The organism is Erythrobacter sp. JB2-19 (genome assembly GCF_057365005.1).
Window position 1 is genome coordinate 1,074,034 of the sequence record NZ_CP200290.1, and the last position, 57,671, is coordinate 1,131,704.

Annotated in this window: 49 protein-coding genes and 2 pseudogenes (2 of these 51 only partly in view); 23 read left to right on the forward strand and 28 right to left on the reverse strand. The window is 57.8% G+C overall.

Going from position 1 to position 57,671, the window contains the following annotated elements:
• From AC0V6O_RS05155 to AC0V6O_RS05165, 3 genes are all read right to left on the reverse strand, one after another.
• On the reverse strand, nt 1-1,730 hold the 5' portion of the coding sequence (locus tag AC0V6O_RS05155) for an EAL domain-containing protein (protein WP_486142118.1). 613 nt of this gene lie to the left of the window's left edge; only the first 1,730 of its 2,343 coding nucleotides appear in the window; the start codon lies at nt 1,728-1,730; its stop codon lies off the left edge, out of view.
• 135 nt (nt 1,731-1,865) lie between these two features.
• Nucleotides 1,866-2,324 carry a hypothetical protein gene (locus AC0V6O_RS05160; RefSeq protein WP_486142120.1) on the reverse strand — a complete coding sequence of 153 codons (459 nt, stop codon included), beginning with the start codon at nt 2,322-2,324 and terminating at the stop codon, nt 1,866-1,868.
• Nucleotides 2,302-3,450, reverse strand: coding sequence for a FecR domain-containing protein (locus AC0V6O_RS05165; protein ID WP_486142122.1), 1,149 nt, complete (start codon nt 3,448-3,450; stop codon nt 2,302-2,304). Before AC0V6O_RS05165 ends, AC0V6O_RS05160 begins: the two co-directional genes overlap by 23 nt.
• Before the next feature lie 163 nt (nt 3,451-3,613).
• Here AC0V6O_RS05165 and AC0V6O_RS05170 point away from each other — a divergent pair, with 163 nt between their 5' ends.
• The 3 genes from AC0V6O_RS05170 to AC0V6O_RS05180 all read left to right on the forward strand — a co-directional run bounded on the left by AC0V6O_RS05170 (nt 3,614) and on the right by AC0V6O_RS05180 (nt 6,791).
• A complete protein-coding gene (locus AC0V6O_RS05170; protein WP_486142124.1) occupies nt 3,614-5,227 on the forward strand; it encodes a ShlB/FhaC/HecB family hemolysin secretion/activation protein in 1,614 nt (537 codons plus the stop codon).
• A 78-nt stretch (nt 5,228-5,305) separates the two neighbouring features.
• Nucleotides 5,306-6,466, forward strand: a complete 1,161-nt coding sequence (locus tag AC0V6O_RS05175; protein ID WP_486142126.1) for an alpha-hydroxy-acid oxidizing protein — start codon at nt 5,306-5,308, stop codon at nt 6,464-6,466.
• A gap of 160 nt (nt 6,467-6,626) precedes the next feature.
• On the forward strand, nt 6,627-6,791 hold the full coding sequence (locus tag AC0V6O_RS05180; protein WP_486142128.1) for a hypothetical protein: 165 nt from the start codon (nt 6,627-6,629) through the stop codon (nt 6,789-6,791).
• A 16-nt stretch (nt 6,792-6,807) separates the two neighbouring features.
• On the opposite strand, the gene AC0V6O_RS05185 is transcribed toward AC0V6O_RS05180, so the two are convergent.
• A complete protein-coding gene (locus AC0V6O_RS05185) occupies nt 6,808-8,256 on the reverse strand; it encodes an NAD-dependent succinate-semialdehyde dehydrogenase (protein WP_486142130.1) in 1,449 nt (482 codons plus the stop codon).
• A gap of 171 nt (nt 8,257-8,427) precedes the next feature.
• Here AC0V6O_RS05185 and ald point away from each other — a divergent pair, with 171 nt between their 5' ends.
• From ald to AC0V6O_RS05205, 4 genes are all read left to right on the forward strand, one after another.
• Entirely contained in the window at nt 8,428-9,510 is a 1,083-nt protein-coding gene (gene ald / locus AC0V6O_RS05190) for an alanine dehydrogenase (protein WP_486142132.1), read from the forward strand.
• Nucleotides 9,511-9,729: 219 nt separating this feature from the next.
• Entirely contained in the window at nt 9,730-10,395 is a 666-nt protein-coding gene (locus tag AC0V6O_RS05195; RefSeq protein WP_486142134.1) for an alternative oxidase, read from the forward strand.
• 68 nt (nt 10,396-10,463) lie between these two features.
• Complete coding sequence (locus AC0V6O_RS05200) at nt 10,464-11,570, forward strand: S-(hydroxymethyl)glutathione dehydrogenase/class III alcohol dehydrogenase (protein ID WP_486142136.1); 1,107 nt, start codon at nt 10,464-10,466, stop codon at nt 11,568-11,570.
• The gene (locus tag AC0V6O_RS05205; RefSeq protein WP_486142138.1) at nt 11,570-11,938 is read left to right on the forward strand and encodes a cupin domain-containing protein; all 369 of its coding nucleotides are present in this window, start codon (nt 11,570-11,572) and stop codon (nt 11,936-11,938) included. Before AC0V6O_RS05200 ends, AC0V6O_RS05205 begins: the two co-directional genes overlap by 1 nt.
• 56 nt (nt 11,939-11,994) lie before the next feature.
• Here the strand turns inward: AC0V6O_RS05205 and AC0V6O_RS05210 are convergent, their stop codons facing one another.
• From AC0V6O_RS05210 to tsaD, 10 genes are all read right to left on the reverse strand, one after another.
• A complete protein-coding gene (locus AC0V6O_RS05210) occupies nt 11,995-13,005 on the reverse strand; it encodes a fumarylacetoacetate hydrolase family protein (protein WP_486142141.1) in 1,011 nt (336 codons plus the stop codon).
• The gene (maiA, locus tag AC0V6O_RS05215) at nt 13,002-13,646 is read right to left on the reverse strand and encodes a maleylacetoacetate isomerase (RefSeq protein WP_486142143.1); all 645 of its coding nucleotides are present in this window, start codon (nt 13,644-13,646) and stop codon (nt 13,002-13,004) included. The genes AC0V6O_RS05210 and maiA overlap by 4 nt, the downstream gene beginning before the upstream one ends.
• Before the next feature lie 115 nt (nt 13,647-13,761).
• Complete coding sequence (locus AC0V6O_RS05220; protein WP_486145513.1) at nt 13,762-14,937, reverse strand: acyl-CoA dehydrogenase; 1,176 nt, start codon at nt 14,935-14,937, stop codon at nt 13,762-13,764.
• Between the two features lie 278 nt (nt 14,938-15,215).
• A complete protein-coding gene (gene acs, locus AC0V6O_RS05225; protein WP_486142145.1) occupies nt 15,216-17,156 on the reverse strand; it encodes an acetate--CoA ligase in 1,941 nt (646 codons plus the stop codon).
• Between the two features lie 81 nt (nt 17,157-17,237).
• Nucleotides 17,238-17,597 carry a response regulator gene (locus AC0V6O_RS05230; protein ID WP_486142147.1) on the reverse strand — a complete coding sequence of 120 codons (360 nt, stop codon included), beginning with the start codon at nt 17,595-17,597 and terminating at the stop codon, nt 17,238-17,240.
• A gap of 62 nt (nt 17,598-17,659) precedes the next feature.
• A complete protein-coding gene (locus AC0V6O_RS05235) occupies nt 17,660-18,229 on the reverse strand; it encodes a hypothetical protein (RefSeq protein WP_486142149.1) in 570 nt (189 codons plus the stop codon).
• 98 nt (nt 18,230-18,327) lie between these two features.
• Nucleotides 18,328-20,016 carry a vWA domain-containing protein gene (locus AC0V6O_RS05240; RefSeq protein WP_486142151.1) on the reverse strand — a complete coding sequence of 563 codons (1,689 nt, stop codon included), beginning with the start codon at nt 20,014-20,016 and terminating at the stop codon, nt 18,328-18,330.
• 109 nt (nt 20,017-20,125) lie between these two features.
• Nucleotides 20,126-21,622: a lipopolysaccharide biosynthesis protein gene (locus AC0V6O_RS05245; protein WP_486145515.1), complete on the reverse strand. Its 1,497-nt coding sequence runs from the start codon at nt 21,620-21,622 to the stop codon at nt 20,126-20,128.
• Between the two features lie 71 nt (nt 21,623-21,693).
• Complete coding sequence (locus tag AC0V6O_RS05250; protein ID WP_486142153.1) at nt 21,694-22,710, reverse strand: NAD(P)H-dependent glycerol-3-phosphate dehydrogenase; 1,017 nt, start codon at nt 22,708-22,710, stop codon at nt 21,694-21,696.
• On the reverse strand, nt 22,710-23,774 hold the full coding sequence (gene tsaD / locus AC0V6O_RS05255) for a tRNA (adenosine(37)-N6)-threonylcarbamoyltransferase complex transferase subunit TsaD (protein WP_472638298.1): 1,065 nt from the start codon (nt 23,772-23,774) through the stop codon (nt 22,710-22,712). Before tsaD ends, AC0V6O_RS05250 begins: the two co-directional genes overlap by 1 nt.
• 98 nt (nt 23,775-23,872) lie before the next feature.
• Between tsaD and hemC the strand changes: the two genes are divergently transcribed.
• From hemC to AC0V6O_RS05270, 3 genes are all read left to right on the forward strand, one after another.
• A complete protein-coding gene (hemC, locus tag AC0V6O_RS05260) occupies nt 23,873-24,784 on the forward strand; it encodes a hydroxymethylbilane synthase (RefSeq protein ID WP_486145517.1) in 912 nt (303 codons plus the stop codon).
• A gap of 16 nt (nt 24,785-24,800) precedes the next feature.
• On the forward strand, nt 24,801-25,484 hold the full coding sequence (locus AC0V6O_RS05265; RefSeq protein WP_486142155.1) for a uroporphyrinogen-III synthase: 684 nt from the start codon (nt 24,801-24,803) through the stop codon (nt 25,482-25,484).
• Between the two features lie 67 nt (nt 25,485-25,551).
• Nucleotides 25,552-26,472: a hypothetical protein gene (locus AC0V6O_RS05270; RefSeq protein WP_472638300.1), complete on the forward strand. Its 921-nt coding sequence runs from the start codon at nt 25,552-25,554 to the stop codon at nt 26,470-26,472.
• Here AC0V6O_RS05270 and AC0V6O_RS05275 read toward each other — a convergent pair.
• On the reverse strand, nt 26,469-27,686 hold the full coding sequence (locus tag AC0V6O_RS05275) for an FAD-dependent monooxygenase (protein ID WP_486142157.1): 1,218 nt from the start codon (nt 27,684-27,686) through the stop codon (nt 26,469-26,471). The genes AC0V6O_RS05270 and AC0V6O_RS05275 overlap by 4 nt on opposite strands.
• An 85-nt stretch (nt 27,687-27,771) precedes the next feature.
• Between AC0V6O_RS05275 and AC0V6O_RS05280 the strand changes: the two genes are divergently transcribed.
• Nucleotides 27,772-29,865: a protein-disulfide reductase DsbD family protein gene (locus tag AC0V6O_RS05280; protein WP_486145519.1), complete on the forward strand. Its 2,094-nt coding sequence runs from the start codon at nt 27,772-27,774 to the stop codon at nt 29,863-29,865.
• On the opposite strand, the gene AC0V6O_RS05285 is transcribed toward AC0V6O_RS05280, so the two are convergent.
• Nucleotides 29,837-30,454, reverse strand: coding sequence for a hypothetical protein (locus tag AC0V6O_RS05285; protein WP_486142159.1), 618 nt, complete (start codon nt 30,452-30,454; stop codon nt 29,837-29,839). The two genes, AC0V6O_RS05280 and AC0V6O_RS05285, sit on opposite strands and share 29 nt — an antisense overlap.
• Complete coding sequence (gene uvrB, locus AC0V6O_RS05290) at nt 30,451-32,646, reverse strand: excinuclease ABC subunit UvrB (RefSeq protein WP_486142161.1); 2,196 nt, start codon at nt 32,644-32,646, stop codon at nt 30,451-30,453. Before uvrB ends, AC0V6O_RS05285 begins: the two co-directional genes overlap by 4 nt.
• Nucleotides 32,647-32,735: 89 nt before the next feature.
• On the opposite strand from uvrB, the gene AC0V6O_RS05295 reads away from it, so the two are divergent.
• The 7 genes from AC0V6O_RS05295 (at nt 32,736) to AC0V6O_RS05325 (ending at nt 39,070) form a co-directional block, all read left to right on the forward strand.
• Nucleotides 32,736-33,275, forward strand: coding sequence for a DUF3617 domain-containing protein (locus AC0V6O_RS05295; protein WP_486142163.1), 540 nt, complete (start codon nt 32,736-32,738; stop codon nt 33,273-33,275).
• A gap of 149 nt (nt 33,276-33,424) precedes the next feature.
• Nucleotides 33,425-34,198 (forward strand): esterase/lipase family protein, encoded by a 774-nt coding sequence (locus tag AC0V6O_RS05300; protein ID WP_472638304.1) that lies wholly within the window; start codon nt 33,425-33,427, stop codon nt 34,196-34,198.
• A 97-nt stretch (nt 34,199-34,295) separates the two neighbouring features.
• Nucleotides 34,296-35,693 (forward strand): circularly permuted type 2 ATP-grasp protein, encoded by a 1,398-nt coding sequence (locus AC0V6O_RS05305; protein ID WP_486145521.1) that lies wholly within the window; start codon nt 34,296-34,298, stop codon nt 35,691-35,693.
• 13 nt (nt 35,694-35,706) lie between these two features.
• Nucleotides 35,707-36,651 carry an alpha-E domain-containing protein gene (locus AC0V6O_RS05310; protein WP_486142165.1) on the forward strand — a complete coding sequence of 315 codons (945 nt, stop codon included), beginning with the start codon at nt 35,707-35,709 and terminating at the stop codon, nt 36,649-36,651.
• A complete protein-coding gene (locus tag AC0V6O_RS05315) occupies nt 36,651-37,475 on the forward strand; it encodes a transglutaminase family protein (RefSeq protein WP_486142167.1) in 825 nt (274 codons plus the stop codon). The genes AC0V6O_RS05310 and AC0V6O_RS05315 overlap by 1 nt, the downstream gene beginning before the upstream one ends.
• 74 nt (nt 37,476-37,549) lie before the next feature.
• Nucleotides 37,550-38,296 (forward strand): proteasome-type protease, encoded by a 747-nt coding sequence (locus tag AC0V6O_RS05320; RefSeq protein ID WP_472638307.1) that lies wholly within the window; start codon nt 37,550-37,552, stop codon nt 38,294-38,296.
• Between the two features lie 150 nt (nt 38,297-38,446).
• Nucleotides 38,447-39,070, forward strand: coding sequence for a response regulator transcription factor (locus tag AC0V6O_RS05325; RefSeq protein WP_472638308.1), 624 nt, complete (start codon nt 38,447-38,449; stop codon nt 39,068-39,070).
• A gap of 55 nt (nt 39,071-39,125) precedes the next feature.
• Here AC0V6O_RS05325 and AC0V6O_RS05330 read toward each other — a convergent pair whose 3' ends face one another.
• The 6 genes from AC0V6O_RS05330 to typA all read right to left on the reverse strand — a co-directional run bounded on the left by AC0V6O_RS05330 (nt 39,126) and on the right by typA (nt 46,654).
• Entirely contained in the window at nt 39,126-39,866 is a 741-nt protein-coding gene (locus AC0V6O_RS05330; RefSeq protein WP_486142170.1) for an extensin-like domain-containing protein, read from the reverse strand.
• Nucleotides 39,867-40,005: 139 nt separating this feature from the next.
• Complete coding sequence (locus AC0V6O_RS05335; RefSeq protein WP_486142172.1) at nt 40,006-40,410, reverse strand: VOC family protein; 405 nt, start codon at nt 40,408-40,410, stop codon at nt 40,006-40,008.
• Between the two features lie 93 nt (nt 40,411-40,503).
• Nucleotides 40,504-41,223 carry a cytochrome c biogenesis CcdA family protein gene (locus tag AC0V6O_RS05340; RefSeq protein WP_486142174.1) on the reverse strand — a complete coding sequence of 240 codons (720 nt, stop codon included), beginning with the start codon at nt 41,221-41,223 and terminating at the stop codon, nt 40,504-40,506.
• Between the two features lie 48 nt (nt 41,224-41,271).
• Entirely contained in the window at nt 41,272-41,673 is a 402-nt protein-coding gene (locus AC0V6O_RS05345) for a thioredoxin family protein (RefSeq protein ID WP_472638312.1), read from the reverse strand.
• Nucleotides 41,674-41,869: 196 nt separating this feature from the next.
• Entirely contained in the window at nt 41,870-44,599 is a 2,730-nt protein-coding gene (locus AC0V6O_RS05350) for a TonB-dependent receptor domain-containing protein (RefSeq protein WP_486142177.1), read from the reverse strand.
• Between the two features lie 204 nt (nt 44,600-44,803).
• On the reverse strand, nt 44,804-46,654 hold the full coding sequence (typA, locus tag AC0V6O_RS05355) for a translational GTPase TypA (RefSeq protein ID WP_486142179.1): 1,851 nt from the start codon (nt 46,652-46,654) through the stop codon (nt 44,804-44,806).
• 377 nt (nt 46,655-47,031) lie between these two features.
• Here typA and AC0V6O_RS05360 point away from each other — a divergent pair, with 377 nt between their 5' ends.
• Both AC0V6O_RS05360 and AC0V6O_RS05365 read left to right on the forward strand, forming a co-directional pair.
• On the forward strand, nt 47,032-49,713 hold the full coding sequence (locus tag AC0V6O_RS05360; RefSeq protein ID WP_486142181.1) for a TonB-dependent receptor: 2,682 nt from the start codon (nt 47,032-47,034) through the stop codon (nt 49,711-49,713).
• 104 nt (nt 49,714-49,817) lie between these two features.
• On the forward strand, nt 49,818-50,345 hold the full coding sequence (locus AC0V6O_RS05365; protein ID WP_472638316.1) for a DUF805 domain-containing protein: 528 nt from the start codon (nt 49,818-49,820) through the stop codon (nt 50,343-50,345).
• A 56-nt stretch (nt 50,346-50,401) separates the two neighbouring features.
• On the opposite strand, the gene AC0V6O_RS05370 is transcribed toward AC0V6O_RS05365, so the two are convergent.
• Together AC0V6O_RS05370 and AC0V6O_RS05375 are read right to left on the reverse strand one after the other, a co-directional pair.
• Entirely contained in the window at nt 50,402-52,948 is a 2,547-nt protein-coding gene (locus AC0V6O_RS05370) for an ABC transporter permease (protein ID WP_486142183.1), read from the reverse strand.
• A complete protein-coding gene (locus AC0V6O_RS05375) occupies nt 52,945-53,658 on the reverse strand; it encodes an ABC transporter ATP-binding protein (protein ID WP_486142185.1) in 714 nt (237 codons plus the stop codon). The genes AC0V6O_RS05370 and AC0V6O_RS05375 overlap by 4 nt, the downstream gene beginning before the upstream one ends.
• 59 nt (nt 53,659-53,717) lie before the next feature.
• Here AC0V6O_RS05375 and AC0V6O_RS05380 point away from each other — a divergent pair, with 59 nt between their 5' ends.
• Complete coding sequence (locus tag AC0V6O_RS05380; RefSeq protein WP_486142187.1) at nt 53,718-54,476, forward strand: arylesterase; 759 nt, start codon at nt 53,718-53,720, stop codon at nt 54,474-54,476.
• Here the strand turns inward: AC0V6O_RS05380 and recF are convergent.
• Nucleotides 54,473-55,873 carry a DNA replication/repair protein RecF gene (gene recF / locus AC0V6O_RS05385; protein WP_486142189.1) on the reverse strand — a complete coding sequence of 467 codons (1,401 nt, stop codon included), beginning with the start codon at nt 55,871-55,873 and terminating at the stop codon, nt 54,473-54,475. The two genes, AC0V6O_RS05380 and recF, sit on opposite strands and share 4 nt — an antisense overlap.
• Nucleotides 55,874-56,121: 248 nt before the next feature.
• Between recF and AC0V6O_RS05390 the strand changes: the two genes are divergently transcribed.
• Both AC0V6O_RS05390 and AC0V6O_RS05395 read left to right on the forward strand, forming a co-directional pair.
• The gene (locus tag AC0V6O_RS05390) at nt 56,122-56,250 is read left to right on the forward strand and encodes a recombination protein F (RefSeq protein WP_472638322.1); all 129 of its coding nucleotides are present in this window, start codon (nt 56,122-56,124) and stop codon (nt 56,248-56,250) included.
• Nucleotides 56,247-56,462, forward strand: a complete 216-nt coding sequence (locus AC0V6O_RS05395; RefSeq protein WP_472642717.1) for a PspC domain-containing protein — start codon at nt 56,247-56,249, stop codon at nt 56,460-56,462. Before AC0V6O_RS05390 ends, AC0V6O_RS05395 begins: the two co-directional genes overlap by 4 nt.
• Nucleotides 56,463-56,608: 146 nt before the next feature.
• Here AC0V6O_RS05395 and AC0V6O_RS05400 read toward each other — a convergent pair.
• Both AC0V6O_RS05400 and AC0V6O_RS05405 read right to left on the reverse strand, forming a co-directional pair.
• Nucleotides 56,609-57,404, reverse strand: a pseudogene (locus tag AC0V6O_RS05400) (SDR family oxidoreductase).
• 13 nt (nt 57,405-57,417) lie between these two features.
• Nucleotides 57,418-57,671, reverse strand: a pseudogene (locus tag AC0V6O_RS05405) (NUDIX hydrolase); it runs 300 nt beyond the window's last position.

Below are 57,671 nucleotides of genomic sequence, written 5' to 3' on the forward strand. Positions count from 1 at the left end.
ACCTGCCCCTTGTTCTCTAAGATAGGGATGAAGTCAGCTGGTGAGATGCTTCCCAGGGTTGGGCTGTTCCAGCGTACAAGACATTCCGCGCCGTAGATTGCTCTGTCAGATAGCCGCATTTTTGGCTGGAATACGATGTGAATGGCGCCGGTTTCCATCGCGTCATCAAGCTCACCCAGAATTTTTTGCTGGAACTGCGCCTCATCCTGAAGGCCGAGGGCGTTGGAAGACCAGTTCATGCCGCGGCGGCGCGCATATTCTGCGGCCGTCACAGCTTCGGCGATTGATCCTTGGGAACTGCCGAAGAAAGCTTTGATCTTCAGACGTTTTTCATCGAGTTCGAAGGGCGTGACGAAGCAAGATTGTGCCAGTGAAAAATGCTCATCCAGAGCATCCGTGTGATCTTGCGACACAAACCAAGCGAACATCGCGCGATCGATCCGGAACACTTGATCTGATTGTACGATCGCTGCCAGCCGCCTCGCAATCTTGCGTTCGATGCGAGGAAGATCGGAGCCAGAGACAATTGCCTCAATCTGATCGAAGTCATCAATCCTGGCGACTGCAATCAATTGCCGCGCCCGGTCGGCAAGTTCGATTTCCAGAGCGCGGCGATTGGGAAGGCCAGAGGCCCCGTCCGTGCGCCGCGCGTGGCGCAGTTTCAGCGCTGATGTGATCAGTCGGTGTAGTCCGATAAAACCAGTGAGCAAGATCATGATCGGAACGAGCTGGATGTAGGGCAGTGCGAATTGATCGAAGGTAAGTGCAATCGCGGTCGCCACCGCTCCGATGATTACTGTGCCCAAGGCCACTCGGGAGCGACTGCGAGAAAGCGTATGAAGCATCAATGCCAGCACCATAGATGTAAGGGCCAGTGGCAACCACGGCCCGCCGTCGCTGCGCATGCGATTTTGTAATAGAGTTTCAGCGGCTTGTGCTTGAATAACGACACCAGGCCGAACGCCGAAAAGGGCGGTTGGATAGCGATCACCTAGCTCAATCGCCGTTGCACCGACCATGATGCGTTTTCCAAGGACTTGCTCATGCGCGACTTTCCCCTCGAGTAAGTCGATGAATGAAATCCTCGCTATGGTGTCGGGATCAATCGCCTGATCGACGCGGAAATACTGATCGATCCGCCCGTGTTCTTCCGCAACCATGCTCGCGATTGAGGGGCGGGGGACATCATTGGTAGAAACGCCATAGGGGTAGAATTCAATGCGTCCGTCTGCGTTTGGAACCACATTAACGGCTGAAAGAAACGCGTGTTTGCGAAACTCAGGCAGAGGTAGGGCTTCGGTAACAGCTTTGCCTTCTTTGGCCCGATTTTCCTGTCGGAAGGTGGGCAGGACAACTGACCCTCCCAATTGCTTTAGCGCGTTAGCAAAACGAGTGTCTTGCTCAGGTGTTGAACGTGATGAGAAATCAACGTCGAAGGCGATTTGTTCAGCGCCCAAGCGATCCAATTCAATAATGGCATCGGCGTAGAGGTGGCGCGGCCAAGGCCATTGATCAAGCGCTTGGATTGAGCGCCCATCGATTTCCAGAATGACGATCTCGCCTGTGGCTTCGCTGATCCGTAGCTGGTCACGATTGTCGCGCAGGGTTTCCTCGGCATTACCCGACAGCCCGCTTAGCGTTGCCAGAGAGGTGATGATCAGCGCCACTACGAAGGCGATTCCACGCGCAGCATTGCCCAGCATTTTGACCGAGGCGTTGGCTAGTCGCACGCAATTACTCCAATTGGGCGACTGAATGCCGCTACGAAGTGAATGCGTATAGCCAGAAAGGGTTTAAGCGAAGTTTCGCTCGTATTTAATCTAATGTATCAAAGCCTTGTAGACTTCTAAGGCAATGCGAACGGTCTAGTTGTTTTTGCCACGACCTAGGCCTCTGCCGCGCCTTTTGCCATGTTCGCCGCCTTCGCCGCGCTCTCCGCGTTCTCCGAAATCGTCGTCTTCATCTTCATCAGCGGCAGCCAGACCGAGGTTCAGATCGACCCCCAAATCGACATCCGTGCCGCCTTCACCGCCTAAATCTACGCCGAAATCTATACCGACGCCGTTATCGGCGCCATCGCCAGTCGGGCCGCCATTGCCGTTCCCGTTGCCGTTGTTCCCCTTGCCGTTTCCGCCGCCTTTACCATTGCCGATACCATTGTTACCGCGGAAACTGCCGTTGCCGTTATTATTGGTGCCGAGTCCCAGACCAGCGGCAATATCTACTTCGTCGTCACTGCTGTCATCGGTTGGTCCACCAATACCCGCATTGAGACCGACATCGTCATCAGGCTCATTCGCATCATCGGAGGGGGGAAACGCCACCGTTGCTGCTCTTATTCGGATTTGCACCGCCAGAGCAATTGGGGACGCCGGCGCAAGACCCGTTGGGTTGATCTTCCGCAAAGACGAGCCCAGAGCCACCGGCATCTTGATCATCTTGGTCATCAGCAGCGCCGATATCGACTGCGCCTGAGTCAGTGCTTTTTGCAATAGGAGCTGCGTCGCTGCTATCGACTTGAGTGACGGTTTCAGTGACCTCGCTCTGATCAACTTCAGGTTCCGAGATGACAAAATCTTGAACGGTGCTGCTAACACCTTCGTTGCGGCTGTCGGTCAGGTCGTTGTTTGCAGTGTCATTGGCGTCGCTCGGACTTTCAGGTCGGGCACCAATGGCAATTTTTAGTCCCGATGCAGCTCCGTTTGCGCGACCTGGGCCTGTTTGGGGCGAGCGTGGGGCGGCCAAAGGCTGTCCGCGATTGACGCCGGGTGTGCGATCAGAATTGCTGTTCGCGCTGGCGATAGATGTGGCAGTTCTGGATGCAGGCTGGCTTAGAGCAGGCACAAAGCTTGGGCTGCCGCGTACGGTCGCGTCCTTAGAATCGGGACCATCGGGATCATTTGAAATGACGATCAAGTCGCCAATCGCATCAGCTTCGACCAATCCGACCAAGCCAGGCGTCAGCAATGCTGCTTCCAGATCATCGCCGGTTGTGACTTCAACCGCACCTTCGGTAACCTGCACGCTGGTGCCATCTTCGCCGACCGAAACGTTGAACGTCGTGCCTTTGACAACAGCTGCCATGAACGGTGTCTCAACGCCAAAATGCGGCGTGCTCTTCTTCTCAATTTTAAACAGCACATTGCCGAGATATTGGAAGATTTGCGTAACCGGTCCGGCCTTTTCGGGCTCAGCAATGCGAATATGCGCCTTCGGCGACACAACAACATATTCTTTGCCGCGAACCAAAACAGCACGGGCGCCTTTGCCTGTGCGGATTACATCGCCTTCGTTAAGGCGGCTGTTCTTACGAGCCTGAATGACATTATCGCCGCGTGTGATCGTGACAGATCCGCTGGCCTCGGAAACACTCCACCCACTGCTGGCAATGGCGCTGGTGCTGGCCATCAGCGCGGCAACAACGAGAGATTTCTTGGCAAGGCGGATCATTGGTTAGTCTCAAATAGTATTACAATTGGTGCAAGTATGCCTTTGAACCCGGGCCTCTAAAGGAGTGCTGAAGCGGAGTGGCTAACATTTCCCTAACTGGCTTAAGGGTAAGGGTTTATTAGCTGGCTGCGGCTAGGCGCACGCCTCCAATCAGGAGGTTTCAATGCGTTTAACCAAGGCAGTTTTGTTGGGTGCATGTCTATGCATCGCAGCGCCTGCGTTGAATGCGCAGGAGACCGGCAATGCGCCGCGGATTGCAATGCTATCGGTGATGCAGAGCGGGGATGAGGTTATATCCCAGCAGACTGAGCAACCCGTCGAAGAGCAAGAAAGCGATCATATTGGCGCGATTGTCATTCTAGGTAATGAGGCGATCGACGATGCGCGTTATCAGGCGGCCATTGAGGGGTTTTTCGGGGAAGAACGTAGCGAAGAGGTATTGGCTCAACTAACCAAACAGATCGCCGATCTCGCGAAGGAAGAAGGCTATGCCTACGCCAAGGCGGATATCCTCGAGAATGACAATGGCTTTGGCGTCGTTCAAATTTCGATCGACGAGGGTCGCATCGATTCAATTGAGATCAATGGCTATGACAACGCTCAGGCCCGCCGAATTTTGAGCCGGTTGCAAGGCAAGCCTGCACAGCAAAGCGATTTGGAAGCAGCGTTGCTATTGGTCACTGATATTCCATCGGTGCGTCTAAAGGACGCCAAGATCGCGCGCCGCGATGGTCGTGCCGTCTTAGTGGTCAATCTGGAGCAGTCAAAAGATCGCTACCAGATCCAGGCGGACAATTACGGTACGCGTTCGTTCGGTCCGTACCGCGCAGTGGCCTCCACCCAGCAGACTGATGTGCTGAGTTCTTCGGATCAGCTTTATGCCGCTCTGCGGATCAATCCCGTTGATCCAGACGAATTGCTTTTTGTTTCTGGCTCTTATCAGACACAGCTCAACAGCTCCGGCCTTACCGCAGGGATTAACGGCTCTATCGGCTCTACCTCGCCAGAGGGGCCATTCGGCGACAGTGACGTAAATGGAGATTCGCTGAGAGCAGGAATATCGCTCGATCAACCGATAATCAGATCGAAGGACAAAAGCCTTTGGGTCAATGGCAATGTCTCATACCTCGCCATTGAACAGGATGAGCTAGGGCAAATGCTCCGTGACGACACAATCGTCACAGCCTCGATTGGCATTACGACGCAATGGGCGGTCGCTGGCGGACGTGTTCGCGCCGGGGCAAGCCATGTTCGTGGACTTGGTATCTTGGGCGCAAGCAGACGCGGAGATCCGCTTGTTTCGCGCAGAGACGGCGACGGCGTGTTCTCCAAAGTGTCGTTCTGGGGCGATGCGCGTTTGCCGGTTGCTGGCCGATTTGATGTGTATTTCGCAGCTGGAGGCCAGATCGCGGACCGTCCGCTGTTGGCTTCGCAAGAAATGGCACTGGGCGGGCCGTTCCGCACGCGCGGCTACGATTTTAGCGAAGTCCTGGGTGAGGAAGGTGTCTATGGCTTGGCTGAATTGAGATATCGCTTCTCACCTGACAAATTGCCGTTCGACTTTCTCCAGCTCTACGCCTTTCTCGATGGCGGTTATGTCACGGATATTGGCACGGGCGTGGGCGAGGGTTCGTTGTTTTCTGCTGGGCCAGGCGTGCGCGGCCGTATCGGGCCAGTCGGTTTCGAAGTTGAAGGTGGCTTTCCTTTGGGAGGCAGTGCCGAAAGCGGCGACGACAATTCGCCTGAGCTGAACGTGCGCGCCGGGATCAACTTTTAGACGGCAACAAAACCATTTGCCTAAAACTCGGCTTCGTCTCAAGCTCTCATGTAAAATTGCAATGAGAGAGGATGCGCGATGAGCTATTTCGGAGCGATGCAGAACGAGATCTATAATGCTGGACTGCAAGGTGTTTTGCCTGAGTTTCCAGTCGATTTTGCAACGCTAGAAAAGCGCGCGCACGAGGCACTTGGTCCATCGATGACCAATTATGTCGCGGGCGGATGCGGTGATGAGCACACTCAGAATAGCAACTCGTCTGCCTTCCAGCATTGGGGCATGATCCCGCGCATGATGGTCGACGCTCAGGAACGAGACCTCTCGATTGATCTGTTTGGCATGAAGCTGCCAACACCATTATTCATGGCGCCGATTGGTCTGACGGGCGAGGCGACGCAGGACAAGCATGGCGACATCGCAGCTGCGCAGGCCGCGGCAGCGACAGGTGTGCCGCTGTGCGCTTCGACGCTGGCAAACGACAGCATGGAGCATGTCCACGCCGCATGCGGCGACACTCCCGGTTTCTTTCAGCTTTATACCCCGCGTCACAAGGGGCTCGCCGAAAGCTTGATTGGCCGAGCAGAAGCCGCTGGATACAAGGCCCTTGTGGTTACGCTCGACACGTGGGTAACAGGCTGGCGTCCGCGTGATCTTAACGCCTCGAATTTCCCGCAATTGCGCGGCAAAGTGCTACACAATTATTTCTGCGATCCGGTGTTTCGCTCACTGCTTGAAAAGCCGCCAGAAGATGATCCCAAGACGGCAATCATGACCTGGGCTGCGACCTTCGGCCAGGTGCTGACTTGGGACGATATGAAATGGCTGAAATCGGTCACGAAGCTACCGATTGTGCTGAAGGGTATTTGCCACCCAGATGACGCGAAGAAAGCCGTCGATACGGGCGCTGATGGGATTTATTGTTCCAATCACGGTGGGCGTCAGGCGAATGGCGGGATTGCGACAATTGACCTGCTCGAGGACGTGGTGAAGGCTTCTGGTGATGTACCGGTGCTGTTCGACAGCGGCATTCGCTCCGGCACTGATGTGGTGAAGGCATTGGCCTTGGGCGCCGCGGCTGTAGGCGTGGGTAGGCCCTACACATACGGGCTCGCCCTAGGCGGCGCGAAGGGCGCAGAGTTCGTACTTAGGTCGATCTTGGCTGAGGCGGATTTGCTGATGGCGGTGAACGGTTACCCAACTTTGGAGGCTGTGCGCGCAGCTGGTGCACAGAGGGTCTAAGCTACCTTTCACCCTCTCTTAAGCAGTGTGACCGGCTGAGAAAGCCAGCCCGCACAGTTTCTTAAATGAAAGATACGACTCCATTTCCAGATTATTAGGTGTTAGCCCTTAGGCAGCTAAATATAGCGATTCGGGGCAATCGCCCCTCGGGGAAGCAGAAATGGAAATACCGACGATCAGGTCGAGTGGCCCAGACGCGATGGGCCGGACGGTTCAACTTCAGGACGAATTCTCGCGCCGAGCGCGCTGGGGGCGGATTAGGCCGATGGAAAGCCGCGGACCAATGCGCCGCATTCTCTCGCGCGTTGTCCCGCTACTCGATTAAGCTCTACAAGCTTCCCTCACCCGGATTTGGCCACGGTGACTAGCTTCGTCTCGGTGTATCCGAGATAGCCTTCTTCGCCGCTTTCTGATCCAAATCCACTGTCACCGATGCCACCGAAAGGTGTTTCGGGAGATCCAACGGCGAAATGGTTGATTGCTACCATTCCAGCCCGCAACGCGTTGCCTAAATAATGGCTCTCATCCAGATCAGCGGTGAAAGCGTAAGCTGCGAGACCATAGCGTAGTGAGTTCGCAATCTTCACCGCCTCTTCTATGTCGTCATATGGCACAATCCCAGCGACAGGACCGAAGGGTTCCTCCGTCATCAACCGGCTATCGATTGATGGGCTAGCAACCACCGTAGGACTGAAAAAATGCCCGGGGCCATCCATCGCTTTGCCGCCGGTTATGATCTCCCCCTTTGTTCCGCCAAGCGCCCCCATCAAATCCTGCATAGCCGCAACGCGTCCTGCGTGGGCGAGCGGACCCATTTCAACGCTGTCATCTGCGCTGGCATTACCGACTTTAAGACTGCCTGCACGGGCCGCAAACTCGCTTACAAAATTTTCGTAGATGTCACGTGCCACAAGAAAGCGTGTTGGCGAGACGCAAACTTGCCCCGCATTGCGGAATTTTGTTGCTGCGCAGGCTGCCACAGTGCGATCAAAGTCTGCGCTTTTGCCGATGATTACGGGTGCATGCCCGCCGAGTTCAGCCGTAAAGCGTTTCAGACCTTTAGCGGCCAATGCTCCTAATTGTTTTCCGATAGCTGTCGAACCGGTAAAGCTGATTTTGCGTATCGGTTCGGCGGTGAGGAGATGTTCTGAAATCTTGGCCGGATCACCATATACTAGGTTAATCGCACCTGCAGGCACTCCTGCATCGACAAAACACTCAACCAACATTTGAGCGCAGGCTGGCGTAGTCTCTGCTGGTTTCAGGATGCACGAACAACCAGCAGCCAGCGCACCGGCCAATTTCTTGGCTGGTAAGTTGATCGGGAAATTCCAAGGCGTGAAGAGTGCAGCTGGGCCGATCGGCTCATGTGTAACACGCTGCTGTAGAAGGTTGCTTCCTCTTACAGGAACTAGACGGCCACCTTGTCGCTTTGCCTCTTCTCCCATGAAGTCGATAATTTCGGCCGCACCAGTGATTTCCGCAGACGATTGAGCGAGTGGTTTGCCAACCTCCAGCGTCATCACCCGTGCGATCTCAGGCGCGCGCTCGCGGAGAAATTCGCCAGCGCGGCGAAGGATCTTGTGCCTCTCCGCTCCAGGGGTCGCAGCCCACTTGGGAAACGCCTCTTGCGCAGCGGCAACTGCAGCATTGAGTTGTTCGATCGAAACTTTGGGACAGTCAGCAATCTTTTCTTCGGTCGCTGGGTTGGTGATCGGCATCGTACCATCGCCGCCATCTGTCACCCATTCTCCGCCGATCAGCATTTGGATTTGAGTATAGGCTGTCATGGCAATTCTCCAGGCTAATATGCGCGTGCCGATCATTACGCGGTGATGTGCGAGCAGTCTCACCAAACCCAGTCAAGGAAAGCAAGCATGTTTGTTTCAATTGTAACTTTGTTACGCGTCGCCTAAGGCCGAGTCGAACCCAATGTACCCATATTCCCCCAGGAGTTCGGCATGCTTGTTGGCGTCCCTAAAGAAATCAAAACCCATGAATATCGTGTTGGTCTGACCCCAGAGGCCGCGCGTGAATATATCGCTGCGGGCCATCAGGTGCTTGTCGAGACCGGAGCGGGCCTAGGCATTAGTAAGGATGACGATGTTTACCGCGCGGCCGGCGCGCAGATCGCTGCTGATGCCTCAGAGGTGTTCGCGAAAGCTGACATGATTGTGAAGGTCAAAGAGCCTCAGCCAGGCGAGTGGGTGCAACTGCGTGAGGGCCAGATCCTCTTCACATATCTCCATTTAGCGCCTGATCCCGATCAAGCACGCGGCCTGATGGATGCGGGCGTATCAGCAGTCGCCTATGAGACGGTGACGGATCGCCATGGCGGTCTCCCCTTGCTTGCTCCGATGAGCGAGGTCGCAGGTCGCCTTTCGATTGAAGCTGCGGGCATGGCTCTGCGCGCGAACAATGGTGGACGCGGCACTTTGATGGGCGGCGTACCCGGCGTGCTGCCTGCCAAAGTGGTTGTGCTAGGTGGTGGTGTCGTCGGAACGCAGGCAGCGCGGATGGCCGTGGGCATGGGCGCGAATGTCGAGATTTTTGATCGCTCGCTGCCGCGGATCCGCCAGCTTGATGATATGTTCCAAGGGCGTGCGACAACGCGCTACTCCACCTCTTCAACGATCGAGCAAGCGATCACCGATGCGGACGTCGTGGTTGGCGCGGTCCTGATCCCCGGCGCCAGCGCCCCGCATCTGGTCACGCGCGAAATGCTGGGCTTGATGAAGAACCGCGCGGTTCTGGTGGATGTTGCGATTGACCAAGGCGGCGCGTTCGAAATGTCAAAGCCGACCACGCATGAGGCCCCGACCTATGAGGTCGATGGGATCATTCACTACTGCGTTGCCAATATGCCCGGCGCGGTGCCGCTCACGTCGAGCTATGCGCTCAACAATGCGACCCTGCCATTTGGATTGGCGCTGGCGAACAAAGGCGTTGCTGCTTGTGAAGAAGACCCGCACCTCGCGCCCGGTTTGAATGTGCATCAGGGCAAGATTGTGAACCAAGCGGTGGCGGACAGTCTCGGCTTCTAATCCAGGCTAGCCGACCGGTTCTGGCCGTCAAGGTTTGACCTTTGCCGGAGGCTGTGAGGACTTGCAAAAAACTGAACATATGCTGCCGTGAATCCTATGTTTATTCTGGATCAGAACGGCCATTTAGGCGTTGGATACACGAAACATGTCTGAATATGGTCGCGGCGCGCGGAGGGGTTTCAACTCCCCAGACGCTAAGCGGTTCTAAGGAGGTGGCAAATGAAACATTTCAACACCGCACCACAGGTTCGCGACGTGAACTTGGACGCAGAGTTGGATAGTCATATCGCGCCGGTAACGACCAGCGACAAGATTGCCTTTACATTTGTCAAAATGCTGCGGTTCTTCGCCGATAGGTTCTTTGCAAAACGATATGGCCACCGAGCGGTGGTGCTGGAGACTGTCGCCGCTGTGCCTGGAATGGTGGGCGGCCTGTGGCAGCACCTAAAGGCGCTACGTTATATCCGCGATGATGAGGGTTGGATCCGCACTTTGCTCGAGGAAGCAGAGAACGAGCGGATGCATCTGATGACCTTTATCAAGATCGCTGCTCCCAATCGGTTTGAGCGCATGCTGATCATGGTGACGCAGTTGATCTTCTACAATTTCTACTTCTGGCTTTACCTGTTTGCGCCGCGCACTGCGCACCGCGTGGTCGGCTATTTCGAAGAGGAAGCGGTCATTAGCTACACCCAATATCTGGCTGAAGTTGATGCAGGGCGGCATGACAATGTGCCGGCTCCGCAAATCGCCATCGACTATTGGCAATTGCCAGAAGATGCGCGGCTGCGCGATGTGATTATCGCCGTTCGCGCTGATGAGGCGGAGCATCGCGACGTCAACCACGATTTTGTGACTGTGATCGACCGCAAGCGCGCTGATTGATCTGAGCGCTTGACGCGGCGACCGTGCTGGTGTTGCGTCCTTCTCGATTTGACCGAGAGAGACGCACCATGAAAACCAGAGCCGCCGTTGCATTCCAGCCCAAGCAACCGCTTGAGATTGTAGAGCTAGATCTGGAGGGCCCAAAGGCAGGTGAAGTCCTGGTCGAGATTATGGCGACCGGGATTTGCCACACCGATGCCTACACTCTGGACGGGTTGGATAGCGAAGGCCTGTTCCCGAGCATTTTAGGCCATGAAGGCGCTGGCATTGTGCGAGAGGTTGGCGCGGGCGTGACATCGGTTGTACCCGGCGATCATGTCATTCCGCTCTACACGCCGGAATGTCGGCAGTGCAAAATGTGCCTGTCTGGCAAGACCAATCTGTGCAGTGCGATCCGCGAGACGCAGGGCAAAGGCTTGATGCCCGATGGCACCTCGCGCTTCAGCTATAAAGGCGAGGCGATTTACCACTATATGGGATGCTCGACCTTCTCTAACTTCACCGTTCTGCCGGAAATCGCGGTCGCCAAAATTCGTACCGATGCACCGTTTGAAAACGCGTGTTATATCGGTTGCGGCGTGACGACAGGCGTGGGCGCAGTCACCAATACGGCGCAGGTGAAGCCGGGCGATAATGTCGTCGTGTTCGGTCTTGGCGGCATCGGCCTAAACGTGATCCAAGGTGCAAAGATGGCCGGCGCAGACCGGATTGTCGGCGTGGACTTGAACCCCGCTAAACGTGAATGGGGCGAGAAGTTCGGCATGACCGATTTCGTAAACCCCAAAGAGACATCTGATGTGGTGAGCCATTTGGTGGAAATGCTGGACGGCGGCGCAGACTATTCGTTTGATTGTACCGGCAATACGGATGTCATGCGGCAGGCATTGGAATGCTGTCATAAGGGCTGGGGCACCAGCATCGTCATCGGTGTGGCGGAAGCGGGGAAAGAGATTACCACGCGCCCGTTTCAACTGGTGACGGGGCGCAATTGGCGCGGTTCCGCCTTTGGCGGTGCGAAGGGCCGGACCGATGTTCCGAAGATCGTCGACTGGTACATGCAGGGCAAAATTGCGATCGATCCGATGATCACTCACACGTTGACGCTGGAGGAGATCAACAAAGGCTTTGACCTGATGCACTCTGGCGAGAGCATCCGCAGTGTGGTGCTGTATTGATGGGGAGTGAAACCCCGAGCAAGGTGAATCTGGCCGACAAGTTTGCGCTGTTCGAAGAGACATGGGCGCCGCGTCTTGCTACGCACTACAATGGCAATGAGGTCCGCCTCGCAAAGGTTGATGGTGAGTTCCACTGGCACAAGCACGACGATACAGATGAGCTGTTTCTCGTGATCGAGGGTGCGCTCGATATGGAGTTTCGCGAGCGCACTGAGCACCTGTCAGCTGGCGAGATGATTGTCGTTCCGCGCGGTATTGAACATCGCCCCTGCGCGAGGCAGGGCGAGGTCAAACTGCTGGTCATGGACGCCGATGGCACAGCCAACACCGGCGATGAGGCAACGGCTTTCACTCCGATCGAGGTTTGACGATTTGAATGAGCAACGGCGGTGTTATCGCCGCGCTCTTAAGTAGGAAAGTGGCTTTAGACCGCCACGACCTTCTGCTCGATCGCGCCAAAGATCGAATGGTTGTCCTTATCGCGCATTTCGATCTTCACGCTGTCGCCCTCTTGCATGAAGCGCGTTGTCGCCTCGCCATTTGCAATCGTTTCGATCATGCGGATTTCCGCGATGCAGCTGTAGCCAAGCCCACCTTCAGCAACCGGCTTGCCTGGGCCGCCATCTGCGCCCTTGTTGCTGACGGTGCCGGAGCCAACGATAGAGCCGGCACACAGACTGCGGGTCTTGGCCGCATGGGCGACCAATTGCGCGAGGTTGAACGTCGCATCTCTGCCTGCTTCCGCTCGGCCAAATGCCTCGCCATTGTAGTCGACCATCAGCGGCAGATGCACGAGGCTATCCGCCCATGCATCGCCGAGTTCATCCGGTGTCACCGCAACCGGTGAGAATGCACTGGAAGGTTTGGACTGGAAGAAGCCAAAGCCCTTGGCGAGCTCACCTGGAATCAGCCCGCGTAGGGACACGTCGTTTACTAGCATGATCAGCTTGATATGGTCGGCGGCCTCCTCCGCCGACACGCCCATTGGCACATCGTCGGTCACCACGGCGACCTCGCCCTCCATATCGCAGCCCCATGCCGGATCGCCGAGCGGGATGTTGGCGCGCGGCGGCAGGAAGCTGTCAGAGCCGCCCTGGTACATTAGAGGATCGGAGTAGAAGCTTTCTGGAACCTCGGCACCGCGCGCTTTGCGCACCAGCTCAACGTGATTGATGTAGGCACTGCCATCGGCCCATTGGTAAGCGCGCGGCAGAGGCGAATGCGCCTCACGCTCGTGAAAGCGTTCGCATGGAACGGCTTGATGCTCGACATCGGTGGCGAGCACTTCCAATTGCGGGGCAATCCGTTCCCAATCATCAAGTGCAGCCTGCATAGTCGGTGCGATGTACCCCGCCGCACAGCAGCGCGTGAGATCCTTCGACACAACGACCAATTTACCATCGCGGGTGCCATCATTGAGCGTTGCTAATTTCATGCGGAGTTCTCCGGGTTGTCGGGTTGATTGTCTGGGTGGGCGCGTTGGAATGCGGGCAAGGCAAGGCACGCCGCCTCAATCCGTGCGATGTGCCCATGTGCATCAACGTCGTATTTGAAGCGCCGCGCGTTGTAGACTTGCGGTAGCAGCACTGTCTCAAACAGGCCCGGCGCATCGAGCAGGAAGTCGCCTGTATCAAGCTGAGCCAATCGCGCCTCGACCGGTTCCAGTGTGCGCGCCAGCCAGTGGCGATACCACGTGTCGATGGCTTCTTGCGATTGGCTGTACTCGTGCTTGAGGTACTTCAAGACCGGTAGGTTGAGCGGCGCGTGCAGTTCTGTCGCGATGGCATAGGTCAGTTCACGCACGGTGTAGCGTGCCTCAATATCGCGCGGCATCAGCGGTTTGTCTGGATAGGCCTCGTCCAGCCATTCTAGCAGAGCCATGCTCTGCGCGCGGTCGCGGCCATCAGCCTCCAGCATGGGCACAGAGCCGAACGGATTGCGGCTGGTGAATGCCTCACCCTTTTGCTCAGAAGCGAGCAAGTTCACCGGCACATTCTCGTAGCCGAGACCTTTCAACTCCAGCGCAATGCGCAGGCGGTAGCTGGTTGAGCTGCGGAAGTAGCCATGCAACTTCACGGTGTTTTGTCCTCGGCGAATCGAGCCACCCACACCCTCCACCCTTCCACCCGGATGATATCCCGGCAGGCTCCGGGTGGAAGGGTGGAGGGTGTGGGTGGTGCAGCCATCATGACTAGAACGCCGCAATGCCGGTGATCGCGCGGCCCAGGATCAGCGCATGGACATCATGCGTGCCCTCGTAGGTGTTGACCGTCTCTAGGTTCACAGCGTGGCGGATCACCTGGTATTCTTCTGAGATGCCATTGCCGCCGTGCATGTCGCGCGACTGGCGCGAGATGTCCAAAGCCTTGCCGACATTGTTGCGTTTGACGATGCTGATCATATCTGGCGCGAACCGCCCCTCATCTATCAGTCGGCCGACGCGCAGGCTCGATTGCAGGCCCATTGCGATATCGGTCATCATATCAGCCAGCTTCTTCTGGAACAGCTGCGTTGCCGCCAAAGGCTTCCCAAACTGCTTGCGATCAAGGCCGTACTGACGCGCGGCATGCATGCAGAACTCCGCTGCACCCATCGCGCCCCAACTGATGCCGTAACGCGCGCGGTTGAGGCAGCCGAACGGTCCCTTAAGACCCTGCACATCGGGCAGCAGAGCGTCGGCGGGCAGCTTCACATCGTCCATCACGATCATACCGGTGGTCGATGCGCGCAGGCTGATCTTGCCTTCGATCTTGGGTGCGGACAGCCCCTTCATTCCCTTTTCAAGCACAAAACCACGAATGCCGCCGCCATGCTCTTCGCTCTTGGCCCAAACGACGAACACGTCGGCAAAGGGCGAGTTCGAGATCCAGGTTTTGGAGCCATTGATGACGTAGCCATCTCCGTCCTTCTTCGCGACGGTCTTCATTCCCGCCGGGTCGGATCCGGCGTCTGGCTCTGTCAGACCAAAGCAGCCGATCAGCTCACCAGAGGACAGGCCGGGCAGGTACTTGCGCCGCTGCTCCTCTGATCCGTATGCGTAAATCGGGTGCATCACTAGGCTCGATTGGACGCTCGCCATAGAGCGATAGCCGCTGTCCACTCGTTCAATCTCGCGCGCGATCAGGCCATATGCGACATAGCTTGCGCCAACGCCGCCATATTCCTCTGGGATGGTCGCGCCGAGCAACCCAGCCTGACCCATCAGCGGGAACAGCTCTGGCGCGGCGGTCTCATTGCGATAAGCCTCAATCACGCGCGGCTGCAGCTCACTCTGCGCGAAGGCATGGGCGCTGTCGCGGATCATCCGCTCGTCTTCGGTCAGCTGCGTTTCGAGATCGAAGGGGTCTTCCCAATTGAAGGGCGCCATTCCGGCCATTAGTTACTCCTGAAACCAGTTGAGAGGGTCTTTTGCAGGCTTCGTCGTGTCCTGCAAGTTTTGCTTTGGCCGTTTTCGGCTTTGGAACACATACGCCTTTTTCAAATGTGTGACTTTTGAAATTATCACCTGTTTATCAGAGGCTTGGAGGCGGTCCGCTGTTGCAATGTGTGACTTTTGGAAAATGAGCATGTTCCATGCTGTTTTGGCGTCCCTTGGCACACTAGGCACGATCCCCGCTGTAGGACAGCTTTGCGCCCCTCGCACCACTATGCAGGCGGCCTGTTCGCGACCAGATCATCGACGACGCTAGGGTCCGCCAATGTCGAGGTGTCGCCCAGGCTGCCCATATCATTCTCAGCAATCTTGCGCAGAATCCGCCGCATGATCTTACCGCTGCGTGTCTTAGGCAGGCCAGGGGCAAATTGCAGTACATCTGGCGTCGCAATCGGGCCGATTTCCTTGCGCACCCATTGCACCAGTTCGCGGCGCAAATCTTCGCTATCGTCGGTGCCTGCATTGGTCGTGACATAGGCGTAGATACCTTGCCCCTTTACGTCGTGCGGCATGCCAACCACAGCGGCTTCTGCGACCAGTGGATGCTCGACCAGCGCGCTCTCCACCTCGGCGGTGCCCATGCGGTGGCCAGAGACATTGATCACATCGTCGATCCTGCCCGTGATCCAGTAATAACCATCTTCATCGCGGCGGCAGCCATCGCCGGTGAAATAATAGCCGGGATATTGGCTGAAATAGGTGTCAAAGAAACGCTGATGATCGCCGTAAACGGTGCGCATTTGGCCTGGCCAACTGTCGGTGATCACGAGCGCGCCAGAGGTCGCCCCTTCCAGAATATTGCCCTTTTCTGCATCGACTAGAGCGGGTTGTACTCCAAACATTGGCGTGCTCGCGCTGCCGGGTTTTAGTGCAGTTGCGCCGGGCAGGGGAGTGATCATCGCGCCCGCCGTTTCTGTCTGCCACCAGGTGTCGACGATTGGACAGCGGCGTTCGCCGACGACGCGGTGATACCAGTCCCAGGCCTCTGGATTGATTGGCTCTCCAACGCTGCCTAGCAGGCGGAGCGAGGAGCGATCCGTCTTCGTCACAAACTCATCGCCTTCGCGCATCAGCGCGCGCAGAGCAGTGGGCGCGGCGTAGAAAATCTCAACCTTGTGTTTGTCGATGACGTTCCAGAACCGCGAGTGGTCAGGGTAGTTCGGCACGCCTTCGAACATGACTTGCGTCGCGCCATTCATCAGCGGTCCGTAAACGACATAGGAATGCCCGGTGACCCAGCCAACATCGGCGGCGCACCAATAGATGCTGCCTGGCGTGTAATCGAACACATATTCATGCGTCATGCTGGTCCAAACGGCATAGCCGCCAGTGGTGTGTAGCACGCCTTTCGGCTTTCCCGTGGAGCCTGAAGTGTAGAGAATGAATAGCGGATCTTCCGCATCCATGACCTCTGGCTCGCACTGATCGCTCGCCGCACTGATGGCCTCATGCCACCAGATGTCGCGACCCCCGCTAAAGCCGACATCGCCGCCAGTGTGCTTAAGCATGATGACCCGGCTGACATCGACCTTTTCAAGAGCCGCATCGACATTCGCTTTGAGTGGGACTTTCTTGCCGCCGCGCAGGCCTTCATCAGCGGTCAGAACGATATCGGATTGGCAATCCGAAATGCGGCCCGCGAGCGCATCTGGAGAGAAGCCCGCAAACACTACCGAATGCACCGCGCCGATGCGCGCACAGGCGAGCATCGCAATTGCGGCCTCTGGCACCATGGGTAGATAGATGGTGACCCGGTCGCCTTTTTTGACCCCGTTGGATTTCAGGGCATTGGCAAAGCGGCAGACTTCTCGGTGCAGCTCTCGGTAAGTGAGGGTGCGCCCCGGCGTGCTGGGATCATCAGCCTCCCAAATGATTGCCGCAGTGTCGCCGCGCTCTGCCAAATGCCGGTCGAGCGCGTTGACACAAATATTGAGCTTCCCGCCGAGGAACCAGCCAATGCGGAAATCGTCTTTGTGATAGCTTACGTCTTTGACTGTTTCGAATGGTGCGATCCAATCGATCCGCTGCGCTTCTTCGCGCCAGAAACCGTCAGGATCGCTGATCGAACGGGCGTAGTGAGATTGATATTTGGCTGCGTTGAATTTTGCGTTTGTCGCCCAATCATCTGGTACCGGAAACAGGTCTTGGCTCACGTATCACTCTCCGTCTTTTGTGACGAACAGGGATAAGCGATGCGAAGGCGCGTGGGAAGCGCCGCTTTAGCGCATGCGCAATTATTGGTCTTCGAGGACCTTGACCACCGCCCGCAATATTTCATTGGGCGGGCAAGGTTTCAGCAGGGTCGTTGCCTCAGGAAACCGTTCTTTCACTTCGTCGCGAGTGAACTGGCCAGAGTGGAAGATGATCGGCACGTCTTCGTCGCGCAATTTCTGCGCGAGTGGATAGACCATGCCATCGTCCAATTGCACATCCAAGATCGCAAGGTCAGGCTTGTCTTTCTGAAATGAAAGCATGGCCGAAGAAATATCGGTGTGCGGACCGGCAACTTCGAACCCGGCTTCTTGCACCGTTTCGCAAAGGTCAAAGCCGACGATTCGCTCGTCTTCAGCGACCAAAATCCGTGCCTGCGTCATTGCCTTCTCCAGCGTTGCATATTCCTATGTAACACAGATTGGGCAAATGTTTCCTATTTATTTCAACCGTTTTGGCCGAACTTTCCGGAAAAGCCCGCTTCATCGCCCGCAGCTAGCAGCTTGGCCTGTTCGACCCAGCTGTCACGGCGAATGCGTCCTTTGAAGCGATCGAGCTTCTCATCAACGCGGTCGATATCGGCCTCGTCCCAGCTGGCGATCTCGGCAAATGTCGTCACCCCGAGAGTGTTCAGCAGGCCAGCGAGCTTTGGTCCGAGGCCTTTGATCTGGGTCAAATCATCCGCCGCTGCCGCTGCAGGAGTGGGCGCAGGTGGTGTTGGTGTAGGAGTGGGGGCAGGTGAAGAGGCCGCAGGTGCCGGTGCAGCCGCAGGCTTGGGCGTTTGTTCCGCCTCGGGCAGTTCCACGCCTGTCTCTTTGGCGGCGGCATTGGGCGCATCGATCAATGCTTGATTGCGCGCAGCGGGCGCAGCGCCGTCATCCAGAACATCTTTTGTGTCTTTGTCGACAACCGATGCCTTACGGTTCGCCGACAGCCAGAAGAACGCCAATAGCAAGACCACAATGGCGACAATCAGAATGTAGGGCCAATTGGCCTCAAAGAACTCAGGTGTCATCTCTCAATCCCATGATTTGTCAGTTTGCCCGCACGCCATAGCAGCGACACGCAGCGCATTCCAAGCAGACATCATAAGTTTTGAGGGTGCTGTGGCCGTCAGCCGCCTTTCATGCTGCCTGCAAGCGCGTTTAGGCGGATGAACTCCTGCCGCCAATAATCGTCCTGGGAGCCAGCAAGCGTCTCGATATCGCCGTGGCCGAAGCCTTTCATGAGAGTGTCGCCGCGCAGCAATTGACCGTAGGCGGCAACGGCGCTGGCAAAGGCGAAGTCGCCGGATGGCTGTTTCGCTTGCAACAACTCGCTGCGCTGTACCAAACGCTCGATCAGACGCGATTTTTTCCCGTCGGGTAGTTTATAGCGCAGCTTTACTTGAGCCACTTCAGCTTCGCGGCTTAGAGCGGTTTGCGAAGGCTTGTCGTCATAGCGGCGCGGCGCGATCCAGCCTCCGCTTCCTGCGGGCACGATCTCGTAAATTGCGGTCACCTGGTGGCCTGCGCCAATGTCGCCAGCATCGACTGCGTCATTGTTGAAATCTTCCTCGCGAAGGGCGCGGTTTTCATATCCGACCAGGCGATATTGGCTGACGACCGCCGGGTTAAATTCGACCTGAATTTTCACGTCCTTTGCAATCGTGAAAAGGGTGGAACTCATCTCTTCACCCAATACCTTTTTCGCCTCCAGCGCGCTGTCGATATAGGCGTAATTGCCATTCCCGTGATTGGCGACCTGCTCCATCATCGCTTCGTTATAATTGCCCTGGCCAAAGCCTAACGTGGTGAGCGTGATACCGCTGTCGCGTTTTTCCTCGATCAGCTCAATCAAGGCATCCTGGCTCGATACGCCAACGTTGAAATCGCCGTCAGTGGCTAGGATTACGCGGTTGACGCCGCCTTTGATGAAGCTGTCCTCGGCAATGTTATAGGCGAGCTCCAGCCCTGCGCCCCCGGCGGTCGAGCCGCCCGCGGACAGCTCGTTCAAGGCGCGGCGGATCTTCTTCGTGTCATTGGTGGGTTCGAGCACCATGCCCGCAGCACCTGCGTAGACGACGATGGATACGCGGTCTTGCGGGGAAAGCTCACCGGCGAGGCCTGCCAGTGCGGTTTTGACTAGCGGCAATTTGTCCGGTCTGCCCATCGATCCCGACACATCCATCAGAAATACGAGATTGGCGGGTGGGCGATCTTCGCGCGGCAAATCGTAACCGCGCAGGCCAATTCGCATCAGATAGGTGTCTTCGTTCCACGGCGTGCGGGCAATGTCTGTGTTCACACTAAATGGCTGAGAGCGGTCTGCCGGCTTTGCGTAATCATAGCGGAAATAATTGATCATTTCCTCAGTGCGCACGGCGGCGCGCGGCGGCATCTGCCCTTGCGTGAGGAAGCGGCGAGCATTGGCATAGGCGCCGGTGTCTACGTCGACGCTAAAGGTAGAGACTGGCTCTGCGCTGGTCAGTTTGACCGGTGAGACTTCTTCTCCGTCATATTTCTCACGGCCAGGATCGGTTGGCACCCGCACAGGCGGAACGCCGATAATCCCGGGCGCCGAGCGACGAGACACCGATGCGAAATCCGCTTCTGAAACTCGTGATCCCGTGACGACTACCGTCTGTTCGGCGACGGGTGCTGGTGGCGGCGGAGGAGGAGGTGGTGGTGGCGCTGCAACAGCGACATTGTCGTCTGGCTGGCCTGTTTTGGCGACATTGCCTTGATTGGCTGCACAGCCCGCTATCATCAGGCTGAGCATACCTGCACCCGCCAGTTTGAACGTTAGGTTTGAATTCCGCATTTTCACGACTCCCCACAATAACCCACGAAGCACAAAGCTCTGCTTTTGGGCGTTAATCGTGACTGAACGTGCAGAAGGTGCGGTCAAACAGGCAGGGTTTGAAGGCTCTTTATCCGCCAACATTCTTGCGGAACAACAGGCGATCTTCCTCACCAAATCCGCGCCGCCAGATGACCCAACCGAACGTAAGCAGGATCGCCGGAATACCGAACAACAGCTCGGCCCATTCCGGCAGCCATGTTGCCGCTGTGCCGACCACCACGGCGGGCGCAGCGGCCCAGACCAAGGCCCAGCGCCAATTGCTGACCGGGGCCTTCAGTAATTTCTTGAGCAGCAGCGCTTTGACCAGGCTCGCGCAGCCCAACGCGATCAGCAAAGCGAGCGCTGCACCAGCGGCTTTGAACGGCTCGGAAAACCCGAGGTGCTCAACCCCCTTAATGATCCCGATGGTGAGCGCGGCCTGCAACGCGATTGTGCAAACTGAGATCAGCAGGTTCCGTTTGCGCGCAATATAGACCAGCACGCTTTCGGAAACGACCGCCATAGCCGCGGCCACCTCTGCGGCGAGCAGGAAGGCCAGCGCGCCAGTGCCGCCAACATATTGCGGCCCGATCAGGCCCATAACGCCTTCGCCCGGTACACCTAGCGCGAGGGCAATGGCAGCCTGAGCGGCGATGATCCAGAAGCCAACCTGGCGTACCTGCGCAGCGATAGCGGCGTAGTTCTTGCTCTTTAGATTTTTGGTAATGACTGGGCCAAGCACCGGCTCAAAGCTGGTTTTGAGCTTCTGCGGCAGGCTCGCGATCTGCTGAGCCATGTAATAGACCGCGACGGCAGCGGGCGAGGCAAAGAAGCCGAGGATGAAGATATCGACCCTGCGCGTGCCCCATTCGATCGCATCTGCGCCCATCAGCGGCAGAGCGCGGGCGGTCACTTTCCACATGTAGCGTGGGCGAGGGCGCCAGCCGCTGGGCAATCCGTAGCTGCGCAGGAATGACCATGCGGCGGTCAACAATGCGGCATAAATCGAGCAGATAAATGCAAGCGCGAGGCCGGCTTCGCGAAATTCGGTGATGCCGCTGTAGAGCGGTAGGTAGAAGAACACACCTGCCATGATCGATATAGTCCACGGCTCCACAACGGCGCGGGCGCGCACAGTGGTGGCGATGTCGTACTTGTATGCCTGCGCGGCCAGCAGAATTTCCGTGAGTGCGAAGGCCGGGATCGCCGCGATCAACCAGATATCATATTCGCTGTTCATTCCGTTCGGGAACATCACGACCGGGAACAGCCACAGGAACAGGCCAGCGAATGCGGACAAGATCAGCGCGATGAGCATCCCGTCGAACACGAGGTTGACCTTGGCTCGCTCGGCCTCTGGGCCTTCGCCATCTGTGCCTTCGGTCAGGCGCTGAGCCAGCCCGCGTTTTTCGCCGAGAGAACAGACAAGCCCGAGGATTTCGATCAGGACAAGCGCGGAGGCGAACCGTCCAACCGCGTCAATTCCGTAAAGCCGCCCAGCGATAAATAGAAAAGGAAGCCGGGCAACCAGCCTCAGGATGAAGCCAAAGAAATTGGTTCGGCCGCCTTTGGCCAACGCCTGCATATCGGCGTTGTCATCGCCGGGTGTGCTGGCTGCTCCGCTGGCTGGCGGCGGAGATGAGACTGGGGGTAGGCTCAAGCCTGATGGTTCCTGTTCTCGCGTTCTTGCTCCGCCTTTAGCGGACGAGCGAGCAAGTTGGCGACTGCGGCGCGCGGGCTTTCCCCGGCGAGGATTGCGTTGACCGCGATAACGATGGGCATGGTGATGCCGCGTTCCTTGGCCAAACGCTTGAGAACCGGCGCGGTGTGCGCCCCTTCTGCAACGGTGCGGCGATCCGCCATCAGATCAGCGGCGGACCCGCCTTCGCCAAGGGCCTTGCCGAGCGAGAAATTGCGGCTGGAGGTGGAGGAACATGTGAGCACCAGATCGCCGAGTCCGCAAAGACCCGCGAGCGTTTCAGCTTCTGCGCCCAGCGCCTCGCCAAACCGCAGCATTTCGGCATAGCCCCGCGCGATCAGGGCGGCGCGCGCATTCTGGCCCAGCGCCAGGCCGTCCACCACGCCGCAGGCAATCGCCAGGACATTCTTGATTGCGCCGCCGATCTCTGCGCCGGTCACATCATGGGTGTAATAGGGGCGGAAGGAAGGCCGAGCGATTTCTGGTGAGAGGCGCTCCCACTGCGCATTGCCGCCGCCACAAGCGAGCGTGACAGCCGTGGGCAGGCCAGCTGCAACCTCATGCGCAAATGTCGGGCCGGATAGGACGGCGATGTCGCTCGCCGGACAGGCGGCTTTGGCAACCTCATTCATTAGCTGACCCGTGCCCGCATCAATGCCTTTAGAACACAGCACCAGATCACGCGGCGCCTTTGGTAATTGCGACAGGACCGCGCCAAGGTTTTGCGCCGGGGTCACCGCCAGTACCGTGTCCAGCTCTGCCAGATCGTCAAGGTCATTGGTTGCGTGAATGCTGGGCGAAAGCGAAGCCGATGGCAGGTACAGCGCATTGCGATGCTCCGAATTGATCGCATCGACCAAGTCCGCCTCATAAGCCCACAGAAGCACATCGCGCCCATCAGTGCTGAGCATTTGCGCCAGAGCTGTTCCCCAAGCGCCTGCGCCAATCACGCCAACCGTGGAAAGAGCCGTCATTATGCTTTCACTCCTGCGCCGCGGGCCTTTTCCGCTTCCGGATCGAGCGGCCAGCGCGGACGCGCCTTGAAATCGAGCGGATCAGATTGCTCCAGCGGCATGCGTTCACACCCGGCCCAAGCGATCATCGCGGCGTTATCTGTACACAGCGCCAAGGGCGGCGCGGCAAAGCGCATGTGATGTTTGCTAGCGAAGGCTTCAAGCGCGGATCGGATCGCGGTGTTGGCGGCAACGCCGCCGGCAACCACCAGGGCAGGGGGTGTTTCCAGGCCTTTGAGAGCGTGGCTTAACCGGTCAATCAGGCAGTCGATCGCTGCCTGCTGAAAACTCGCGGCGATGTCTTCGGACCGGTGCTTACCGCTGTCATAGGCCCGCAAGACCGCGCTCTTGAGGCCAGCGAAGGAGAAATGTGGTTCCTTTGATCCCTTGAGCGGGCGGGGCAGGGAAACAGCCGAGGCATCGCCGGTGAGCGCGAGCTTCTCCACTTTCGGCCCGCCGGGATAGCCGAGACCTAGGATCTTCGCGGTCTTGTCGAACGCCTCACCCAAGGCATCATCAATCGTGGTTGCGAGGCGGCGATACTCGCCGACGCCTTCCACCAACAGGATTTGGCAATGCCCGCCCGATACGAGCAGCAGCAGATAAGGAAAGCTGAGCTCAGGATCGGCGAGGCGCGGTGACAACGCGTGCCCCTCCAGATGATTGACCGCGATCAACGGCTTGCCTGATGCCATGGCCAGCGCCTTTGCACTGACCAGGCCGACCATCACCCCGCCGATCAGACCGGGGCCAGCGGTGGCGGCAATCGCATCGACATCCTCCAGCGTCATATCCGCATCCGCCATCACCGCCTCCAGCATAGGGGCGAGGCGCTCTGCATGGGCGCGGGCTGCAATTTCAGGCACGACCCCGCCATAGGGCGCATGCTCTGCCTCTTGGCTGGCGATCCGCTCAGCAATGATTGTTCGGTCGCCGCGCACGATTGCAACCGCCGTCTCATCACAGCTGGACTCGATCCCAAGCACCGTGGGGTTGTCTGTTATGATTGACGGCAATTCACTCATGCCGCTTTTCCTTAGTCGCTTAGGTGGTTAGAGCAAGCATGCCTATGAGCCAGCCTGACGATCACAGCACAGCGGCGAGTGCCGCAAACCCCATTCACATGCGGCTTGGAACGCGCGAATCTCCGCTTGCAATGGCGCAGGCCTATGAGGCGCGGCGGCGGCTGTGCGAGGCGCATGGTTGGAGCGAGGACCAGGTGGAGCTGGTGCCGGTGCGCGCCAGCGGTGACAAGATACAGGATCGCCCCCTCGCTGATATTGGCGGCAAGGCACTGTGGACCAAGGAACTGGATCAATGGCTGGCCGAGGGACAGATTGATGCTGCGGTGCACTCGCTTAAAGATGTTGAGACCATCCGGCCTGATAATTTTGTAATAGCAGCGTTTTTACCGCGCGCGGACCGGCGCGATGTGTTGATCGGGGCGAGCAATATTGCCGCGATCCCTCCCGGATCAAAAGTTGGCACCAGTGCGCCGCGCCGCGCGTCGCAATTGCTCAATCAACGCCCCGATCTCGAAGTGGTGATGTTTCGTGGGAATGTCGCGACACGGTTGGCCAAGCTGCAAGCAGGCGAGGCAGACGTGACCTTCCTCGCAGCGGCCGGATTGGAGCGTTTAGGCGAGACGGGTGTTGGCATTCCGCTGGAGGTAGACGAATGGATCCCGGCGGCCTCTCAAGGTGCAATTGGGATTGAATGCGCCGCTGGCAATGAGACCGCTTTAAAGGCTGTCGCCGCGATTGATCATGCTCAGACCCGCGCTGAAGTTCTGGCGGAGCGCGCGCTGCTGAAGGCGCTCGGCGGAACCTGCCACAGCCCGGTTGCGGTCCTGTGCGAGGTTGATGGAGACAGCATCACGATGCGCGCGGCCCTGTTCAGTCCGGATGGGGCAGAGCGAGTAGAGGGCGAAGCGCGCTTTGCTATTGGTGATAGTGCTGCGGCAAAGGCGCTGGCGGCGGACCTGCTGTCGCGCGCTGGGCCGGGGACACGTCCGCATTTTGATGGCGCTGGCTAGGCTGGATGAGCCGCCCATGAGAGCACAGACGATCATTGCGGTTAGGCCACAGCCGGGTTTGTCATCAACGCTTGGGCTGGGTGAGGAATTGGGCCTACCTATCCAGGGATTCGCGCTTTCTGTAGCTGAGCCGGTCGCATGGGATATGCCGGATGCCATTCAGGTGCAGGCGCTTCTCGTCGGCAGCGCCAATGCCTTTCGTCATGGCGGGGCCAAGCTCAGCGAACTTACACATTTGCCGGTTCATGCGGTAGGGCAGGCAACCGCGGAAACTGCACGCGATGCGGGTTTCAAAGTGGCGCGCTCTGGCGAGGGCGGTTTGCAACATGTGCTGGACACTCTTTCAGTCGCTCCGATCCATTATCTGCGGCTCGGCGGTGAAGAGCGGATCACTCTGAACCTGCCCGAAGGCGTCACAATCACCGAAAAAGTGGTCTATCGGATGCATGAAATTGCAATGACCAATGAGCAGGCAAAGCAGTTGTCTGATCCTGCCATTATGCTGCTCTATTCGGCATCCTCAGCACGGCATTTTGCCAAGGAATGCGACCGCTTAGGTCTCGATAGGTCGCACATTTCCCTCGCTGCGCTTGGCCCACGAATTCTCGCTGCCGCAGGCTCCGGATGGGCCGAGACGCGCGCTGCACCGCACCCTAGCGACGCCGAATTGCTGGCCATGGCGCAGGACATGTGGCAATAGCGGCGCAAATATAGCGGTGGCTCGCCCCCAAATGGGCCGCGCGCAACGGATCGCAGAACGGACTACAATGGAATCGAAATTCGGCAGTCGCCGCAAAAGCGGCTCATCCAAAGGAATAATGCTGGCCGCCCTGTTCTCCTTCATCGCTGGAGGAGCGCTGATCGGCTACATCGTTTGGTACAATGCCAATAATGAAAGCGCTGCGGTTGAAGCGACAGACGAGCCAGTCGCGATCGCCAGCCCGGAAGAAACGCCGGGGCTAGAACTGCCCACGTTGCCCACGCCAACCTCTGAGGCAAGCGAAGCAATCGAAGAGCAGGTTGAGGCTGTCGAAGGTCTGGCTGAGCAGCAAGGTGGTCTCGACCAACGCTTGGCAGCAGCGGAGCAGCGGCTCTCCCGGCTGGACCTGCAAGCACAGGCGGCGGCTGGCAATGCTGCGCGGGCCGAGGGCCTGCTGATCGCCTTTGCGACCCGCCGCGCGATTGAACGCGGTGCAGAGCTTGGCTTTCTTGCGGATCAATTGCGCCTGCGTTTTGGCGACAATTGGCCCAATGCGGTGCGCACCATCATCTCGTTCTCGCGCCGCCCGATCACGCTCGATCAATTGCTTGCGCGCCTAGAGGGCCTTGGCCCTGATCTGGCCGAGCCTGATGAGGTGTCTTCTTGGGCGGACATTCGCCGCGAGTTTGGCGAACTGTTCGTGATCCGCCGCGAAGACACACCTTCGCCCCAGCCAGAGCGCCGTTTGGACCGGGCCCGTCTGTTCCTGGAAAGCGGCCGGGTGGAAGCGGCGATTGCTGAGGTGCAAAACCTGCCCGGTGCAGCCAGCGCAGAAAACTGGATCGCGGATGCCACCCGTTTCAGCAATGCAATGGACGCGCTAGACACGATTGAAACCGCCGCCGTGCTTGAACCGCGCCGTTTGCGTGATGGCGCCGGCAATGCGGTGGAGCAATTGAGCCCGGTTGAGGCGACCAGCGAAGATTAAGCGCGCAGCAGCTCGGGCAATTCGCCGGAGACGCCGCGTGCCTCTTCCATAAACCAGTGCTTCAAAGCGCCGCTGCGCTGCACCCCGGCCATGCCCAATCGCCGCACGGCAGAGGCCGCCTTGCCCGGCACGCCGAACAATCGCGTCAGCCCATCGGTGGCAGTGGCGACCATAAAGGCATCAAGCCCGCGCCAGTTCTCATAGCGCATCAGGCTTTGATGATCGCCGGGGTCAAGGCCGATCCGGCGCCCTTCTTCAAGCACCTCAACAAGTGTCGCGGCATCGCGCAGGCCGAGGTTAAGCCCCTGTCCCGCAATCGGGTGAATACCGTGCGCTGCATCACCGACCAATGCCAAGCGCTCGCCGGTAATTTTGGCGGTGTGGTGAAAACCGAGCGGCCATGATGAGCGTGCGCCCGTGCTGGTGACCGCGCCAAACATGCCGCCCATACGCTTTTCCAACTCGGCCAGAAACGCGCGGTCGGACAATTTCAAAAAACCTGCGGCGTCACCTTCGCTGACGGTCCACACCAGCGAGGACCGGTAACGTCCCTGCTCGTCATCCAGCATTGGCAGCAGCGCGAATGGGCCAGCAGGATAGAATATCTCCCACGCGACATTGCCATGCGGTTTTTCATGTGTCAGCCCGGCAATAATCGCGCGGTGACTGTATTCCCAATTGGCGACCACCAGCCCAGCCTGTGTTCGCGTGGGTGAGCTGCGGCCCTCAGCGGCCACCATCAGGCTGGCTTTGAGTTTCGTCCCATCGCTCAACTCCACGGCGACGCCAAACTCGCTGCGCTGGCGCTCGCTGATCTCTGCCTCGGACACCCAATTGATCAGCGGTTCTTTCGCCGCCGCCTGAAACATCGCCCGGCGCAGGCTGAGATTGGGCAGCATCCGTCCGAGCGAGCCCTCATGCGGTTCGGGCTGAAAATCGATCCGTCCCGGCTTCATTTGGTCGGTGACGGCAATGCTCGCAATCGGGCAGGCTAACGGCTCTAGCGTCTCCGCCAGGCCGATATTGCGGAACAATTGCCAGCTCGCGGTAGAGATCGCGGTGGCGCGGTCGTCAAAGCCTTCCTTCAGCAGATCATCGGGATTGGCGCGGTCGACAACATGGCTGGAAAAGCCCTTGCGCGCAGCGGTGAGCGCCAGGGTCATACCGACCAGCCCGCCGCCAAGGATCAAAAGATCGCGCGTGTCATTCGTCATTCTGCCTGCCTCTATGAAACCTATCCCGCCGTGATTGCGAATAGTGTTCGACAGTCCTAGAGGTTCGATCGTGATAGACGCAAGAATGTTCCCGCTGACAAAGCTATGGTTTGCTGCATTGGTGCTTGCATTTGTGGCTGCTTTGTCGCCGGCACACGCGCAAGATGGCGCGATCCCGGTTGAGGCGCGCTTTGGCGATGAGAACATCAGCGTGGAGCTGCGCGCGGACGGCCTGCCGAAGGCTGGCGAGGAATGGCTGCTCGCTCTGAGGTTCACGCCAGACCCGAACAGCAATGAGCAATGGCACGGATATTGGTCCAACCCCGGCGATGCGGGGCAGGGCATGCAATTGCGGCTGAACCTGCCGGATGGTTGGGAGATGGGCGAGCCGCTCTATCCCGTGCCAGAGCGGTTTGTTCAGCAGCTGGTCGATACCGAGCTGATGAACCACATTTACAAGGGCGCATACACGGTTCTGGTGCCGATCCGCGTGACCGGCGAGGTTGATAACACGACCCGCGAACCGATTACCGGTTTTGTGGAATATCTCGCCTGCACTGACAAAGTGTGCGTGCCGCAGGATGCCGTTTTGCGCGAAAGCCAAGGTGGCGATTTTGCTCGCTGGCGCGCGGAGATTGCGCCGCTGCTGGATGCGGAGGCGAGCTTTGCCGTTGAGGGCACGAACCTGCGCTTGGCGATTCCCTTGCCTGCTGAGGTGAGCCTCAGCGATCCGCATATTTTCATCGAAAACACGCAGCTGGTTCAATATTCGATCGCCCAAACCTTTCGCCGCGATGGTGACATGGTGAGCGTTGAGATTCCGCTGTCCGATTGGGTGGAAGAGGGACAGCCTGCGGACGGCGTGCAAGGCATCTTGTCTTTCGGCAATGGCGCTGGCGTCAGGTTTGAGGCGAGTGAAGGCGAGGTGGCGCTCACGGGCGAGCGGATCGTCACTTCTTCTGCGCCGCAGACCCCGCCGCTCTGGACGCTGATACTTGGCTCGCTCGTGGGCGGTCTGATCCTCAATATCATGCCCTGCGTCTTCCCAATCCTTAGTCTCAAAGCGATCTCGCTGGCGCGGGCTGGTGAGAGCGAGGCCAAGGCGCGCTCAGAGGGGCTCGCTTATACTGCTGGTGTCGTGCTGGCCTGTGTTGGGCTGGGCGCGGTGATGCTCATTCTTCGCGCTGGCGGGGAGCAAGTGGGCTGGGCGTTCCAGTTGCAAAGCCCCGGTGTCGTCATCGTGCTGCTCGTGCTCGCCAGCGTGATTACCGCGAATTTCGCAGGTGTCTTTGAGCTACCTTCCATTTCCATCACACGCGGCGGACAGCCTGCCAGCGCCTTTGCCACCGGCCTGCTCGCGGCCTTCGCGGCAACCCCATGCACCGGGCCGTTTATGGCGGCGGCGCTCGGCGCGGCTCTGTTGTTGCCGGTGCCACAGGCGCTGCTGCTGTTTGCAATGCTTGGGCTGGGCTTGGCCTTGCCGTTCCTGCTTATCGGCTTTGTGCCAGCTCTGCGGCGAATGTTGCCAAAGCCAGGTGCGTGGATGGAGCGTTTTCGCCGGATCATGGCGATCCCGATGGGGCTGACCGCGCTTGCGCTGATCTGGTTGACGGCGCGGCTGGGCGGGCAAGGCTTTGCACTATTCGCGCTGGTTGTCGTGTTCGGCCTGATTGTCGCCTTGCTGGTGGTTGGCCGTCTGCAGCGTGCAGGCAAAATGGCCTGGCCCGCCTTTGGCCTGATCGCCGCGCCGTTTGTGATCTTCGGCGCCTTCGCATTGCCCGCCAGCTTTGCTGCGCCAGTGACAAACCTCACCGAGGAATCGATTCATTCGCCTCAGACGTACAACGCAGAGGCACTGGCAGAGGCCCGCTCCAGCGGCCAGCCAGTGTTCCTGTGGTTCACCGCCGATTGGTGCGTCACCTGCAAAGTGAATGAGAGCGTCGCGATTGAGCGCGAGGCAACGCGTGAGGCGTTTGAAGCCGCTGGCGTGGTCACCATGGTGGGCGATTGGACGCAGCGCGACGAGGCGATCACCATGTTCTTGTCTGAGCAGGGCGCGGCCGGCGTGCCGCTGTACCTATGGTATGAGCCCAGTGAACAAGGGGCCGCAGAGGCGGAGCAATTGCCGCAGGTGCTGACGCCAAACTTGCTTAAGGAGCGGGCTGAGCGGGCTCGCTAGCGTCTGGCGCGGCTTCCTCGAAAATCACGTCATCAATGGTACCCTGAAGCGGTTCCAACCGGCCCCCACGACATCCCGTCACCAGATCAACCGGCAGCGGACTGGGGTTCAGCGTTACCATGCCAGCGCCCGGTACAGTCAGCGTCACTTCCTCTGGTCCGATCAGCGGCTCCCAATCCTGATCAATCGCGGGATCTTCACCGCGCCACAGAAAGCCGGTGTTGGTCTCAATCGCATCGACCTTCATCCGACCGATCTCATCATTGCCAACAAAGGCCAGGATGGCGCCTGCGCCTTCGTCGGCTGCGGCAAAGCGGGTGACGCGGAGGTTCGGATCGGCAGGTGTCTCGACGCATTCGAGCGAGACCAAAGGCGCGTCGCCCGGCTTGCCATAGATGATCCGCCAAGGGGTCGCGCTCGCGGCCCAAACTGCGCCCTCAATATCGGGCGAGTCAATGGGTTCTGAGGGGCCTTGCGGCATCTCGGCTGGCATATCGCGGGCGATATCGGCATCGGTCGGCGGCGGCTTGCACGCGGCAAGTGCAATGGCCGTCAAGCCAAGCGCTGCGATGGCGACGTTCCGGCTCACGGCTTGCCGCCCATAAACTTCGCTCGTTTCTTGCCATAGCGGGTCTTGCGCGTTCCGGGGCGGCCAGCGTCAGAACGTCCGACCTTGGGCGCTTTCTTCTCGTCATCAGGCAGGCCCAGCTCGTCATTTTCGAGCCTGCGGATTTCATCGCGCAATCTGCCTGCTTCCTCAAATTCGAGGTTTGCAGCGGCATCGCGCATCCGTTTCTCAAGGTCTTCGATATAGGCCCGCAGATTGTGGCCGACGAGGTTGTTGACCTCTTCATCGCCGGTGTCGACTGTCACCCCATCTTGCGCGGCGCTGTGCGCGACAATGTCCGCAATGTCGCGCTTGATCGTCTGCGGCGTAATGCCGTGTTCTTCGTTGAAGGCGCGCTGCTTCTCGCGCCGGCGCTCCGTCTCGGCCATGGCGCGTTCCATGCTGCCGGTGATCCGGTCGGCATAAAGGATCACCTCGCCATCAACATTGCGCGCGGCGCGGCCAATCGTCTGGATCAGCGAGGTCTCGCTGCGCAGGAACCCTTCCTTGTCAGCATCCAAAATCGCCACCAGCCCGCATTCCGGAATATCGAGCCCTTCGCGCAGCAGGTTGATCCCGATCAGCACGTCATAGACCCCTAGGCGCAGGTCGCGGATCAGCTCAATCCGCTCCAGTGTCTCAACGTCAGAGTGCATGTAGCGCACGCGCACACCTGCCTCGTGCATGAATTCGGTAAGGTCTTCGGCCATACGCTTGGTCAGTGTGGTGACTAGCGTTCGGTAGCCTTTCTTGGCCACCGCGAGGCATTCCTGAATGCAGTCCTGCACTTGGTCCTCGACCGGGCGGATTTCGACTGGTGGATCGATCAACCCGGTGGGGCGGATCACCTGCTCGGCAAAAACGCCGCCGGTCTGCTCCATCTCCCAGCCGCCGGGTGTCGCCGACACGGCAAAGGTTTGTGGGCGCATCGCGTCCCATTCGTTGAAGCGCAAAGGGCGGTTGTCGATACAGCTCGGCAAGCGAAAGCCATGTTCGGCCAGGGTGATCTTGCGGCGGTGATCGCCTTTCGACATCGCGCCGATCTGCGGCACGGTCTGGTGGCTTTCATCGACGAACAGCAGCGCATTTTCCGGTAAATACTCGAACAGGGTGGGCGGCGGCTCACCCGGCAGGCGGCCGGTGAGGAAGCGAGAATAGTTCTCGATCCCGGCGCAGCTGCCGGTCGCGGCAATCATCTCAAGGTCAAAATTGGTGCGTTGCTCCAGCCGCTGTGCCTCCAGCAATTGCCCCTCTTCCTGTAGCTCCTTGAGGCGGTGCTCCAGCTCAAATTTGATTGCGGCGGCGGCCTGTTTCATGGTCGGGCCAGGCGTCACATAGTGCGAGTTTGCATAGACGCGAACCTTGTCGAGGTTTGCGCCTTTCTTACCCGTCAGCGGATCAAACTCCGCAATCTCTTCGATCTCATCGCCAAAGAAACTGATCCGCCATGCCATGTCTTCATAGTGCGATGGGTAAAGCTCCAGATTGTCGCCGCGCACCCGGAAGGTGCCGCGCTGAAACGCGGCATCATTGCGCTTGTATTGCAAGGCGACCAGCTTGCGGATCAGTTCGCGCTGATCAACGGTTTCATCCTTTTTGATGTCGAAAATCATCGCCGAATAGGTTTCGACCGATCCAATACCATAGAGGCACGAGACGGAGGCGACGATGATCACATCATCGCGTTCTAGCAAGGCGCGGGTGGCCGCATGGCGCATCCGGTCGATCGCCTCGTTTACCGAGCTTTCTTTCTCGATGTAGGTGTCGGAGCGCGGGACATAGGCCTCAGGCTGGTAGTAATCGTAATAGGATACGAAATACTCGACCGCATTGTCAGGAAAGAAGCTTTTAAACTCGCCGTAAAGCTGTGCGGCAAGGATCTTGTTGGGCGCCAGGATTAATGCGGGGCGCTGCGTCGCCTCGATCACTTTCGCCATGGTGAAGGTCTTGCCCGACCCGGTCACACCCAGCAGGGTCTGCGTCTTTTCGCCTGTGGTCGCGCCTTCCACCAGCTCTGCAATGGCTGTTGGCTGATCGCCAGCGGGTTCATAATCAGAGACGATTTTGAACGGCCTGCCAGGATCGCTCTTTTCCGGACGGTCCGGGCGGTGCGGGGTGAAATCCCCAGAGGTGTCGGGTTCTTCTAACCCTCGGCGGATGACGAGTTCTGACATGTTAAGACATATGCGGCGCGGATGCGCGCTTGTGAAGTGGCGCTCTGACAGATAGCACCATGAATGATTTTTCTGGAGGGAATTTGGATATGAAGCGGATTGTTAGTGTGTTGGCGCTCGCCGGGGCGATTGCAGCGTGTTCGGGGCCGACCGATGCCGATGCAGACGGTGATGGAGTTGTTTCCAGCGAAGAGATGGCTGACGTTGCAGGCGAAGTGATCAAGCCAAAGGCGGGGCAATATCGTTCCACGACCAAACTCATCAGCGTTGAAATGCCCGGCGCGCCGCCAGAAGTTGCCGAGATGATGAAAGGCGGCATGGCCGATCAGGTAACCGAGACCTGCATGTCGCAAGAAGACGCCGACAAGGGGTTTGAAGAGCTCGCAAAAGGCCCGCAAAACGGCGAATGCGAAACCAGCAAGTTTAACGTTAATGGCGGCGACATCAGCGCGGAAATGACCTGTAACGTACCCGGCCAGGGCGAGATGGTGATGACCTTGAATGGCACGGGCACCGAAACCAGCATGGATATGACCATGTCGATGGAAGGCGAAATGGCGGGCATGGGCGAAATGAAGATGACGATGAATATCGCCAGTGAACGCATCGGCGATTGCCCAGCGGGCTGAGCCGCTTTGAGGCTATGATCTACGAACCGTTGCAGAGAGATGATGGAGCGAAAATAGGCTTCACCAAGCGTTCACGCGCGCAGCCTAATTTCCGTGAGTGACGACCGTTTCGCTCCGTAAGTCTCGCTGCTTTGCCAAGGGATTTGATCATGGCCTCACTCGCTACTCTTGCCGAATTGAAATCCTCGCTTTGGACGCGTGATGAGTTTGCGCGCCGGATAGCTCTTGCGCGCCAGCCAGAGGAAGAACGCGCGCCGCGTCCCGGTATACTGCAACTTCTGGGCGAGGCTGAGGTTCTGGCGGAGGTCGTCAACCGCCCGCGCCGCAAGATTGCAATTGAGCGCGCCAAGCATCCGCGCACCATCATGGTGCTACCCGGCTTTATGACGCACCCGCTGCGCATGCGCTTTATGGCCCGGCAATTGGAGCGCGCAGGCCACACCGCGAAACGTTGGGGGCTGGGTTTTAACCTGGGGCCGAGCGAAGAAAATCTGGCCAGTCTTGAGGAACGGCTGCTCAATCTGAGCGAGCGGGCGGGAGAGCCGGTGGTGCTGCTTGGTTGGAGCCTTGGCGGGATTTTTGCTCGCGAGCTGGCCAAGCGTCAGCCGGACGCTGTTGCTAAAGTGATCACTATGGGATCGCCGTTTTCGGGCGATCCACGGGCGAACAACGTCTGGCGCGCTTATCAGTTTGTTACCGGACATTCAGTCGATGACCCGCCAATCGACACAGATCTGGGCGAGAAGCCGCCCGTTGAAACAATTGCCCTATGGAGTCCGCGCGACGGCATGATTGCTCCGCGCGCTGCCTGCGGCACCGCGGAAGAGCGCGACCGTGCGGTCGCCTTGCGCTGCACCCATATCGGCTTCTCTTATTCGGAAGAGGCAATTTCCGCGGTTCTTGAGGAACTTGATCGGGACTGAACCTTTGCTTGTGAGACAGCGCAATAATGCTTAGCATCCTTGCATAGCGCGCAATTCTTAGGGGTAATTGGTTCTGTCGGCTTCCCAATTTGATGAGATGTTTGGCCCTGATGGAGCGCCGCGTCCGGCCTATGCCGATTATTCATCATGGTATGGAGAGCAGACGACAGATCTGCTTCGCCGCAAAGCCAAGGATGCGGATGAGAGTTTTCGCCGCACGGGGATTACTTTCAATGTTTATGGTGAGGATGAGGCTGAGGAGCGCCTGATCCCGTTTGACATGGTCCCGCGCATTATCACAGCGGGTGAATGGCGGCGGTTGACGAAAGGTATCGAGCAGCGCGTGCGCGCCCTCAACGCCTTCCTCTACGACTTGTACCACCGGCAAGAGATCGTTCGCGCTGGCCGGCTGCCAGAGCGCCTGCTGCGCAACAATGACGCATGGCTGGCCAATATGGTCGGTTTCACCCCGCCGGGCGGGATTTACACGCACATTGTTGGCATTGATCTGGTGCGTACAGGGCCGGATGAGTTCTTCGTTTTGGAAGACAACGCGCGCACGCCATCAGGTGTGTCTTACATGCTCGAAAACCGCGAGACGATGATGTCGATGTTCCCCGAACTCTTCTCTCGTATCGGGGTTGAGAGCGTATCGAACTATCCGCGCCGTCTTGCGCGCAGTCTGGCCGCATGCGCGCCCGAAGGAACCAGAGGCAAGCCGAACGTCACGGTCTTGACGCCGGGTATCTACAATTCGGCCTATTTTGAGCACGCCTTTCTAGCCGATCAAATGGGCGCAACATTGGTCGAGGCGAGCGACCTGCGCGTGGTCGATGGCAAGGTGCAAATGCGCTGCACCGATGGCTATGCTCAGGTGGATGTGATCTATCGCCGAGTTGATGATGATTATCTCGACCCGCTGACCTTCAATCCAGACAGCGTGCTGGGCATTCCCGGCATCATGGATGTGTACCGGGCGGGCAATGTCACCATCGCCAATGCGCCGGGTACGGGCGTGTCCGATGACAAGGCGATTTACAGCTTTATGCCGGAAATCGTCGAGTTTTATACCGGCGAAAAACCGCTGCTGCCCAATGTGCAAACCTGGCGCTGCGCCGATGATGACGGCTTGGCCTATGTGCTCGACAATCTGGACGAGCTGGTGGTGAAAGAGGTCCATGGTTCGGGCGGTTATGGCATGCTGATCGGGCCAACTGCATCCAAGCGCGAGATCAAGAAATTCCGCGCCAAGTTGGAGGCCAATCCGGAGAATTACATTGCCCAGCCGACGCTGGCTTTGTCGACCTGCCCGATCTTCACCCGCAAAGGGCTCGCGCCGCGTCACGTTGACCTGCGTCCGTTCGTGCTGGTGTCACCCGACGGCATCGACATAACTCCGGGCGGCTTGACCCGCGTGGCTCTGAAAGACGGATCTTTGGTGGTCAATTCCAGCCAGGGCGGCGGCACCAAAGACACTTGGGTGTTAAAAGACTGATGGCGGAGGCACGATGTTAGGACGCACCGCCAATGGCATGTTTTGGATGTTCCGCTATCTGGAGCGGGCCGAAAACACCGCGCGGCTTTTAGAGGCGGGGCTGCGGATGGCGCTGACCCGGGATACGGCGACGGCTGAGGAAGAATGGCGTTCTGTCATTGCAACCTCTGGCCAGCGGGCGGCCTATGAAGCAGCGCATGAGGATTATACCGGGCAGCAGGTATGGAACTTCATTCTGCGCGGTCGTGATAACCCGGCCAGCGTACGCGAAATGTTTGGCGCCGTGCGGACCAACGCACGGATGGTGCGGACCAATATCTCCAGCGAAGTGTGGGGCGCAGTGAATGAAAACTGGATGGCTCTGGAAGACGTGTTGAAACGCCCGATTGGTCAAAACTCTGTCGGCGATGTGGTCGGCATGATCCGGCGCGCGGGCACGCTAGTACATGGAGCAGTCGAAGGATCTATGCTGCGCAATGAGGGTTATCACTTTGCCCGCGCTGGCACCTTTATAGAACGCGCGGAAAGCACGGCCCGTATCCTCGACATGAAATACTACCTGCTGCTCCCGACGCTTGGCCATGTCGGTTCGCGGATCGACAGCGGGCAGTGGGAGCAAGTGTTGCGCTCCGTCGCTGGGGCAAGTGCATACAGCTGGCTACATGCTGGGCGTATCGAAGCGCGCAGCATCGTTGAATTCTTGGTGCTGGACGACCGCTTCCCGCGCAGCCTGGCCTTTTGCCGCAGCGCGCTGCGCGATCAATTGGCAGCATTGGCTCGTATTCATGGACGAGAGGGAGAGTGCAACGCGCTGATGCGTGAGGCCGATATGGAGATTGCGGAGATTACCGTGGACCAGATCTTTGATCAGGGTCTGCACGAATTCCTGCTGAACCTCATGCACCGTAATGTCGCGATCAGCACGGCCATTGCCAGCGACTACAGGTTCCACCACTGATGCGCCTGTCGATCCGTCACACCACCCGCTACAGCTTTGCCGATCCCGTGGTTCACGCGCTCCAGAGGCTGCGTCTGACGCCGAAGGAGACGCAGGGTCAGAAGATTGTGGATTGGCAGATGGAGTATGAAAACGCGCATAGCGAGCTGGAATATGAAGACGAGCATTTTAACACCGTCACGCTGATTGCTCTGGATCCCGGCGCGCAGGAGGTCAGCGTGACCTGCCGGGGCGTGGTCGAGACCGAGGACAATGCCGGCGTTATCGGGCGGCACTCGGGCCATCTACCGTTGTGGAGTTTTCTGGGTCAGACACGGTTGACCAAGCCGGGTTCAAAGCTGCGCGCGCTGGTACGCGAAGTGGATACCGGCGAGGGTGATGATCAAAGCGGCAAGCTCGACTTCTTGCATGCATTGTCCGCGAAAATCCGGGATCAGGTTGCTTATCGCACAGGCGCAACCGCAGTCAGCACAACGTCAGAGGAGGCGATTGAGGCGGGCGTGGGCGTGTGCCAGGATCACACGCACATCTTCCTCGCCGCAGCTCGCATGGCGAATATTCCTGCTCGCTATGTTAGCGGCTATCTGATGATGAACGACCGGATCGATCAAGAGGCAAGCCACGCCTGGGCCGAGGCACATATCGATGGATTGGGCTGGGTCGGATTTGATATCTCTAACGGGATCAGTCCCGATCCGCGCTATGTTCGGGTCGCCACAGGCAGAGATTACCGTGATGCTGCGCCGGTCACCGGAATCAGTTTTGGATCGGCCCGTCAATCGCTCAAGGTCGAAGTGGCAGTGGAGCAGCAAAGCCAGCAATAGGCGCTGCACAATATCGCTTTGCTGCGCGCTGCATCTCTTCTATCGCGGCGCTTCGATAGACATAAGAGAGCTGTATGACATATTGCGTTGGCATGGTGCTGGACCGCGGCCTTGTTTTGATGAGCGATACGCGCACCAATTCAGGCGTCGACAACATTTCGGTGTTCCGCAAGATGTTTCATTGGAGCGTCCCTGGCGAGCGTATGATCACGGTCATGACGGCTGGTAATCTGGCAACCACCCAAGCGGTGATTGGTAAGCTGGAGGAGCGCACCAAAGAACCCGACGAGCGCGAAAACACTTTGTTCAAATCGCCGACCATGTTTCAAGTTGCCTCTGACATCGGCAAGATGTTGCGCTCTACAATCGAAGAACGCCAGAGTGCCAATGGAGAACGTGGGCGGGGCAAGTTTACAGCGACAATCATAGTCGCTGGCCAAATTGCTGGCATGGAGCCGCGATTGTTCATGATCTACCCGGAGGGCAATTTTATCGAGGCCAGCCTCGACACGCCGTTTTTCCAGATTGGTGAGACAAAATACGGACGACCGATTTTGCTGCGCGGATATGACCGCGACATGAGCTTTGAAGATGCGGTAAAATTGCTGATGGTGTCATTCGACAGCACGCTTAAGGCTAACCTCTCCGTTGGCCTTCCACTTGATCTGATGGTGATAGGCCGGGATGAATTTGCGCCCACGCATCAACATCGGATTACTCACGAAGACCCCTATTTTGACTCGATCTCATCGAGTTGGGGCGACGCGCTTAAATCGGCATTTCATTCTTTGCCGGACTACAGTTTCGGCCCCAAAACCTAGTGATTTGACCTGATCAGATAGAATACTGAGAGCTTGATGAGCTGTTGCATCCATTTTGGACCAAGCCGTCACCCGTAGCTAGAGTCCATCTACTCGAAATTGGTTCAGACTTGGGATGATTCCGTATGGGGAAATGCGCATTCATAATGAATGACACGCAAAGCAATCCTCCATTTCATCGACTCTTCCAGCCGTCATAGGGCGGAATTGTCTCGCGCAGGGTTCGCCTTAGGGCACCACTGTGAAGTCTATGGCGATCTCAGCGATCTTTCGGCGCATCCGCCGCGAGATGGGATCATTATCGCTCGCGATGCGATCGAGGAAGGCGGGGTGGCCATGATCTTCGAACGGCTCAGCAAGCTGGGCGTTTGGCTGCCGCTGATCGCGGTCGACGAACAACCAAAGCCGGGCCGTATTGTTGAAGCGATTAAGGCTGGTGCGCTCGATTATCTGTCGATTCCGATCGATCCAGAACGCTTCTCACGTTGTCTCACTCGAATTGAGAAGGAGGCTGAGGTTTTTGGTGCCGCCCGCCGCCGCATGATTGATGCGCGCAGCCGGATTTCAAGTCTCTCCAATCGTGAACGCGAAGTGCTTGATTGGCTGGCCGAGGGCAGCAGCAACAAAGTGATTGCAAGGGAGCTCGATATCAGTCCGCGCACAGTGGAAATTCACCGCGCCAATATGATGAACAAGCTTGGCGCGAGGCATGCAGCCGAGGCTGTTCGCCTGAAGATTGAAGCGAAGTTAGAGCCGGAGATGCCGGTCGAGTAGGGAACTGCTCCTGCAAGATCCTACATAGCCTTGTCGGATCGACGCCGAGACGTCTCTAGCGGCAGAAGTTTCCGTCTGTGCCTTCAACGTGGAAATGATCTTCGTGCGCGCGGTTATAGTCCGGCCCGAGCACCGTACCGAACCGTTTGCAGGCGCTCTTGTGCACGACCCTCAGAAACTCGCGTTCCGCCGCGCTACCCCGAGACCAATCGCCTTGAACGCTTATACGGCGCCCGTCTTTGAGCAAGAACCCGGAGATGTCGATGGCCTCCGCACGGGCATGGGCGGAGCGGCGTGATGTGCCAGCCACATTGCGGCAAGAGTAAGATCCCATTGTCTCAATCCGCTCCAGTCCGCTGCCCAAAATTTGCTTAGCCGCTCGGTCAACGCCGAACCGCGCCCATCCGTTAAACGCGCTCGCCGTGCGGCATTGCACAGGGCCGATATTGCTGATCCCAAAGCGGGAGCGATCACCGGCCAGAGCGGAGAGTTGAACAGTGCCCAGCTTGCTGCATCCCGGCGCGCCATAGGCATCTGGTAAAGGATCAAACCGAACGCCTGATGCGCTAAGCTGCGCAAAGCAGGTGCGGTCCGCGGTTCGATTTGAAATATTGCCTTGGGTTGAGCTGACTGGCGGTTTGCTGCTCCCGCGCGATGGGGAACCGTTCGACGAAGGCAATATACCGCAACCGGCGAGAGCGACCGTGCTGGCAGCCAGGATTATGGCGCGTGCGGCAAATGCGGTTTTCGCCCTGCGGTTAAGCGGAAGGTCTTGAGTGATTGAGGTGCGTTTCATGGTCCCGCATGCATGGCGCAGATATGGTTAACAACCCGCTAACTATACTGGCTTTGCAAAAGGATGGGACCTTGCGCCTAAGCAGTCTGGCTTGATGCTGAGTTGGTTTGTCGCAGAGCTGGGGAATCTAAGTGCAGGTTTACGGCAATTCTTCTGCCACCTGCTCCCATAATTCGATCTTGATGCCATTGGGGTCGAGCAACCAGGCAAACTTGCCGTATCCTTCATCCGCCGTATCGAGGATTTTTACGTCCTTCTTCTTTAGCTTGGCGATGAAGCCATCGAGATCATTTACCCGCAGATTGATCATGAAGCCGTTCTTGCCGGGCTTGATATATGTCGCATCGGAAAAGTGACTGATCAAGGAATAAGGGTTGGCCTTTGGCTCCTCTGCCCAGGCGAGCTGCGGCCCGTACTCGCCATCTAAGCCTAAGGTGTCGCGGTACCATTCGCGCGTCGCCGCCGGGTCATCGACAACGTAAAAAACACCGCCCAACCCAGTAATGCGCGGCTCATCTGCTTCTGCCATTTTGCCCTCCGTCATTGTTTTGAGGGGACAGCATAGGAAGGTGGGCGCAAGCGGTCTAGGGACGGCTGCCGGTGCGAGTTTACGTGCAGCGCGTTGTGCACCGCCGCTTTAGAAACGAGTGGTGAATTCAATCAATCCCTGGGGCAGGACATCCAGCAAAGCGATCTCAATCACTTTATCGAAGCCCGTGAGAACCATCAGACCAACTAGCAACAGGGTAATGCCGAACAGGGGTTTGCCGTATTTCGCCAGTGCCATCATCGTCTTGCGGCGTTCCCCAATGGCCTTGCGCGAACCATAGGCGAAGGCGAGGATCGAGGTTGCGACGCCCAGTCCGAAGACAAAGAAGATGAAAAAGCTCGCGAGCAAATCCTCGCCCTGGCTGGCCGCCGCGATCGCGACGCCCAATGTCGGCCCAACGCAAGGCGCCCACACGATGCCGAGCAGCAGACCGATAGCGAACTGTCCGCCAGCGCCGTCGCCGCTCAATCTAGACAGCCGTTGATTGCCGAAATTGGAAATCGGTGCGGCCGCAGCGCTGATCGCAGCCTGCGCCTGCGGGATGAGCAAGACTATGCCTGCCACCGCCAGCAATGCGCCTGCGAATAGGCGGATCGCCTGCTCGTTGATCCCGATGGAATATCCAAACGCGATCACCGTAAAGCCAAATAGAGTGAAGCTGGTGACCAAGCCCGCAGCCAAGGCAAGTGGCCCAAACTTGCTCTTGCCCAGGGCTGATGCGACCAAGATTGGCACCAGCGGCAGCACGCAGGGATTCAGGATCGTCACCAGACCGGCGACAAAGGATAAAAGCGTGCTGCCTAGCATGGCGTTGCCTTCAGCTTTCTATGATGCGACTGCGCGCAATCGCAGAGATTAGAGCGCTTTCAGAATGGCGCTGCGTAGCCGAGTGCGGTTCGTTTCTGCGATCGTGCGGGCAACTTCCTTTTCGCCTTTGAACACGAGGACGGTCGATTGGCGCGGGATCCGGTGCTTGCGCAGGAACGCCTTTTCATCATCGAAATTCACTTTGACGAACTTCACGTTAGCGCCCGATTTTTCCGCACGAAGCTCGTCAAGGATCGGAGCTTGAGCGCGGCAGGTTGGGCACCAGTCGGCATAGACATCAACCACGATGGTCTTGCCTTTGCCTTGCGCCATTGTAAATTCTGCCGCGTCATACGTCTGCCACCCGGTTGTGTCGGACTTCGCAGAAAGTTGCATCGCTCCAATAACGATGGCGCCAATGGCGGCGATAAGGGCGAAAAAGCGCAGCATTTTTGTAGTCTCCAAGACGGATTATCGGCAGAATTGCCGACGTGCTGGTATTAAGTTCGCGTCGGCGCGATGCTTGGTTACACAAAACGAAGAAGTTTCTCCGTCAGCATGAAAAGAGCCCCAAGCGCGAGATGCGCTCAGGGCTCTTTTTTGTTCTAACTCAGGCTGAGCCTAGGCTTAGCCAGCAAGTGTTGATTTAGAATTCAGCAACCAGACCGACGGTGCCCACGGCGCCGCGCGGATCGGCAACCCGGCTGTCAAAGCCACCGTTGGTCGCCACGCGAGGGGCGGTCACACCAAAAACGTTCCGAACACCAGCGGTCAGCGTAACGGTTTTGTCGCGGTCAAACAGCTCGTTGATGGCTAGGCTGTACTGAACGTCGACCCGGAAATCGCTGTCGATGTCCGCTCCGCCATTTTGATCGTCGATATAGCTATCGATGTAGCGGCCAAAGACGTTGAAGGAATGCGCACCGGCTTCAAACTGGAGGCCAGCGTTGAAACGCAATTCCGGCGTTGGGGAGCCAAAATTGGTGAAGTTGCGGTTTCCTGCCCCATCGATTTCTGGGCCGCCTACGGTTTCCTGCAAGTCATAGCTGAGGACGTAGTTGCCTTCGAAGCTTGGTGTGATCGTCGCGAAGTCGGTGTCGATCGCATAGCGGATCGAGAAATCGATCCCCGATGTCTCAACACTGGCAGCATTCGCAAAGCTGTTGTTGACCTGAATGATCGTACCAGCTGGGCTGCGAATGATGTTCGGGCCGTTTGGATCGGCGTTTACCAGAGCCTGTGCAGATGTTTGAACAATTGCGTTTTGGAAATCGAAATTGTAATAGTCCGCGCTGATTTCTAGTCCGCTGATTGGCTGGAGCGTGAAGCCCAGGTTGTAAGCGGTTGAGTCCTCTGGAACCAAGTTCGGGTTACCGACAGCTCGAACGGCGACAAACGCATTACCTGCGAGGGGGTCTGCGACCTGTTGCAGCGTGGTCGACTGACCTTGCTGTTGGAAGGTCGATGGTGCGCGGAATGAAGTCGAGAACGATCCACGCAGCGAGACCCAGTCGGTTGGACGAAGCAGCAATGCGATCTTTGGATCGAGCGTGTCGCCGCCATCCGTGCCGTAATCTTCGAAACGAAGTGCCAGCTGTAGATCGGCCCATTCGGTTACTGGAACGGCCAGTTCTCCGAAGATTGCATAGACGTCTTGCGCACCTGAGAACGCTTGTTCACCGATCAGGAAGGCAAAGCCATCACTCTGCGTAATGTCGTCAAACGTCGCTGAAATTCGCTGTTCGCGATATTGCACGCCGACTGCGATGCCGATTGGCCCTGCGGGAAGTTCAGCGATCTCACCAGAGACATAGCCTTCTGCGACGAACAATTCGGCATCACGATTAGAAACCGAGAATTCGGTAATGTAATCGAGCAGCGCTGCATTGGTGTTGCCGCCGCCAGCAAGTGCTGAGGCGAATGGGTTAAAGAAGGTGCCATCGGCAGGGATTACTGCGCCATTGGCCGTCAGGAACGGGTTTGCGGCGGTGCAATCGAGGCCAGTCGCTGCGTTGAACGCCGGAACCGCATTGAAACCGCGCAATGCGCAGGCAAAACGGTCACGAACAGTGTCTTCGGTGTTCCCGGTGAAGTCATTGTCAGCGAAGGTCAGATTTACGTTCCAACGACCGTTTGCGAGCAGGCCGGATTCAAAATCGCCTTCCAGAGTGGAAGAGATGCGAAATGTCTGGGATTCGAACAGAGCGGGAGAGACTTCGCCGCCATTTCCGCTTGCACGGCCGAAAAAGACCACGTTCTCTCCGAAAATATTGCTCGGATTGAAGCTGGGAACGACCGCTTGGCCAAGCTGCAGGAACGGGAAGGTTGGCGAGTTGCCACGCCGCGCCGTGTTATCAGCGTAGCTTACCTCGGCACTGAAGCGCACCGAGTCAGACAAGTCAGCTTTGGCCGATACGAAGGCCGTGATGCGCTCTTCGTCCGGAACGAGGTTGAAAAACTCACCGAAGTCGAAACCACAAAAGCCAATACCAGTCGGCAAGAGCGGCGCCGCAGCGGCACTTGCAGGCAATGGTGTGCCGCCCGCATCTGCGCAGCCTGGGTCAAACGTTGGTGCGCCAGCAGGGGCGCCCGTTACGCCGAAGAATGCCCCGGGGTTGCCCAGTGCGGATGTGTCATCAGCAGGCACGGACAGGCGGCGCTCAGCGGTGGTGAGCGGGGAACGGTTAACATAGCTGATCGCGCCAACCAGATTAAGATCGCCAAAGGCCGCGCCAGCCAGTGCCTGGATGTTGTATTCGCTGTAATCGCCAGTGCTAAGGTGCTCTGTGTATTCGCCAGAGACGAGCAGGCCTTCGTAGTCATCGCGGGTGATGAAGTTCACCACGCCTGCAACCGCGTCGGAACCGTAAAGCGAAGATGCACCATCTTTCAGGATTTCTACGCGTTCAACCGCAATCAGCGGGACCAGCGAGCTGGTGTCGACGAAGTTGATGCCATCATTGGTTGGCGACGCAGACAGTGTCTGGCGCTTACCGTTTAGTAGGATCAGTGTCGAGGCGACGCCCAGGCCGCGCAAATTGATGTTTGAGGTGCCGGTCGTGCCACCTTGGGTGAAGGCGTCCGGGTTGTTTTGTGCGCCGCTGTTGATTGTCAGCGATTGTGTAATCTCACCGATGTTTTGTGCGCCGATATCTGCGATTGCGCCGCTATCAACTGTTGCCAATGGCGATGCCAGGTCAGCTTGAGACTGGCGGCGAATGAACGAACCGGTAACAATGATCTCGTTATCGCCGCTGGTTTCCGCGGCGGCATTATCACTGGTTACGGTCTCTTGCTGCTGCGCAAGAACCGGCGATGCCGCACCTATGGCGGCAATCGCACAAGACAATTTGAACAAAATTTTAGAGTTTTTCATAGCGGGGGGTCCTCTTTCTTGTGCACGTTAATAGGCGCAGATTGAACGAAGGGAAGGGGCAGTAGGATTCGCGATGCAAATTTTCATGCACACGAATGCATAGATTCAGTTTCGAATCGTGAACCTATTTTCAAAACTTTTGAAAATCAGTTATTTAGGGGTGATTTAGCGTGGATTTTCTGGCTGTAGCAAAACTGCAACAGCCTAGGCGGCATCTTTCTTACGCTTCAGCTTCTTGCGCTCGTGCGGGCACAAGGAAGACTTGCGAAGGCGAATGGATTCCGGCGTTACTTCAACCATTTCATCGTCATCGATATAGGCAATCGACTGCTCCAGGCTCATGCGCCGAGGCGGCGTGAGGCGGATCGCATCGTCCTTGCCCGAGGAGCGCACATTGGAAAGCTGTTTGGCCTTCATCGGGTTGACTTCAAGGTCGTCCGGCTTGGCATTTTCGCCAATCACCATGCCCTCATAAACTTTCACGGTTGCTCCAACGAACAACTCGCCGCGTTCTTCAAGCATGTTGAGTGCATAGGCGTTGGTCTCGCCATTGCCGTTGGAGATAAGGACGCCGTTATTGCGGCCACCAACAGCGCCTTTGTAAGGGCCGTATTTCTCAAACAGACGGTTCATAATGCCTGTGCCGCGCGTGTCGGACAGGAATTCGCCGTGATAGCCGATCAGGCCGCGCGACGGAGCAGAGAAGGTGATACGGGTCTTGCCTGCACCAGACGGACGCATTTCGGTGAGGTCCGCTTTGCGTTTCTGCATTTTCTCAACAACGGTGCCGGAATGCTCGTCATCCACGTCGATGACGACAGTTTCATATGGCTCCATGCGTTGACCGTCTTCTTCGCGGAACAGCACTTTCGGGCGCGAAATGCCGAGTTCAAAGCCTTCACGGCGCATGGTCTCGATCAGAACGCCGAGCTGCAGCTCGCCGCGGCCAGCCACTTCAAAGCTGTCCTTGTCGTCGCTTTCAGTGATGCGGATTGCAACATTGGTTTCTGCCTCGCGCAGCAGACGGTCTCGGATCATCCGGCTCGTCACCTTGCTGCCTTCCAGCCCGGCCAGCGGACTGTCGTTCACGGCAAAGCGCATCGCCAAGGTTGGCGGATCGATTGGCTGTGCAGCGATTGGCTCTTTCACCTCTGGATCAGCAATAGTGTTGGAAACTGTTGCTTTCTCAAGCCCAGCAAGTGCGATGATGTCACCAGCCTCCGCACTTTCAACCGGAACGCGTTCCAGACCATCAAAGCTCATAAGCTTGGTTGCGCGGCCAACTTCGACGACATTGCCGTCGACATCGATCGCGTGGATTGGATCATTGACCTTGAGGCCGCCCGATTGGACGCGGCCAGTTAGAACGCGGCCCATGAAATTGTCACGGTCAAGCAAGGTCGCAAGGAAGCTAAACGGGCCTTCGGTGTCTAGGCCAGGTGCGGGCACATGCGCGATGATGCGCTCAAACAGCGGGGCGAGGGTGCCGTCGCGTGCATCCGGGTCCTCGCTGGCATAGCCGTCGCGGCCTGAGGCAAACAGCACTGGAAAATCGAGTTGTTCATCATTGGCATCGAGCGAGACGAACAGGTCAAATACTTCGTCCAGAACTTCCTGGCCGCGCCCGTCCGGACGGTCGACCTTGTTGACGACAACAATCGGCTTCAGGCCAAGTGCAAGCGCCTTGCCGGTTACGAATTTGGTTTGCGGCATGGCGCCTTCTGCGCTGTCGACCAGCAGGATAACGCCGTCGACCATGCTGAGAATACGCTCAACCTCGGCGCCGAAATCGGCGTGTCCGGGGGTATCGACGATGTTGATACGAGTGGTTTCGCCATTGGCGCCGTCCCACTCGACGCTGGTGCATTTTGCAAGAATGGTAATGCCGCGCTCTTTTTCCAGGTCACCTGAGTCCATCGCGCGCTCTTCGATCCGCTGGTTGTCGCGGAATGTGCCTGACTGGCGGAAAAGTTGGTCGACCAATGTGGTTTTGCCGTGGTCGACGTGCGCGATGATGGCGATGTTGCGCAAAGCGCGAGGTTGAGAGGCGGACATTGAAAAACGCTTTCGAATAAAGGTCAGCGGCAAGGCCGGATGACCAGAAACACAGAAATTGGCGGACACTGGCGCCCGATTGACGCCCCAAATTCCCGCCTATTTTATAGTAGAGCATGTGCTGCGATGCAGCATTGCTGGCGCGCCTAGCGCAGGCTCGCCGTTACGGCAAGCGATTGCGACGCGAAAAATCATCGCAATGCAGCAATTTTTCACTGTGTCACCAATGCAACACCGGCTGTTGCAAGCCACGGTTTGTTGGGGTTTCTCGCTTGTGGCACGGCAGGTGCTGGCCTAACACAATAGCCACTTAGCCCGGTGTATAACGCATTTGGAGATGCGACCGCGGCTGATCGAATTTTTGGAGAGGAGTTCCTATGCGTTCGATTTCGACCGGTTCTGCCGGCCTACAACGTCTTGCCCTGATGACAGGTGCTGCAGCAATCGCGCTTGGTGCGCCAACAATGGCCGCAGCGCAAGATCAAGAAGTTCCAGAAGCCGATGATGGCTTCAGCAGCAATCAGATCATTGTTACCGCGACCAAGCGAGAGCAGACGTTGCAAGAGACGCCGGTTTCGGTCTCTGTAACTTCGAGCGAGACTCTTGAGGCGGCGCAAATTCGTGACGTACTTGATCTGCAAACGGTTACTCCATCGCTCCGGGTTAGCCAGCTTCAAAACTCGTCGAGCACAACCTTTATTATTCGCGGGTTCGGTAACGGCGACAACAACTTCGGTATCGAGCCATCGGTTGGTGTCTTTGTTGACGGTGTTTTCCGTTCACGCTCGGTAGGATCGGTCGGCGATCTTGCCAATGTTCAACGCATCGAAGTTCTTCGTGGTCCGCAGTCCACCCTATTTGGCAAGAACGCCTCGGCCGGCGTGATTTCAATCACCACTCGCGAGCCACAATTTGATTTCGGTGGCTCGGTCGAGGCTGTCTACGGGAATTTCAACACTGTGGTCCTCAAAGGCGATGTAACCGGACCGATCTCAGAAAATATCGCGTTTGCGCTCGACGCCAACTACAACCGGCGTGATGGTATCGCAGAGATCGTCAATCTGGACGAAGATCTCAATACTCGGAACCGTTGGAATGTTCGCGGGCAATTGCTCGTGGAGCCAACACCCGATCTTAAGATCCGTGCGCAGGCCGACTACGGACGCATTGATGAAGCATGCTGCACCGTCAACACGTTGCTGGCTGGCCCGACGTCGCTCGCTGTTGCTGCCGTTGGCGGTCAGATCAACACTGACTTCTTCAGTGATGAGACATTCCTGAATCGCGTTCCTGTCAACGAAGTCGACAATTATGGTGGCTCACTCAACATCGAGTGGAACACGGGCCCGCTGACGTTTACATCGATTACTGCCTACCGCGAACTGCAGAACTTCGTCGATCAGGACGTTGATTTTACCAGTGCTGATATCGTCAACGAAATCCGCGATCAGCGGGTTGATACGTTCACTCAGGAAATTCGGATCGCATCTGATTTCGATGGGCCGATCAACTTCCTGCTTGGCGGGTTCTATTTTGACGAGTCAATCACTCAAGACAGTCAATTGTTGACTGGCGCAGTGTCTCGTCCATTCTTCGAACTTCTGGGCCAATTTGCCACCGGTGATCCTACCTTCTCATTCGCTTCGCTTGAAGCTGGGAGCCCAACGTCGCTCGGAATTCCTGCAGGTGGAATTTTTGCGCAAGGTGTTCTGACGAACGAAGCGTACACCTTGGATAATCAATCGTTCTCAGTTTACGGGACGGTTGATTTTGAGCCGGTCGATGGCCTCGTATTCACCGCTGGCTTTAACTACACTGACGATGAGAAAGACTTCTCGCTTAGTCAGCAATCGCTTGATCCATTGTCTAACGTCAATTTGGCCGATGCGTTCATCATTGGAGGCCTGGCAGGTGCTGGCGTAGATGGCACAGACCCCGCTCAATTGGGCGCGTTTCTGGCTACTCCAGTCGGGGCTGCGACGTTTGCGCAAATTTCGCAATTGGCAGTAACGCCGTGTTCGGCGGCCGCTCCGCCACCTGCTTGCAATCCTTTGATCGGTTTGGCTGGGTTCCAGTTCCAACCTCCGTTCTTGGATATTCCAAACGGTGTTGAACAAAGCTCGACTAGTGACAGCGATTTCTCTTACACGTTGCGTGTCGCTTATGATATTTCGCCGGAACTGAACACATACTTCAGCTTCGCAACTGGCTTCAAAGCGAGCTCGGTCAACTTGTCGCGCGACAGTCGCCCGGCATTTGGAGATTTCATCCCGGCGGCTTTGCCAGATGGTGTTCCGGCAATCATTGGGGGGAGCAATTTCCTTGCACCGTCATCGCCGATTCGTGATGCTGGTCTGCCAATCACGAACCTGACCACTGGTTCGCGCTTTGCAGGTCCGGAAGAAGCAGAAGTGTTCGAATTTGGCCTTAAGGGTCAGTTCGATGGCTTTGGTTTTAACCTCGCTCTGTTTGATCAGTCGATCCAAGGTTTCCAATCGTTCCTGTTTACCGGCACAGGCTTCCAGCTCGCGAATGCGGGTGAGCAATCGGTCCGCGGTTTCGAATTGGATACAACGATCAATCCAACGGATGGATTGGTGTTTACCTTCTCGGTTACGCACCTTGATCCACTGTTCGATAGCTTTGTCGAAAGCCAGTTCGGCGATCTTTCCGGTCAACGACCAGCGGGTATTCCTTCATGGAACTTCTCCACATCAGCGACATACACGCATGAGTTTGGTGACAGTGGCAATCGTCTGGTTAGCCGTTTGGACTATACGCATGAGAGCAATGTGCAGATCCTCAATGGTGTGCCAAACTTCCCAACGCTTGAGGAAAGCATCGAGATCGCCCGTGATTTCCGCCGCGAGGTCAATCTCGTAAACGGCTCGATCACGCTCCAACTCGACAATGGTGTAGAGATCGGTGCCTTTGCGCGTAACCTGCTCGATAATCGTGAAATTCTCACCATCTTCCCGGGCGTCGCCCAGGCAGGAACGATTTCAGGTTATCCGAACGTACCGCGGACTTTCGGGGGCGTTGCACGCTTCAAGTTCTGATCCCTGCGGATCAAATTTAAGACAATGAAAGGGGGCTCGCAGCACGGCGGGCCCCTTTTTTATTGCGCTAAACACCTAGGTATGGTGCAAAAGGCGCGTGTCCCGTGGATCTGGGGCTAGAACTTCTACTTGAGGGGATCACTTACATGGAATGGATGATTTTACCGCTGAAACGCTATGCCGATTTTCAGGGACGCTCCCGGCGCAAAGAATATTGGATGTTCGCGCTGCTTAACCTGATCATCAGTGCGGTGCTGATTGGTCCTTTCTTCTTCTCGATGATGTCAGCCTCTTTTGCTGCAGGCGCTAGTGGTGATCCGATGGCCGAAGCAGCAGCAATTGAAAATGCGTTGTCTGGCGGCGGGGTGATGAGCACTTTGCTGCTTGGTATCTTTGGTATCTACGCCCTGGCGATTTTCATCCCGTCGATTGCGGTTGTCGTCCGCCGTTTGCATGATCGCGATATGTCGGGTTGGTGGTATCTCGGCGTCATGGTTGCGAGCCTGATCCCATTTGTTGGTTTTCTGGCTAGCATCGGGTTTTTGGTGCTTATGTGTCTGCCAGGTACGGCAGGACCAAACCGGTTTGGTCCGGACCCAAAGAACCCGACCAGTTCCTCGGTTTTCGAATAGGCTCGATAAATACTAAGAGAGGGGGTCTTGCTGGTGCAAGCTCCCCTTTTCTTAGCCTAAAGTTCTCTCAGCGCCTGCGCCGGTTTTGCGCGCAGCAGCGGCAGAGACCCGCCCAGAGCGAATGCCAGCACCATAAACAGGCCAAGGCCGAGAACGCTCAGCACTTCTCCCCAGGCTGGCAACCAATCGAATTCAAATAGCTGGGTGATAATCACCCAAGCGAGCGCCGAACCAAGGCCGAGCGCAACCAAAGCCAGCAAGCCAGCGATCAAGCCATATTCTGCCAGCTGCATCAGCAGCACCTGCTTACGGCTTGCTCCAAGCACGCGCAGAACGACGGTGTCGTGCATCCGTGCGGCCCGCGCTGCTGCAATCGCGCCCATCAACACGGCCAGTCCGGCGAGGACTGTGACGGCAGCCGCAGCCAAGGTCGCGAGGCCCACCTGCTGCAGGATTGTGCGCGCTTCGGTCAGCACGTCCTTTACCTCGACCACGGAGCTTGACGGGAACTCGCGCACCATTGCGCGGAGCAATTCGCCGCGCCCTTCATCGCCTGCGGAGGCGGGTAGCTCAATGGTCGCCGCGAGATTGTGCGGCGCGTCGGAAATCGCGTTTTCGGAGAAAACGAGAGCATAGTTGAAACCCATGCTTTCCCAGTCGATTTCTCGGATATTAGCAACGGTGACGGTGCGCTCAATCCCGAGCACGCCAATCGTCAGCTTGTCGCCAATGCCCAGATCAGCTCCCTCGGCCAATTGCGCATCGATCGACACCAGCGGGTCGCCAGAATGGCCCTCGTCCCACCATTCGCCTTCGGTTAGGCTGTTTCCGACTGGCAGTTCGTCGGAATAGGTGAGGCCGCGCTCACCGCGCAGCGCCCATGCGCCTTCTGGTATCTCTTCAAGGTCGGCCACGCGCTGCATCGCGCCTTCGGGGCCAAAGGCAAGCACGGAACCGCGCAAGGTCGGGACGGCGCGAATATTGGAACCAGGGAATTGCTCATCGATTAGACCGCGAAAGGTCTCCTCCCCTTCGCGCGGCACGTCGAGCACGAAGTAATCGGGCGCCTCTGCTGGGACGCGGCTTTGGATATTGCCATCAATCGCGCTTTGAACGGCGGCGAGCAGAACAAAGGCGGCCAAGCCAAAACCAAGCGCGGTGACCAAAGAGCCGGTAGGCGCGCCGGGGCGATGCAGATTTGTGACTGCGCTGCGGAGCAACGGATTGCTGGGCCGGGGTGCACCGCGCGCGAGCTTTTGGATTGCGATGCCCAAGGCTCCGAGGGCGAGCAACGCGCCGCCCGCGCCAAATAGGAATCCAGCGGTCAGAACCAGCTGGTTCGTGCTGATTAGGGCCAAGATACAGACGGCACCAATGCCTGCGCCGGTCCAGAGCAATGGCCGCCAATCAGTGTTCGACAGCGGAGTGCTGGAGCGCATCAGAGCCATTGCGGGGAAAGTGCGTGCTCGCAAAAGCGGCGCTGCGGCAAAGGCAAAGGCAACGAGCAAGCCGTAAGCCGCCGCGAGCAGTAGCGGTGCAGGCTCAATCACAAAGCCAGCTTCGACCGGCAGCAAACCTTCAAGGGCGGCTCCGAACACCGGGGTCACCAGCACGCCTACGGTCAGCCCGGCTGCGCTGCCGATAAGCGCGGCAACCGCGATTTGCATGGCGTATATGCGGACGATGTCGGTGGATGATGCACCCAGCACCTTTAGCGTAGCAATGCTGCCTCTGCGGGCCTCCAGATAGGAGGAGACGCCGCCAGCAATGCCGATCCCGGCAATAACCAAAGCAGCCAGACCAACCAGCGTCAGAAAGTCACTCATGCGCTGGACAAAACGGTCTGCGCCAGGCGATGCGCGGTCTCGGGTACGGAAGTCGAAACCGGAATTTGGGAAGACTTCGGTCAGCTCTTCTTCGACCTCGCCGGGGTCACGGGCTTGGTTGGCAAAAGCGACGCGATATTTGCTTTCATAAAGGGAACCCGGCTCTAGCAAGCCTGCGCGGCCTGGCACGTCCTCTGCGACGATAATTGTCGGCCCCAATTGGAAGCCTTCAGACAGGCGGTCAGGCTCGTTCTCGATGACGCCAGCGGCAACCAGATCGACTGTGCCGACACGGAAGGTCTCGCCAACAGCGATATTGAGCCGATCCATCGCGCCTTGGCCGAGATAGGCATTATTACCCGATGGTGCGCCGGTCGTGCTGCCATCGTTTAAAGTGAGCGTGCCGTAGAGCGGCCATTTCTGATCCACGGCCTTCAGCTCAATCGGCGCAGCGTTTTCGCCGCTGGAGGCCATGGCTTGCAGGCGGGTACCGCCCGATATCTCGCCATATTCGCCGATCGCGCTTAGCTCCTGCTCGTTGAGGCTGCGCTGCCAAATCTCAATTTCCAGATCGCCGCCGAGCAGTTCTTGCCCGTTCGATTCCAGCTCGCGCTCAATCGCCGCCGTCAGCGTGCCGATCGCCGCGAGAGCTGCCGTGCCGAGGAATATGCACACCAGCAGCAGGCGCAGGCCGCGAAAGCGTGCGTTGAGATCGCGCCGGGCAATCCGCCATGCGCTGCCCCAAGAAAGCGTGGCCGAATATATCTCAGTGCTCACGCGGCAGATGCCCCAACCGCAGTGTTCGACGTATCAGACGCAATGACGCCGTCAGCCATGGTGATCACCCGCTCGCATCTTTCGGCGAGTTTCGGATCGTGGGTGATGATAAGCAGAGTGGCGCCGGTTTCTGCGCGGCGCTCAAACAGCAGGTCGACAATCTCTTGGCCGGTCGCGGCATCAAGGTTGCCGGTTGGCTCATCCGCGAAGATCAGGCTTGGGCGGGGCGCGATGGCGCGGGCAATGGCTACGCGTTGTTGTTCACCGCCAGACAATTGCGTTGGATAATGGCCGATCCGGTGGCCAAGCCCGACCGCTTGCAATTCTGCTTCTGCACGCTTTCGTGGATGCTCGCCGCCAGACAGCTCCATCGGAGTGGCCACGTTTTCTGCTGCCGTCATGGTTGGGAGCAGGTGGAAAGCTTGCAACACGATCCCGATCCGTCCCCGCCGGGCGCGGGCAAGGCCATCCTCATCAAGGTTGGCAAAATCCTCGCCTGCGACATCGAGACTGCCGCTGGTTGCGCGCTCCAGCCCGGAAAGCACCGCCATAAGCGAACTTTTCCCAGAGCCGGATGGGCCGAGCAGCGCAACGACTTCGCCAGTGGCAATGTCGAGGTCGATACCGCGCAGGATATCGACCGGCGCTTGGGCCGAACCGAGGGTGAGTTTAAGGTTACGTGCGGAGATCGCGAGAGAAGGGTTTTTCACAAGGTCCAGATGGCATAGGGGTGGGTTGCAAACAAGATACTGAAGTCGGAGGCTCATAGATGCGCATCAGCGTTTGGTCGAAGAAACCGCTAAAACTGGCAGCACCCGTGTTGGTGCTGGCTTTGGCGGCATGTGGCAGTGAGGCTCCTGATACGGTCGCTGCTGGCGCAGGGAATGGTGATATTGCCATTGCTAACCCACAAGCGGGCACTCCAGTTCCCGTCGAAGGTCCAGAGCGACGCATTGTCGCGTTTGGGGATAGCCTGTTCGCTGGGTACAACGTCGCCAAGGAAGACAGTTATCCGGCAAAATTGCAGGGCGCTTTGCGTGCGGCTGGCATTAACGCGGTGGTCGCCAATGCGGGCATTTCTGGCGATACCAGTTCTGCCGGGCGGCAACGGCTTACTTTTACGCTGGATGCGCAGGAAGAACAGCCGGACCTGTTTATTCTGGAGCTGGGCGGCAATGATCTGCTGCGCGGGATCGAACCGGATGAAACGCGGGCAAACTTTGTTGCGATGCTGGATGAGCTGAAAACGCGGGAGATCCCGGTTCTGATGATGGGGATGCGCGCGCCGCCCAATTATGGCCCAGAATATCAGGCCGAGTTTGATGGCATGTATGGTGAGCTGGCGCGCGAATATGGTGCTGCGCTGATCCCGTTCTGGCTCGAGGATATCTATCAAGAGCCCGACCTGTTCCAATCCGACCGGATCCATCCGACCGAGGAAGGGATTGACCGCTTGGTCGCGGCGACTTTGGATCAGGTGTCTGCCGTTTTGCCTCAGAACGAGGAAGTGAGCAGCGGCGCGAACTAAAGCCGCTTTAGCGTTCCGTTGCTCACCTGCCAGACTGCCGCCTCTGCTGTGACCTCTTCAAATGGCGATAGCTCCGTGCCGGTCATCCAGACTTGCGCGCGACCTTGCCCCAAACGCTCAAACAGAGCCGCGCGGCGCACAGGATCCAGATGAGCGGCCACTTCATCCAGCAACAGCACCGAAGGCCGTCCTTCAGCAGCCAAAACGCCGTGCGACAATGTGATGGCGATTAGCATCGCCTTTTGCTCGCCAGTGGAGCATGAGGCGGCGGACTGCCCAGAGCCGGCCATAACCACATCCAGCTCATCGCGGTGCGGCCCGGCCAGTGCGCGTCCAGCGGCCCTATCGCGCCCGCGTTGACGGCCAAGCTCATCGCACAGCGCCTGCGCTTCCATTGGTCCGCCGGGGCGGTAAGTCAGGACCGGGCGAGCGAATGGCTGAGCGGGAAGGGCGGACAGCTCCACGCCCAATGCTTCGATAAGAGCCATACGATTGCCCGCAACATCGGCGCCATGCTGAGCGGCCTGAGCCTCAATCGCATCAAGCCAGCGTGCATCGCCGCGTTCCTCGAGCAGTTTGTTGCGTTCGCGCAGGGCAGTTTCGAGCTGAGAGACGGATTTAGCGTGACCCGGTTCTATCGCCAGCGTCATGCGATCAACAAAGCGGCGGCGCGCGCCAGCTGAATCCATGAATAGGCCGTCCATTGCCGGGGTCAGCCAGGAAATTGCGAGCCATTCGCTGAGCGCGCTGGCGCTCGCATCTGCGCCATTGATCCGCACCAGGCGGCGGCGCGGTTGGTCAGGCTCCACATATGTGCCGATCCGCGCGCTGATCAGGCCTTGCTCTGTCAGGCTCGCGCCGATCGCAAATCCGCCAGCGTTTGGGACCAGCGCGTTCTGCCGTGCCAATTCGGTCAGAGCTGCTCGCCGAATGCCGCGCCCCGGACTGAGCAGCGATAGCGCCTCAAGAATATTGGTTTTGCCAGCACCATTGTCGCCGACCAAGAGATTGAACTTGGCGGTCTTTGAGAGCTCACTGCCCGCATGATTGCGGAAATTTTCGAGGGAAATCTTCTCGAGCGCCATAGAGCGCGCAGGGTTAGCATGGGTGCAAAGAATGGCCATGAAAATCCACCGGAAAATATAAATCCCAATAGATGGCGAAAATTCCCAACCTTCCGGTTTGATGAACATGAAGTTAAAACTTGTAAATTCAAGAAACGGCAGAATTCCGCCGTTTTTTGAGTTTGGCACGGCTCCTGCAGTGTATTTGGCATCCAGTGAGACAAACTCACCAGGAACGAAACAAAGACCAAGGAGACCAACAATGTTCGCTACCGATACTTCAGACCGCCTCTTCGCCGTAGCTTTCTCACTCGCCATCTCGGCAGTGTTCATGGCCACAGCGATCCTCCCAGCTAGCCCACAATTGTTCGCTTAATTCCAAGCCGAACGTTTCATCAAAAGGACCACATCATGTTTAGCAACGACATCGCTTCTCGCCTGCTCGTAGCCGCTTTCTCAGTCGTAATTTCATCCATTGTAATGGCCAGTGCGATTGTCCCCGGCTCACCTGGAATGTTTGCCTGATTTTCTGATCGAACCAGAACCAACCAATCAATCTAATCAAAGGAAACCCAATCAAAATGTTCGCTTCAATTGACCTTAGCAGCCGTGTGTTTGCAGCCGTCTCGGCCATCGCAATCTCCGCTGTGTTCATGGCCACGGCGATTATCCCAGCCTCTCCTGCACTCGCATTTGGAGTGATGGCATGAACAACGTAACCAACTCCCCCAATGGCAAACCGCCGCGCGCTGGATTTCGCCTGGATAAGCACAATGGCAAACTGATGGGCGTTAGCGCCGGCATCGCAAACTACACCGGCATCGATCCAATCATCGTTCGGATTGGCTTTGTAGCGGCAACACTGCTTGGCTTTGGCCTTACAATTCCGATCTACATCGCAGTTGGACTGATTGCCGACTGATACGCAGCAACGACAAGCGGATAACCCGGTTTTTCGGACCGCTGCGTATCGAATATAAACAAACCGGGAGGGGCCAAACGGCCCCTCTTTTGTATCTGGGCCAGAGGCCAGGGGCTTGCCGCAGTGAGCAGAAAGCCCCGCAAAACTCACATCGCTGAGATACCGCCGTCGAGCTTGATTTCCGCTCCGGTAACAAAGCGGCTTTCGTCGCTGGCAAGGTAGAGCACCGCATTGGCGATATCATTCGGCTCACCAACGAATTTCAGTGGAATTTGCCGCGCGAGCTTATCAAGCAGTACATCCTTTTCGATCCCGGCATGCTGCGCCGTTCCATCAAGGATCGGCGTATCAACAAAGGTCGGATGCACTGAGTTACAGCGGATTTGCATATTCTTCTTTGCACAATGCAGCGCGATTGATTTTGACAGCATCCAAACGCTTGCTTTGGAAGCGTTGTAGGCTGGCATCGTGTCGCTCGCGATTAGACCTGCGATCGAGCTGATGTTAATGATCGAGCCTGGTGCGTGTTCGCGCATCAACGGCAAAGCCTTTTGACAGCCGTGAAAGATGGAATCGACATTGATCGAGAAGCAGCGCTTCCAATCATCAAAATCGCACGTCTCAATATTCCCTGCGACACCAATCCCGGCATTGTTGACCAGCACGTTGAGGCCGCCCAGTTCCTCGCGCGCTGCATCGACGGCGGCCTCCCAGTGCCTGTGGGTCGGTGACGTCATGGGTGATGCCAAACGCGTGGCCTGAGCCGACTTCGGAATTGATCAAAGCGGCGGTGTCCTGCGCGCCTTGCCCGTTGATGTCGGTGCAAAGCACACGCGCGCCTTCTTGAGCGAGCCGCATGCTGTGCGCCCGGCCAAGGCCCTGCGCCGCGCCAGTTACCAATGCGAGCTTACCCTCTACGCGTCCGGGGCGGGTGGTTGGCATGTGATCAATCCTCTCAAGTGTTTTGTGCTGTTAGAAGCCCGCTCATCATGAACAGGGATATGCGCACATCGACCCCATGCCCGGCTGCTCGCCAATCGGCAACGAAGCGTGGCAATTCGCTCAGCGCAACGCGGTGGGTGATGATATTTTCGCAGTCTGTGCCGCCGCCAGCGCTGACCTTTTTGAGGCCATGCGCGCGCAGCAGAGTGAAGCATTCGCTGACCATTCCTGGTGAAGAGTAAAACTCACCGAGGTTTTCCATACGCT

Bases quoted from the DNA above. Each gene is read 5' to 3' on its own strand.
- AC0V6O_RS05250 (WP_486142153.1), bottom strand. From the start codon at position 22,710: ATGACGGCTCTTTCCACGGTTGGCGTGATTGGCGCAGGCGCTTGGGGA.
- AC0V6O_RS05380 (WP_486142187.1), top strand. From the start codon at position 53,718: ATGCGCATCAGCGTTTGGTCGAAGAAACCGCTAAAACTGGCAGCACCC.
- AC0V6O_RS05310 (WP_486142165.1), top strand. From the start codon at position 35,707: ATGTTAGGACGCACCGCCAATGGCATGTTTTGGATGTTCCGCTATCTG.
- tsaD (WP_472638298.1), bottom strand. From the start codon at position 23,774: ATGAGTGAATTGCCGTCAATCATAACAGACAACCCCACGGTGCTTGGG.
- AC0V6O_RS05210 (WP_486142141.1), bottom strand. From the start codon at position 13,005: ATGAAATTAGCAACGCTCAATGATGGCACCCGCGATGGTAAATTGGTC.
- AC0V6O_RS05240 (WP_486142151.1), bottom strand. From the start codon at position 20,016: ATGCGGAATTCAAACCTAACGTTCAAACTGGCGGGTGCAGGTATGCTC.
- AC0V6O_RS05275 (WP_486142157.1), bottom strand. From the start codon at position 27,686: ATGACGAATGACACGCGCGATCTTTTGATCCTTGGCGGCGGGCTGGTC.
- AC0V6O_RS05295 (WP_486142163.1), top strand. From the start codon at position 32,736: ATGAAGCGGATTGTTAGTGTGTTGGCGCTCGCCGGGGCGATTGCAGCG.
- AC0V6O_RS05300 (WP_472638304.1), top strand. From the start codon at position 33,425: ATGGCCTCACTCGCTACTCTTGCCGAATTGAAATCCTCGCTTTGGACG.
- AC0V6O_RS05395 (WP_472642717.1), top strand. From the start codon at position 56,247: ATGAACAACGTAACCAACTCCCCCAATGGCAAACCGCCGCGCGCTGGA.
- AC0V6O_RS05235 (WP_486142149.1), bottom strand. From the start codon at position 18,229: ATGACACCTGAGTTCTTTGAGGCCAATTGGCCCTACATTCTGATTGTC.
- ald (WP_486142132.1), top strand. From the start codon at position 8,428: ATGCTTGTTGGCGTCCCTAAAGAAATCAAAACCCATGAATATCGTGTT.
- typA (WP_486142179.1), bottom strand. From the start codon at position 46,654: ATGTCCGCCTCTCAACCTCGCGCTTTGCGCAACATCGCCATCATCGCG.
- recF (WP_486142189.1), bottom strand. From the start codon at position 55,873: ATGAACACTGCCGAGATGGCGAGTGAGAAAGCTACGGCGAAGAGGCGG.
- AC0V6O_RS05320 (WP_472638307.1), top strand. From the start codon at position 37,550: ATGACATATTGCGTTGGCATGGTGCTGGACCGCGGCCTTGTTTTGATG.
- AC0V6O_RS05220 (WP_486145513.1), bottom strand. From the start codon at position 14,937: ATGGCGCCCTTCAATTGGGAAGACCCCTTCGATCTCGAAACGCAGCTG.
- AC0V6O_RS05330 (WP_486142170.1), bottom strand. From the start codon at position 39,866: ATGAAACGCACCTCAATCACTCAAGACCTTCCGCTTAACCGCAGGGCG.
- AC0V6O_RS05200 (WP_486142136.1), top strand. From the start codon at position 10,464: ATGAAAACCAGAGCCGCCGTTGCATTCCAGCCCAAGCAACCGCTTGAG.
- AC0V6O_RS05165 (WP_486142122.1), bottom strand. From the start codon at position 3,450: ATGATCCGCCTTGCCAAGAAATCTCTCGTTGTTGCCGCGCTGATGGCC.
- AC0V6O_RS05205 (WP_486142138.1), top strand. From the start codon at position 11,570: ATGGGGAGTGAAACCCCGAGCAAGGTGAATCTGGCCGACAAGTTTGCG.
- AC0V6O_RS05180 (WP_486142128.1), top strand. From the start codon at position 6,627: ATGGAAATACCGACGATCAGGTCGAGTGGCCCAGACGCGATGGGCCGG.
- uvrB (WP_486142161.1), bottom strand. From the start codon at position 32,646: ATGTCAGAACTCGTCATCCGCCGAGGGTTAGAAGAACCCGACACCTCT.
- AC0V6O_RS05315 (WP_486142167.1), top strand. From the start codon at position 36,651: ATGCGCCTGTCGATCCGTCACACCACCCGCTACAGCTTTGCCGATCCC.
- AC0V6O_RS05245 (WP_486145515.1), bottom strand. From the start codon at position 21,622: ATGCAGGCGTTGGCCAAAGGCGGCCGAACCAATTTCTTTGGCTTCATC.
- AC0V6O_RS05230 (WP_486142147.1), bottom strand. From the start codon at position 17,597: ATGACGCAGGCACGGATTTTGGTCGCTGAAGACGAGCGAATCGTCGGC.
- AC0V6O_RS05325 (WP_472638308.1), top strand. From the start codon at position 38,447: ATGACACGCAAAGCAATCCTCCATTTCATCGACTCTTCCAGCCGTCAT.
- AC0V6O_RS05340 (WP_486142174.1), bottom strand. From the start codon at position 41,223: ATGCTAGGCAGCACGCTTTTATCCTTTGTCGCCGGTCTGGTGACGATC.
- AC0V6O_RS05265 (WP_486142155.1), top strand. From the start codon at position 24,801: ATGAGAGCACAGACGATCATTGCGGTTAGGCCACAGCCGGGTTTGTCA.
- AC0V6O_RS05185 (WP_486142130.1), bottom strand. From the start codon at position 8,256: ATGACAGCCTATACTCAAATCCAAATGCTGATCGGCGGAGAATGGGTG.
- AC0V6O_RS05335 (WP_486142172.1), bottom strand. From the start codon at position 40,410: ATGACGGAGGGCAAAATGGCAGAAGCAGATGAGCCGCGCATTACTGGG.
- AC0V6O_RS05175 (WP_486142126.1), top strand. From the start codon at position 5,306: ATGAGCTATTTCGGAGCGATGCAGAACGAGATCTATAATGCTGGACTG.
- AC0V6O_RS05345 (WP_472638312.1), bottom strand. From the start codon at position 41,673: ATGCTGCGCTTTTTCGCCCTTATCGCCGCCATTGGCGCCATCGTTATT.
- AC0V6O_RS05350 (WP_486142177.1), bottom strand. From the start codon at position 44,599: ATGAAAAACTCTAAAATTTTGTTCAAATTGTCTTGTGCGATTGCCGCC.
- AC0V6O_RS05360 (WP_486142181.1), top strand. From the start codon at position 47,032: ATGCGTTCGATTTCGACCGGTTCTGCCGGCCTACAACGTCTTGCCCTG.
- AC0V6O_RS05270 (WP_472638300.1), top strand. From the start codon at position 25,552: ATGGAATCGAAATTCGGCAGTCGCCGCAAAAGCGGCTCATCCAAAGGA.
- hemC (WP_486145517.1), top strand. From the start codon at position 23,873: ATGCGGCTTGGAACGCGCGAATCTCCGCTTGCAATGGCGCAGGCCTAT.
- AC0V6O_RS05305 (WP_486145521.1), top strand. From the start codon at position 34,296: ATGTTTGGCCCTGATGGAGCGCCGCGTCCGGCCTATGCCGATTATTCA.
- AC0V6O_RS05170 (WP_486142124.1), top strand. From the start codon at position 3,614: ATGCGTTTAACCAAGGCAGTTTTGTTGGGTGCATGTCTATGCATCGCA.
- AC0V6O_RS05280 (WP_486145519.1), top strand. From the start codon at position 27,772: ATGTTCCCGCTGACAAAGCTATGGTTTGCTGCATTGGTGCTTGCATTT.
- AC0V6O_RS05195 (WP_486142134.1), top strand. From the start codon at position 9,730: ATGAAACATTTCAACACCGCACCACAGGTTCGCGACGTGAACTTGGAC.
- AC0V6O_RS05390 (WP_472638322.1), top strand. From the start codon at position 56,122: ATGTTCGCTTCAATTGACCTTAGCAGCCGTGTGTTTGCAGCCGTCTCG.